48 protein-coding genes, 1 tRNA gene and 3 pseudogenes (1 of these 52 running past the window's edge) are annotated in these 57,671 nt (G+C 55.6%); 26 read left to right on the forward strand and 26 right to left on the reverse strand.

What is annotated here, in order from left to right:
- The first annotated feature begins 99 nt into the window (after window positions 1–99).
- From ACIPZC_RS06830 to ACIPZC_RS06840, 3 genes are all read left to right on the forward strand, one after another.
- A complete protein-coding gene (locus ACIPZC_RS06830) occupies window positions 100–378 on the forward strand; it encodes a hypothetical protein (protein WP_400625802.1) in 279 nt (92 codons plus the stop codon).
- Window positions 379–603: 225 nt separating this feature from the next.
- Window positions 604–679, forward strand: a tRNA-Thr gene (locus ACIPZC_RS06835).
- 85 nt (window positions 680–764) lie between these two features.
- On the forward strand, window positions 765–1,193 hold the full coding sequence (locus ACIPZC_RS06840; protein WP_400626357.1) for a DUF6538 domain-containing protein: 429 nt from the start codon (window positions 765–767) through the stop codon (window positions 1,191–1,193).
- Between the two features lie 176 nt (window positions 1,194–1,369).
- Here ACIPZC_RS06840 and ACIPZC_RS06845 read toward each other — a convergent pair whose 3' ends face one another.
- Entirely contained in the window at window positions 1,370–1,969 is a 600-nt protein-coding gene (locus ACIPZC_RS06845) for a DUF6338 family protein (protein ID WP_400625804.1), read from the reverse strand.
- Between the two features lie 309 nt (window positions 1,970–2,278).
- Between ACIPZC_RS06845 and ACIPZC_RS06850 the strand changes: the two genes are divergently transcribed.
- The 3 genes from ACIPZC_RS06850 to ACIPZC_RS06860 all read left to right on the forward strand — a co-directional run bounded on the left by ACIPZC_RS06850 (window position 2,279) and on the right by ACIPZC_RS06860 (window position 4,837).
- Window positions 2,279–2,584 (forward strand): hypothetical protein, encoded by a 306-nt coding sequence (locus tag ACIPZC_RS06850; protein WP_400625806.1) that lies wholly within the window; start codon window positions 2,279–2,281, stop codon window positions 2,582–2,584.
- Between the two features lie 352 nt (window positions 2,585–2,936).
- Entirely contained in the window at window positions 2,937–3,452 is a 516-nt protein-coding gene (locus ACIPZC_RS06855) for an RIP homotypic interaction motif-containing protein (protein ID WP_400625808.1), read from the forward strand.
- Window positions 3,453–4,192: 740 nt separating this feature from the next.
- Window positions 4,193–4,837: a recombinase family protein gene (locus ACIPZC_RS06860; RefSeq protein ID WP_400625810.1), complete on the forward strand. Its 645-nt coding sequence runs from the start codon at window positions 4,193–4,195 to the stop codon at window positions 4,835–4,837.
- A gap of 79 nt (window positions 4,838–4,916) precedes the next feature.
- Here the strand turns inward: ACIPZC_RS06860 and ACIPZC_RS06865 are convergent, their stop codons facing one another.
- Genes ACIPZC_RS06865 through ACIPZC_RS06880 form a run of 4 tightly spaced genes read right to left on the reverse strand, consistent with a single transcriptional unit; the run spans window position 4,917 to window position 10,402 of the window.
- Complete coding sequence (locus ACIPZC_RS06865) at window positions 4,917–5,279, reverse strand: hypothetical protein (protein ID WP_400625812.1); 363 nt, start codon at window positions 5,277–5,279, stop codon at window positions 4,917–4,919.
- 10 nt (window positions 5,280–5,289) lie between these two features.
- Window positions 5,290–7,182 carry a hypothetical protein gene (locus tag ACIPZC_RS06870; RefSeq protein WP_400625814.1) on the reverse strand — a complete coding sequence of 631 codons (1,893 nt, stop codon included), beginning with the start codon at window positions 7,180–7,182 and terminating at the stop codon, window positions 5,290–5,292.
- Window positions 7,179–8,990: a hypothetical protein gene (locus ACIPZC_RS06875; RefSeq protein WP_400625816.1), complete on the reverse strand. Its 1,812-nt coding sequence runs from the start codon at window positions 8,988–8,990 to the stop codon at window positions 7,179–7,181. Before ACIPZC_RS06875 ends, ACIPZC_RS06870 begins: the two co-directional genes overlap by 4 nt.
- A gap of 44 nt (window positions 8,991–9,034) precedes the next feature.
- Complete coding sequence (locus ACIPZC_RS06880) at window positions 9,035–10,402, reverse strand: hypothetical protein (protein ID WP_400625818.1); 1,368 nt, start codon at window positions 10,400–10,402, stop codon at window positions 9,035–9,037.
- Window positions 10,403–10,829: 427 nt separating this feature from the next.
- Between ACIPZC_RS06880 and ACIPZC_RS06885 the strand changes: the two genes are divergently transcribed.
- Both ACIPZC_RS06885 and ACIPZC_RS06890 read left to right on the forward strand, forming a co-directional pair.
- On the forward strand, window positions 10,830–11,258 hold the full coding sequence (locus tag ACIPZC_RS06885) for a hypothetical protein (protein ID WP_400625820.1): 429 nt from the start codon (window positions 10,830–10,832) through the stop codon (window positions 11,256–11,258).
- A gap of 132 nt (window positions 11,259–11,390) precedes the next feature.
- Window positions 11,391–11,999 carry a hypothetical protein gene (locus tag ACIPZC_RS06890; RefSeq protein WP_400625822.1) on the forward strand — a complete coding sequence of 203 codons (609 nt, stop codon included), beginning with the start codon at window positions 11,391–11,393 and terminating at the stop codon, window positions 11,997–11,999.
- A gap of 457 nt (window positions 12,000–12,456) precedes the next feature.
- Here the strand turns inward: ACIPZC_RS06890 and ACIPZC_RS06895 are convergent, their stop codons facing one another.
- The 6 genes from ACIPZC_RS06895 to ACIPZC_RS06920 form a co-directional block, all read right to left on the reverse strand.
- Entirely contained in the window at window positions 12,457–13,320 is an 864-nt protein-coding gene (locus ACIPZC_RS06895) for a hypothetical protein (protein WP_400625824.1), read from the reverse strand.
- Window positions 13,321–13,387: 67 nt separating this feature from the next.
- Complete coding sequence (locus ACIPZC_RS06900) at window positions 13,388–14,335, reverse strand: hypothetical protein (RefSeq protein ID WP_400625826.1); 948 nt, start codon at window positions 14,333–14,335, stop codon at window positions 13,388–13,390.
- Window positions 14,336–14,525: 190 nt separating this feature from the next.
- Complete coding sequence (locus tag ACIPZC_RS06905; RefSeq protein WP_400625828.1) at window positions 14,526–16,025, reverse strand: hypothetical protein; 1,500 nt, start codon at window positions 16,023–16,025, stop codon at window positions 14,526–14,528.
- A 158-nt stretch (window positions 16,026–16,183) separates the two neighbouring features.
- Entirely contained in the window at window positions 16,184–16,771 is a 588-nt protein-coding gene (locus tag ACIPZC_RS06910) for a hypothetical protein (protein WP_400625830.1), read from the reverse strand.
- 162 nt (window positions 16,772–16,933) lie between these two features.
- A complete protein-coding gene (gene herA, locus ACIPZC_RS06915; protein ID WP_400625832.1) occupies window positions 16,934–18,784 on the reverse strand; it encodes an anti-phage-associated helicase HerA in 1,851 nt (616 codons plus the stop codon).
- On the reverse strand, window positions 18,781–20,085 hold the full coding sequence (locus tag ACIPZC_RS06920; RefSeq protein WP_400625834.1) for an SIR2 family anti-phage-associated protein: 1,305 nt from the start codon (window positions 20,083–20,085) through the stop codon (window positions 18,781–18,783). Before ACIPZC_RS06920 ends, herA begins: the two co-directional genes overlap by 4 nt.
- A 999-nt stretch (window positions 20,086–21,084) precedes the next feature.
- On the opposite strand from ACIPZC_RS06920, the gene ACIPZC_RS06925 reads away from it, so the two are divergent.
- Complete coding sequence (locus ACIPZC_RS06925) at window positions 21,085–21,429, forward strand: MbcA/ParS/Xre antitoxin family protein (protein ID WP_400626359.1); 345 nt, start codon at window positions 21,085–21,087, stop codon at window positions 21,427–21,429.
- A gap of 80 nt (window positions 21,430–21,509) precedes the next feature.
- Here the strand turns inward: ACIPZC_RS06925 and ACIPZC_RS06930 are convergent, their stop codons facing one another.
- The 6 genes from ACIPZC_RS06930 to ACIPZC_RS06955 all read right to left on the reverse strand — a co-directional run bounded on the left by ACIPZC_RS06930 (window position 21,510) and on the right by ACIPZC_RS06955 (window position 27,402).
- Window positions 21,510–22,298: a DUF4238 domain-containing protein gene (locus tag ACIPZC_RS06930; RefSeq protein ID WP_400625836.1), complete on the reverse strand. Its 789-nt coding sequence runs from the start codon at window positions 22,296–22,298 to the stop codon at window positions 21,510–21,512.
- Window positions 22,299–22,457: 159 nt separating this feature from the next.
- Window positions 22,458–23,042, reverse strand: coding sequence for a hypothetical protein (locus tag ACIPZC_RS06935; RefSeq protein ID WP_400625838.1), 585 nt, complete (start codon window positions 23,040–23,042; stop codon window positions 22,458–22,460).
- 101 nt (window positions 23,043–23,143) lie between these two features.
- The gene (locus ACIPZC_RS06940; RefSeq protein ID WP_400625840.1) at window positions 23,144–23,629 is read right to left on the reverse strand and encodes a Mov34/MPN/PAD-1 family protein; all 486 of its coding nucleotides are present in this window, start codon (window positions 23,627–23,629) and stop codon (window positions 23,144–23,146) included.
- Entirely contained in the window at window positions 23,617–25,242 is a 1,626-nt protein-coding gene (locus ACIPZC_RS06945; protein ID WP_400625842.1) for a ThiF family adenylyltransferase, read from the reverse strand. The genes ACIPZC_RS06940 and ACIPZC_RS06945 overlap by 13 nt, the downstream gene beginning before the upstream one ends.
- 3 nt (window positions 25,243–25,245) lie before the next feature.
- Entirely contained in the window at window positions 25,246–26,394 is a 1,149-nt protein-coding gene (locus ACIPZC_RS06950; protein WP_400625844.1) for a CBASS cGAMP synthase, read from the reverse strand.
- Window positions 26,395–27,402, reverse strand: a complete 1,008-nt coding sequence (locus tag ACIPZC_RS06955; protein WP_400625846.1) for a CBASS cGAMP-activated phospholipase — start codon at window positions 27,400–27,402, stop codon at window positions 26,395–26,397.
- A 687-nt stretch (window positions 27,403–28,089) separates the two neighbouring features.
- On the opposite strand from ACIPZC_RS06955, the pseudogene ACIPZC_RS06960 reads away from it, so the two are divergent.
- The 4 genes and pseudogenes from ACIPZC_RS06960 to ACIPZC_RS06975 all read left to right on the forward strand — a co-directional run.
- A pseudogene (locus ACIPZC_RS06960) lies at window positions 28,090–28,401 on the forward strand (integrase arm-type DNA-binding domain-containing protein); the annotation flags it as partial.
- A 447-nt stretch (window positions 28,402–28,848) separates the two neighbouring features.
- Window positions 28,849–29,313, forward strand: coding sequence for a helix-turn-helix domain-containing protein (locus ACIPZC_RS06965; RefSeq protein WP_400625848.1), 465 nt, complete (start codon window positions 28,849–28,851; stop codon window positions 29,311–29,313).
- Window positions 29,313–29,888 (forward strand): annotated as a pseudogene (locus ACIPZC_RS06970) (PIN domain-containing protein). The gene ACIPZC_RS06965 and the pseudogene ACIPZC_RS06970 overlap by 1 nt, the downstream one beginning before the upstream one ends.
- A 116-nt stretch (window positions 29,889–30,004) precedes the next feature.
- Window positions 30,005–30,233: pseudogene (locus ACIPZC_RS06975) on the forward strand (transposase); the annotation flags it as partial.
- 66 nt (window positions 30,234–30,299) lie between these two features.
- On the opposite strand, the gene ACIPZC_RS06980 reads toward ACIPZC_RS06975, so the two are convergent.
- Window positions 30,300–30,749, reverse strand: coding sequence for a GNAT family N-acetyltransferase (locus ACIPZC_RS06980; protein ID WP_400625850.1), 450 nt, complete (start codon window positions 30,747–30,749; stop codon window positions 30,300–30,302).
- 200 nt (window positions 30,750–30,949) lie between these two features.
- Here ACIPZC_RS06980 and ACIPZC_RS06985 point away from each other — a divergent pair, with 200 nt between their 5' ends.
- Both ACIPZC_RS06985 and ACIPZC_RS06990 read left to right on the forward strand, forming a co-directional pair.
- Entirely contained in the window at window positions 30,950–31,528 is a 579-nt protein-coding gene (locus ACIPZC_RS06985) for a plasmid pRiA4b ORF-3 family protein (protein ID WP_400625852.1), read from the forward strand.
- Between the two features lie 955 nt (window positions 31,529–32,483).
- Complete coding sequence (locus ACIPZC_RS06990) at window positions 32,484–32,705, forward strand: hypothetical protein (protein ID WP_400625854.1); 222 nt, start codon at window positions 32,484–32,486, stop codon at window positions 32,703–32,705.
- A 168-nt stretch (window positions 32,706–32,873) separates the two neighbouring features.
- On the opposite strand, the gene ACIPZC_RS06995 is transcribed toward ACIPZC_RS06990, so the two are convergent.
- Window positions 32,874–34,046 carry an MFS transporter gene (locus ACIPZC_RS06995; protein ID WP_400625856.1) on the reverse strand — a complete coding sequence of 391 codons (1,173 nt, stop codon included), beginning with the start codon at window positions 34,044–34,046 and terminating at the stop codon, window positions 32,874–32,876.
- Window positions 34,039–34,851 carry an alpha/beta fold hydrolase gene (locus ACIPZC_RS07000; protein ID WP_400625858.1) on the reverse strand — a complete coding sequence of 271 codons (813 nt, stop codon included), beginning with the start codon at window positions 34,849–34,851 and terminating at the stop codon, window positions 34,039–34,041. The genes ACIPZC_RS06995 and ACIPZC_RS07000 overlap by 8 nt, the downstream gene beginning before the upstream one ends.
- 125 nt (window positions 34,852–34,976) lie before the next feature.
- On the opposite strand from ACIPZC_RS07000, the gene ACIPZC_RS07005 reads away from it, so the two are divergent.
- From ACIPZC_RS07005 to ACIPZC_RS07030, 6 genes are all read left to right on the forward strand, one after another.
- A complete protein-coding gene (locus tag ACIPZC_RS07005) occupies window positions 34,977–35,483 on the forward strand; it encodes a MarR family winged helix-turn-helix transcriptional regulator (RefSeq protein ID WP_241807190.1) in 507 nt (168 codons plus the stop codon).
- 25 nt (window positions 35,484–35,508) lie between these two features.
- Entirely contained in the window at window positions 35,509–36,447 is a 939-nt protein-coding gene (locus ACIPZC_RS07010; RefSeq protein WP_400625860.1) for a LysR family transcriptional regulator, read from the forward strand.
- Between the two features lie 152 nt (window positions 36,448–36,599).
- Window positions 36,600–37,508 (forward strand): TauD/TfdA family dioxygenase, encoded by a 909-nt coding sequence (locus ACIPZC_RS07015; protein WP_400625862.1) that lies wholly within the window; start codon window positions 36,600–36,602, stop codon window positions 37,506–37,508.
- Window positions 37,505–38,986, forward strand: a complete 1,482-nt coding sequence (locus ACIPZC_RS07020) for an AMP-binding protein (RefSeq protein ID WP_241807187.1) — start codon at window positions 37,505–37,507, stop codon at window positions 38,984–38,986. Before ACIPZC_RS07015 ends, ACIPZC_RS07020 begins: the two co-directional genes overlap by 4 nt.
- Window positions 38,987–39,002: 16 nt before the next feature.
- On the forward strand, window positions 39,003–39,602 hold the full coding sequence (locus ACIPZC_RS07025) for a thermostable hemolysin (RefSeq protein WP_241807186.1): 600 nt from the start codon (window positions 39,003–39,005) through the stop codon (window positions 39,600–39,602).
- 49 nt (window positions 39,603–39,651) lie between these two features.
- The gene (locus tag ACIPZC_RS07030) at window positions 39,652–40,842 is read left to right on the forward strand and encodes a multidrug effflux MFS transporter (protein ID WP_400625864.1); all 1,191 of its coding nucleotides are present in this window, start codon (window positions 39,652–39,654) and stop codon (window positions 40,840–40,842) included.
- A gap of 59 nt (window positions 40,843–40,901) precedes the next feature.
- Here the strand turns inward: ACIPZC_RS07030 and ACIPZC_RS07035 are convergent, their stop codons facing one another.
- The 3 genes from ACIPZC_RS07035 to ACIPZC_RS07045 form a co-directional block, all read right to left on the reverse strand.
- Window positions 40,902–41,855, reverse strand: coding sequence for an arsenic resistance protein (locus ACIPZC_RS07035; protein WP_400625868.1), 954 nt, complete (start codon window positions 41,853–41,855; stop codon window positions 40,902–40,904).
- Between the two features lie 114 nt (window positions 41,856–41,969).
- Window positions 41,970–43,223 carry a serine hydroxymethyltransferase gene (gene glyA, locus ACIPZC_RS07040; RefSeq protein ID WP_012316314.1) on the reverse strand — a complete coding sequence of 418 codons (1,254 nt, stop codon included), beginning with the start codon at window positions 43,221–43,223 and terminating at the stop codon, window positions 41,970–41,972.
- A 243-nt stretch (window positions 43,224–43,466) separates the two neighbouring features.
- Window positions 43,467–47,297: an EAL domain-containing protein gene (locus ACIPZC_RS07045; RefSeq protein ID WP_400625879.1), complete on the reverse strand. Its 3,831-nt coding sequence runs from the start codon at window positions 47,295–47,297 to the stop codon at window positions 43,467–43,469.
- 258 nt (window positions 47,298–47,555) lie between these two features.
- Between ACIPZC_RS07045 and ACIPZC_RS07050 the strand changes: the two genes are divergently transcribed.
- The 3 genes from ACIPZC_RS07050 (at window position 47,556) to gdhA (ending at window position 51,522) form a co-directional block, all read left to right on the forward strand.
- The gene (locus ACIPZC_RS07050; RefSeq protein ID WP_400625881.1) at window positions 47,556–47,972 is read left to right on the forward strand and encodes a hypothetical protein; all 417 of its coding nucleotides are present in this window, start codon (window positions 47,556–47,558) and stop codon (window positions 47,970–47,972) included.
- Between the two features lie 299 nt (window positions 47,973–48,271).
- A complete protein-coding gene (gene ettA / locus ACIPZC_RS07055) occupies window positions 48,272–49,939 on the forward strand; it encodes an energy-dependent translational throttle protein EttA (RefSeq protein WP_267818842.1) in 1,668 nt (555 codons plus the stop codon).
- A gap of 242 nt (window positions 49,940–50,181) precedes the next feature.
- Window positions 50,182–51,522, forward strand: a complete 1,341-nt coding sequence (gene gdhA / locus ACIPZC_RS07060) for an NADP-specific glutamate dehydrogenase (RefSeq protein ID WP_400625883.1) — start codon at window positions 50,182–50,184, stop codon at window positions 51,520–51,522.
- A gap of 271 nt (window positions 51,523–51,793) precedes the next feature.
- On the opposite strand, the gene ACIPZC_RS07065 is transcribed toward gdhA, so the two are convergent.
- The 3 genes from ACIPZC_RS07065 to ACIPZC_RS07075 all read right to left on the reverse strand — a co-directional run bounded on the left by ACIPZC_RS07065 (window position 51,794) and on the right by ACIPZC_RS07075 (window position 54,808).
- Window positions 51,794–52,291 (reverse strand): GreA/GreB family elongation factor, encoded by a 498-nt coding sequence (locus ACIPZC_RS07065; RefSeq protein WP_400625885.1) that lies wholly within the window; start codon window positions 52,289–52,291, stop codon window positions 51,794–51,796.
- A gap of 99 nt (window positions 52,292–52,390) precedes the next feature.
- On the reverse strand, window positions 52,391–54,244 hold the full coding sequence (locus ACIPZC_RS07070) for a DUF4105 domain-containing protein (protein ID WP_241806284.1): 1,854 nt from the start codon (window positions 54,242–54,244) through the stop codon (window positions 52,391–52,393).
- 75 nt (window positions 54,245–54,319) lie between these two features.
- Entirely contained in the window at window positions 54,320–54,808 is a 489-nt protein-coding gene (locus ACIPZC_RS07075; RefSeq protein WP_012316307.1) for a DUF3015 domain-containing protein, read from the reverse strand.
- A 251-nt stretch (window positions 54,809–55,059) separates the two neighbouring features.
- Here ACIPZC_RS07075 and ACIPZC_RS07080 point away from each other — a divergent pair, with 251 nt between their 5' ends.
- On the forward strand, window positions 55,060–57,498 hold the full coding sequence (locus ACIPZC_RS07080; protein WP_267818835.1) for a Lon protease family protein: 2,439 nt from the start codon (window positions 55,060–55,062) through the stop codon (window positions 57,496–57,498).
- A gap of 163 nt (window positions 57,499–57,661) precedes the next feature.
- Window positions 57,662–57,671, forward strand: partial view of a hypothetical protein gene (locus ACIPZC_RS07085; protein WP_012316305.1) — the 5' portion only. Its footprint extends 329 nt past the window's final position; only the first 10 of its 339 coding nucleotides appear in the window; its start codon is at window positions 57,662–57,664; its stop codon lies off the right edge, out of view.

Consider the following 57,671-nt stretch of genomic DNA (forward strand, 5'->3'; position numbering starts at 1 on the left):
AAACTCAACGTTAGCCAAGAACCACGATGACCATCCTCTTTCGCCCGCAGGGCGCCTTCGGCTGGTTCAGTTACACCACTTCCCGGGACACGATCCACTATGCTGGCTGATCGTCGTCAAAGGACGTACGCGCTATCATTGAGCGAATGGGAGCAACTGGCCCATCACGTAGAAGTCCTCGATGAATATCAGTTTACTGACTCTTCCATAATGAGGCTTCAAATTTGGCCCTTTGATCCGAGAGCGCTGGATGATTTCCAGATGGCCATCGCCGTGTCACTGAGCTTCCTTCCTAGTGAGCTGATGGCTGATTCGAGGGTCTCTCTCGCTATCGACGAGCTTGTCCAAAACTGGGGATTTTGTGCCGATGGTTGTTAATCCCAGGTTTGGGAGCGAGCTTTAATTTCTATACGCGGGTGGTGGATTCGGCACGTGATCCGCCATTGAGGTGCTAAGCGAAGCCGGGAGGCAGACCGGTCTGAGTGCTGTTGAGGTCCATGCCGAGCTGGTACCAAGGCGCTCAGCCATAGCTTTGGAGATGGTATCTTAGAAGGGGCTCGACGTACCAAAACGTACCTGATACTGTCCGACCCGGAGAGTATGGCCGGTGTAGCTCAGTCGGTAGAGCAACTGATTCGTAATCAGTAGGTCGCAAGTTCGATTCTTGTCTCCGGCACCATTAAATCTCCATGAAACCCTTTGAAATCAAGGGTTTGCGGGCTCTAAAACCCATCTCGCGTGGTAACCTTTGTGGTAACTACTCGATGAAAGCTAGCTTTGACCCCCTTCAAGTGAACCTCCGTTACACCTATTCCCGCAAAGGGACGCTGGACTATCAGCGGCCCATTCCGAAAGAACTCCAGCCTCGATACGGCAAAAAACTCGTGAAGGTTAAGCTCAAGAGCGCGGATGTGCTCCTGGCTAGCCGTGAGGTGGATCGCTTGAACCGTCAGGTTGAAGCTGAGTGGGAGCGCCTGAGGGCGGAGCCGACATCCTCACCGCAAGCTCTCAGGGCCCACGCCGTGTCTCTCCTCCGTGATTGGGTCTCGCCGATCAGCCTGCGAAGAATGACCCCTCTATCATCGAGGTGTTCTTCGACTTCCTGGATGGCAAACGGCCAAATCATGCAGTGGAGGATGAAGATCAACGCGCGCAACCCAACTCCTTTCAAGTCATGCGCGAATGGCTTCTGAAGAATGCCTTGGTCGGGGCCTGAACCAGCCCTGTCATTTTTTCTTAGGCGGGGGTGGCGGGGCTTTGGGCGCCACAGAGGGGCGGATATTCGTGGGAGCGGGTGGATTCACATTCATGCCATCGTTTACGTGAATGCGTCTTCCCCCATTCGAAGGACGTTTCTGATCACTCATTTTCAATTCTCCGGTGGGATCAAGAGTTCCACAAAATAGACATCGACGTTGCAGACCAAGAGAAACTCCACACCCGGTGAGTCAACGTATTCATCATCCACGATCCAGGCGGGGTACTGCATCATAAAGTGCCCGTCTTTCGGATCGGTAGGCCAGACCAAAGGGTAGCCAAAAAGTCTGCGGCCATCTAAAAAATTGAGGACCACGGCGCGTCCTGGAAATTTTCTGAACGCGTAGATCCACTCTCTGTAAGAGGCACGGGACGTTAGGCCCTTGTCCCGCGCTATTCGATACAAGGTGTCATGGTTTGCGGCATAGGAAAGCCCGAACCCAATGATGACTGCAATACTTACGGCCCAGGTGGTCTCGACTGTGGAACTCCAGTCACCGACGATGAACCAGCGGTGACCTACATAGAACAAACCCCACTTAAGGCCAGCGACTACAAGGCTAATGATGGCTGTACCGATGAGCGCCTGAATGCTCCGCTCAAACTGGCTAGGTTTCGGTGACTCCGATAGCCAATAGAAAATCATGGTCATGATGAAGCCAGGTACCAAAGTCTGGACGAGGGGTAGGACTTTGGTGGCTAGGTCTTCCATTTGGCGCCGCATCCATTCGAGTTAGGGTTCAGACTATACAACGCCGCGATTAAGCAAGGGGAGCAATCTACCTGTCTTGTCCAGACGGTGTGCCTGAAGGACCGCCAAGCAGTGATCCGGGGGGGCTTGCCGGGCTCGTTCCGGGCTGAAAGCGTCCTGGGCTAGCTATGTCAGCTCCCAGGGGAGGCTCAGTTCATGCACACCTCCGCCCACGACAAGCGGCACTAGAAATACTTCGGTCGTGTACTTGGCTTAGATGGGGGGCATTTGCCGGCCTCAGAAGCACTCCATCTTGGAAGGAGAATAGATATGTCGACCTTATCCTTAGCAGGAAGCACCCACGCAGTCAGCAGGCATGACTTCGAGCAGAATCAGGAATGGCCCGATACCCCTCAGAATCGCCGCTTACTGTCTGCATACGGGGCCGCTTGTGAGCGTTCATCCACCGCTGCTGTCGCTGCACTGAATGCAGAGCGAGGAGGCTGGACTGATGTTGACCAGTACAAGGCCAAAGCTGCGCACTGGGAAACACTGGCGAACACTCTCGGGGCGGTGTTGAGCATGGAAATCGAGAAGGGGCGGGAGGAAATACTACTCCCTGATCCCTGGCAGTAGCCAAGAATTGGTGGGTCAACGCATGCTGCTACAGCACAAGTCCTCCCGAGGGACCACTTTAGGATCACCCAGTCGTGATCCGGGGGCTTCATCACGTTCTGCGTGGTGCCGGACTTTGGGCATCCTCGCTGTGTCAGATCATGGGCTACCTGCCCAGGGCGACCATGAGGCCACAGACCACCTACACCACCAGTGATGGGGGTAGGGGGGCATACTGGGGCTCCTGCTGGTCGATCATGGGTAGTGCCTCTAAGGGCATCTCTAGTGTTCTCGTCATGAACGGGACAGGCCGCTAGCGGTGGGGATGGGCTGAACTTATGATGGCACTTCGATGTTCAACCGAGGACTGGACGTGAACCCATTCGCTGATATGGAAGAAGACACCGTAATCATAGAACGTGCAGGGCGAGAGATCGGGCGGCACTCGTGCTGCTTCACTCAACCTCGCCTCACGATCATGGGCAACAACATTGATGTTGCGGAGGGAGACAAGGTCTTTCAGCTTCTGCCCAACGGTAATAAGGTGGAGTTCGATGTTGAAGACGTGAACTACCAGAGCGGGCTAGGTGGAATGGTTGGTCACTTCGCACTGGAGCTGTCCAAGGTCCGTGCTACGCCAAGAAAGCCTACCGGCACGACCACGAACCACATCACCATCCACGGTTCTACAGGCATTCAAATCGGCGATCACAACGTCCAACACCTGCAAGCTGCCATGAAGGAAGTGCTGACCGCCATTGAGTCCGCCCACGCCTCCGCCAAAGACAAATCAGAGGCCAAAGGGCTCCTGAGCAAGTTCCTTGAGCACCCACTGGTGAGCGCTGCCGTTGGGGCTGGGCTACCCGCAGCGTTGGGCTTAGTGGGGTAACCACAGTTTCCTCCGGAGGGGGCGCGGCAGGATGACGTAGACGTGCATCCGGTGACTGAGTGCAGAATTCATGCACTCAAATCACCCTCCAGGCCGCGTAGCTTGGGCCCCAAGTTCTTATTTCTAGAAACGGGAAAATGGCTCGATGTCTGGTCTGTTTAATCACGCCAATCAGCGTAACAAGGGCATCGGTGGTACTGCATTCGCCCCGAGCCAAATAATTTTTCCGAAAAAATTTGAGAGCCCACCTTGAAGTGCCCTGGTTGGCCCTACCCCTACGGCCCCCAGCAAGCCCGCTGAGGTGTCATCGAGCCTTCGCCCAGGATTCCCAGGCGCACCTCACCGTTCGCCAGGCTTCATCTGTAAAATGCTGGACCTGGACATCGGCTCAGATTTGAGCCGCTCTCCAAGTGGGTCCAATTGTTATTCCCAGATGACCATGGAAGGAAGCGGCCCACCATCATCACGCATAAGGAACTGACCTTTGGCCGTGGCTCACCTGGTGGAGCGAGAGAAGTATGCCCGCATTCTGACCCTGAAAGGGCTTCAAAGGCTGCGCTGGTTGAACAGGAAACTCATCGGAATCCGATGTGATTAACGAGATTAGGGAACGGTTCTAAATGGGTATGCTTTTAGCGAACCAGATGAGTGCGTCCCTGAGCCGGTTCGATAATTAATGGTTGACCAGTCAAAACGAACCTATGCTATACGAACCACCCAAAGCGAACCGGAGCTGTTCCATGTACATCCGTGCCTACCTCCGCGCCTCTACTCAAGACCAAGATGCTCAGCGAGCCCGAGCAGACCTCGAAGCGTTCGCACAGGAGCGCGGTTTGCGAATAGCATCCTGGTACGCAGAGAACGAATCTGGTGCCAGTCTCAAGCGTCCAGAGTTGTTCCGGCTGCTGGCCGACAGTCACCCCGGAGACGTGCTCCTGATCGAACAAGTGGACCGCCTTTCACGACTTAATGCCGAGGACTGGGACCGCCTCAAGGCTGAGCTGTTGCGACGGAAAGTTCGTATTGTCGCCCTTGACCTGCCTACCTCACACATGATGATGAAGGCGGAGGATGAGATGACCATGAGGATGATGGACGCCCTTAACTCAATGATGCTTGATATGTTGGCTGCCATCGCGCGCAAGGACTATGAGGACAGACGCCGCAGGACCACCCAGGGCATCGCTCAGGCCAAGGAACGCGACAAGCTCAAGCCACAAGCGGAAAGGTCCTATAAAGGCCGTCCAGCGAACCATGAGCGCAACACTGCGATCCTGGCGATGCTGGATAGGGGAAGCAGTTGGTCGGAGGTCTGTGTGGCAACTGGGGCCTCCCGGAGCACCTTGCTCAGGCTCGTAAAAGCTCGTCAAAATGCTGAGGCTTGAACACATCTGTTGCAGTCCTCTACTAAGAGAAAATTATCTCTGAATAATTAACTCGAAGCTCTCAGGGAGATGATTTAATTTATCTGATCGGATGAACATTGCTATTCAAACGAAGCGATGATTCAAGTTCTATAATTCGCTTGATCATAAGTGCTTCACGAGCTAGTGAGTCATTAAGTTCCTTTTCTAGCTTTTTTATCTCTTCTTTCTTTTTGTTAAGTTGGTCTTTCACAGAGTTTGATTTATTGAAAGACTTACCATGATGCCGACGGATATCCTCAATTAGCAGCTTATGTGTGCTGTTGTATTTCTTGATGCTACCACGGGGGAACCCCGCCTCTAGAGCGACGGTGTCATTATTTATCTTGTAAGCGCCCACTATTTTATTTGGCTTGCCCGCTAGCAGTCGCTCAAGTGCTAAAAAGCATTCTTTCAAATTCATTTATAGCATCCTAACTTCCGATATTGAGTTTTTTACTCAGCGTGATGGCTTTGTTAAGCTCAAGCTGTGCCATGATGTGTTCAGGCGAACCAGGCTCAAGCGTTTCCATAAAACGAATATAGGTCTCAGTGGCTGAAGCCAAAAGCGAAGGGATTACAGCTCCATCCTTGCATGTAGTACAAGCCGAGAGCGGTGATATAAGGTGCCGGTGGCATGGAGTAGGACTGACACATCCACCGGTTGCACGGCGCTTGTAAGCAATTAGCCCACTCTCAACTTGTTTCACAGTAATTTGCCTATTGAGTAATATCTCGGTTTTCCCGATAGGTTTGATGTTTTTCTCAACATGCAGCCCATGGCCGCCGTGAAGGCGCTCTTCCGATAGCTGGATATTCTTAACATAATCCAATCCGTTGACGATGCTTTTAGTTTTCGAGTATTCATGCCTGAAGTGGATAGAAGCACCTTCGAAGAATGAATTTGCCGCTGCGCCGCCCTTGGTGTAGTGAACAGTCATTTGCATTCGAATATGCTTAAGTTGGCTATGTAATGCCGAGTAACTTATAAGGCCACTATCTATGCCATAATAAGCAAGCGAGCGTCGGAACTGGTGAGTGGTGAAATGCCACAAATTTCCCGGTATGAATCTTTTTTCTTGCTCCCAATTCCTGGAGTATTCAATAAATCGTATTTCTTCATAATCTTGATTCGTAATAAGAAATTCTGGGCCGCTGAAGATGTGATTAAATCTATGGTGGGTAAGGTTTGCTAACTTGTGATCGTTGTGGTCCGCTATTGTCCTTTTGTGAGAAATCGAAAAGGAAAAATGACTTGTGTTAGAGAATAAAGGAGCATCGTTGGGAAGAGAGCATAGCGAATTAATCCACGAATATATTTTTTCAGCCGCCTGCATGGCTGGCGCAATTTCGTAACTTGTTACCCATGCGGTTTTTTTTCGGTAACCGGCTATCTTCGTGGTGATCCCATGTATCCAGTAGCCCTCGTCATCGTCGATTACCTCTTTTCTGAAACAACCTGGCAGCAGGCTATACCCTTCGTCTCTACGCATGCCAGAATAAATGTGAATCATTGTCTTAGAGCAAAATTGAATCATAGAAAGGTAGGTTGATAGATTTGTTGCGTTCTTTATGTTGTGGTCTTCCGCAAGTTTTTCTAGAGAGTTGCTCTGAATTAAATTTCTGAAGTCCTCTGTAGATCGAGGGCTTGCTAGCAGTAAAACTACTTTCTCTAGACGCTCGGCGTGGGAAACAAATTCGTCCACTGACTTTTTGACCTTGTTGATACAGTGGAAGAGGATTCTAGAAGGTATCACTAGAGTCTGATAAAAGTCATCATCTTCATTAGTTCTGTGGTCCTTGTGGGACGGCTCTACGATTAAGCAACCTGTTATGTTTCTGTTAACAGAGTGCAAGATTCTGAGTAAAGTTATTGCATTCGCGGTTTGAGTTTTATGACACTTGAAGCGTAGGAAATCATTGAAAATAGCTTTTGAAGAAAGAATAGTTTCCAAGGTAATAGCTTTTTCAACACAATAGGATGACATTGATAGCAACACGGAGTGCCAGCGAATGTAGCTTGAAACAGAATATTCACCGCTATTGCTCTGATGAGTATTTATGGCAATCCAAAGCAAGTGTTTGACGTCTAAAAGCAATCCTAGGTTTGTTCGGTATATTTCCCTATTAAAGTTAATTTTCCCTGTTGCTTTCGTAGAGTTTACATATACTCTGAAATCCCAAATCCAATCGCAAAATCGGGAAACGATTCTAGCTTTTGAGTCTCTGCAAACGACAATATCTTCTGCGGGAAGATATGACGGTTTTAAAGATGGCTTCAACCAGATGTTGTAATCGGATGAGGGGAGTGGAGTTGAGATCTTCATCTGATTTTTCCTGTAATGATCCAAAGATTTACCTGTGCTTGCCAGAATGGATCTAGATTTCCATTCTTTATGTCAGAAGCAATTCGTTCGTTGGTGTCATTGAGGTCAGGCGAACTTGCTAAAATGGAAGATATGTTTCCCCTAGTTCTTGTCAGCGTTTGATTTAGTGCATCGCTAAAGTCAGCAGAGTTCTCTTGGACGAGTTCTAGAGCGGCTACCATGCTATGAAGTTTACGAAGATCTTCTTCGTCAGCATGTAAGCCGTAATACTTACAAAATGCACACCCATAAAAATCATCACAGTTCTTATCGACGCCTAGACCTGAACCATCGTCTTCTGGATAGCCGAGGTTCAAGCATGCACCGCTTGATGTACTCGAAATTAATCCAGCTGAGTCCGCGCTGAGTCTAGTCATGTAAGAATAAAATTTTGTGAACTCGGCCTGATGCTTTTTCTTATTTGATCCTGAATAATGAAGTTCTACTACCTTGGGAGTGTTTTGCATGACCTCGCTGGCCGTAATTACTCCTTTTCGGTCAATAATCCAGTTGCTTTTGTACTTTCTGAACTCCGTTGCCGTGATTGGCTGCATGGCCGGCGAAAGCATTTTTTTTATTTGTCTGTAGTACGTAACTAGGAATTGAGGATCTATTGTGCGAAATTGTTCTTTTCCTTCTCTAAAGAACAGCGTTGAGCAGTGACGACCTTCCAATAAAAATGATCTCAACTTTAAATATCTGTTCAGCAAAGGGACGAATGAACTTTGTAGTTCGAAGTAGACCTCCTTGCGTGCTCTCGCTTTGTATGCACGGAATCCTTGGCGTTCGCCTGGAACTGAAATTATGTCCGAATTCCAAGGGAACTTTATGAATTCGCTTATGTTGGCGCCAGTTGCTGATAGCATCAGAACTTGAAAACCAGTTCGTGCGAGGGATGCTAACCGCAATCGGTGAACTGATCTTGGGTTGATATTCGCCGAGTCGAGTTGATTTTTAGCTGCAAGTATTTCCCTGGATGCGGTATAGGAGTCATATCCATACTTCTCTTGAACTAGTTCGACTTTATTGATTTCACCTGACTCGTAATCCCACACCCAGTTCCCTTGTTCGGAAATCCCCCTTTTGGCTAAGCGATGTTTAGGCATCACCCAGATATTACACGGGATGATGTTCACTGCTTCGTCTGGCAATTTCAGACTAAATGGATAGGGTAAGGAATCTAATACGAAACCGCTCAGTTGAGTGAACAGTTGGTAAGCCATTGCCAGGTTTTCCGTTACTATTTTCTCCTCGGGAGGCAAAGTAGGATTTTGACCTCCTTTTAATCGAGGTACGCCTTGCCCTATTGACAAGCGGGGCTCAGAGGACGCGAGCCGAAAAAAATAACGGGACGCTTCCTGTAAGCGCGCCCGCGAGCGAGCTGATAAATTGGGTTTGGAGTTAATTAGGAAATACGTATATTCCTCATACCTGGCCTTAATGTCTTCTGATGAACTTAGGCTGTTAGAGCTAGCTAAATTGTCCAGCCAATAGAAAATAGGTTTCATGACTCGAAGGACTGTGGTCCAAATAGTGATTATCTTTTTCTTGCCAGTCCTCAAGTCTGAAGAAATATCATCAAATAAGTTTTGCAGCATTGCTTTACGGTTGGGGTCTAAGCTGGAGGTTAATACTCTATTTTTCCCGTCAATTTTAATTCTGTTTTTATAGGCATAGGCTCCAAAGTCTATATATGTTGTTTTGTTCTCAGTTTCAATTCCGACCGACTCTATATCATCAAGATAGAGTTCAAGAGCACCATTTTCCATCATTTCCTCCAGTGAGATGATGGTAGTGCACGGAGAAACGTATTTCATTCTAGCAAGCCCAGTCGGCTCAAAATGTCTTTAAGTATCTTCTGTTCCCATTCGCTGCTTACTTCCTGGGCCGTGGGATGATTACCTCGATAGTTTAGATATCGATAAGTTACCCTGATATCACTATGACCCATTGAGTCTTGTAAGTTACGCATAACAGCGTCCAGAGTGAGTTTTCCCGCCTCGACTAGCGTTAGGCCGTGGTCAAGTTTGTTGCAACCGTAGGATGCCCGTAGATCGTGAAAGCGGAATTTCATATTGTGACCTTGACTTTTTAGTTTAGGGATCAACTTAGTGCACAAGAAAACTCTTACAGCTCCCCCGGTATGAGATGTTGATAGTTTGTCCAAGCGCCCTGTGTAGTATGGGTTTCCGAATGCTGTGTAAAATAAGTATTTTTTATCTTCCGGTAATTTGCATTTAATTGTTGAGCGGTCAAAGTGTCGGCGAGATTTTGAGTAAATGTGAAGCTTGTCATATAGCCAGTCCGGAATTTCAATGTGGTGTTTTCTATTTCGTTTATTGTCTACATCACTTCCTTTTCCTATGGTAATTCTTACTACTCTTTCGTCGACGTGACGTACCCGCTTAAAGGCTTTTGACCGTAAAGTAAAAACTGTCTGTATTCGCGCAGAAGTTTCAAGGGCTATCAGGAACCCAAGAAACATCTCCGTATTCCCTAGGCCATACAGCGCCTGTATCATCAGTTCTTGTTGCTCTGGAGTTAGCGGTTTGAGTTTAGCTTCGTCCCATATGAAATTTGGGTCTGCTTCAATTGGCATTTTTCTCAATGTTTCGACAAGGTCGTTTGTTGTATATGCTACTTGTATTTCGACACCCATTCGGTCAACTGTTGTTCGCGACCTGGCCGACTCTACCCAGCGAGGAAAAACTGAGAGGCACTGAGTCGTATAGTCCCTCCATTTATAAAATTCAACAATAACCCCTACGATTCTAATTGCACTCTCCTGTGAGAAGCCTTTATTCACCCGATTAGAAATTTCTTCAAGAAATGCATAGGTGGGGCGGCGAATTTTAAAGCGCTCATCAGCCCGGTAATCTATCCCGAGTTCCTCAAGTACTCTCATGAAGAAAACTAAATCATCTGCTTTTCTTGAGGCGGAGCCAAACTGTAAGGTAGTTCGGTTGAAATCTTTATCTAGTAGTCTGCTAATTAAAAATGCAGTTCCTTCCTCCCATACTGACCCGTCGTTTAATAGTATTATTGGGAGTTTTTGTATGCTATCTATTGGTCCGGCATATACCCATTCAACTCCAGGGGGGGTGGAGTGGTCTATATTTCCACCAATGTCAGGTATGAATGGTCGAGCGCAAGGAACATGCGTTAGGATTTTTTTTTGCATACTTTTATCTTGAAAATACAATCGACTTTAGCAACGGCTTGTTTTTAAATCATATGGCCATCTCAACTTTTTTCAACCCTCGCTCAAGACGCCTCACTTCGAGTGCAAGGCGAAATTGTTTGTGATATTGACAAAAAGCGATGAATTTTGATGAATAATGGTTTTTTGTTTATGACATTGACAAATTTCATATTTTGATCAGGTTTTTAGATGCGTTTCACCGTGTGGTTATCAGTATTTTAGTTAAAAGTTTTTATCTCTCTCAGCTCTACCTTGACCCTCGCGAGTCTGCTTCACCATCATGCTCGGGATTCCCGAGGTAGAAATTGGAAGCTTGGGCGTGGTAGGGAGGTCAAGTCTCTTTTATTTCATAAGGAAAAATATTATTGTTGATCATCTATCTGGAAAACATATTTACAGGTGAGCCATGTTTGAAACGGATGAGAAATATTTGTTGGACGAAGAATTTAGGCTCGATGATGCCCTGCATTGTTGGGCAGCCTTCAACCATACCGGGGAGAATGAGTGGTTTTATTTGATGCGGGAGATACGGGAGCTAGAAGAGCGCAGATATGAAAAAAATGTGGTATCACGAACTGCTTTTTTGCACAGCCACATCATTGCAGATAGGGCTAACTCGTACGTTTTGAGTATTCAGCTTGTATCTCCGCCTTCAATGAATTTAGGGGAAGCTTGGCGGATGGGCTTACTTAAGAGCATTAGTCTTTCTACCAAAGGCTATATCTATGAGTTAGAAGACGGCACTATTTATCCTTTGAGTCACACGTGGCTGTTGAAAGGTGCGCGTGTCATATGGGAAAGGAAAGGTCTGTCCCATTACATTCCAATTGGATAAGCAGACTAGCACTCTCAGGTCTCGATTGAATCCTCATCCGTAAAGCTGATTTCGCCCAGCTGCTGATCAGACAGGCAGATTTGAGCGATGGTAGGAAATTATCATGGACTGGAGCGCAATTAGGAGTTGGAAGTGAGGAAATGGCAATCAGTTTTTCGCGAGATGGGTTTCTTCACCGTGTGGTGGTTGTGGCTTCTTATAATGGGAATACCTACGCTTTGGTTGCTAGTCGGAACGTTTGAGCATTTTGGAGTGCTCGATACTGATAGTCCTGGCTGGGTACAAGCGATTGGGTCTATTGCAGCAGTTTTCGCTGCGGTTCTGATTGCGAATAGGCAGGGGCAGCAACAGATTCGCGAGCGCCAGAGTAGAGACAAGGTAGTTTCACTGATTGTGGTTGATGTGGCGATGCGCGCAGCTGCGGTGAGCAGCTTGTTGTTCCAAAGTTTCAATGAGCTACAGCAGCAGGTTATGGAGACGAATGAGGAGATACTTACAACTGTCGAATCGCAGGTGCTTGCTTTGCGGGGGATTGATTTGGTGGATTTGCCACGGCCTGAAATGGTTGAACCATTCTTGAGAATCAGAGCTGCAATGGAGCAGAGTCATGTAATGGCTAACCTTCTGGCTAAGGGGCGTGACGGTTACGTTGACCGACTTCGTTGTGCAACTACCTTCGCACACAACTCCCAGATAGTTCATAGAGCTGCTGAAGAGTTACGTCAATCTCTACCAGATTAGGTACGCAGAATTCACTATTTTCTGAATAAAAGAGCTAATAGGTGCGTCACAGTTGATCAGCCTGGTCACTCCTTATGAGGGATCAACTCCATTCTTGGTCGCTCGGCCTTTGGCCGGGGTGATCAGGCGCGCTCTTGACGAATAGATTGACCGGTCTACACATAAAAGCGATGAGATCCTGAGATCTTACCGCCTAGGCGCGGACGCCCCCAAAGCCGCATGCGGCGATTTGATACTCGCGAGGCATTCTCGTACGCTGCGGCGTCGAGATGCTCACAGAACGAGGTTTCGTTTCTCCACATCATTGCGTTTCACCGTGATCGGCAGCTATCGACCCAAAAGCGACACTGGCGAGTGGCCGGAAATAAGTATTAGCCTTTAGCCCTTTATGAAGCTGTCGATGAAAAAATGCCAGGCTTATGAGAATCTCATGGCGTAATATCCTAGGTTCTACACGTTAGATTTTGGCCATGCGATACTCTACTTCAACAATGAATTTTGTAGCAGCAGCAATAACAACCGCATCTTGCATAGTGATGCTTGGCGCCTGAGTGCTGCCATGGCCAGACAAGGGCATTGTATTTCTAAGGGAATATATTTTACCCACCACACTCTTTATGTTTTCTGGCAGCGATGACTCATTTGTATATTTATCGATGAAGCTTCCCAAAGTTTGATTGTTTACACTGTCGCTTTTGATTATATCTTTTGCTGTCGTTTCGAGTATATTAGCTGCGGCATGCAAAACTCCTGCTGGATCATTTTTCTCAAGGCATTGCTCCATCCTTCCTATGAGGACTACAATGTTAGAGTGGGCAAGTCTGTCAAATCTACCTATCCCCTTTGAATTAAAATCTTTGACCTGATTGTAGACGGCGCAATCCAAATAATGGCACTCCGTTAGAAAGCCCCACTCATATCTCCAATTGCCTGGTATATTTTCCCTTTCAGCAGTCCTTTGCCCACAGTCCTTATCAATTTCATCCACGTACCTGCCTAGATAGCTTGCGTAATAGTTGAAATAAGTAAATGTTACTTCAGGGCAGAAGTTTGAAAATGAGGTCGTCTTTCCATCGCTTCCACTTATGCCGGTATCTTCCTCCTCAATAACTGGCAACAACCCGGACTCCTTCCAGAAGGAATCCAAGGCCTCAATCTTATTGTCACTGATAGAGGTAGTTACTCTGGCTTCGCCAAGCATATATATGCTTGCATAGTAACGTGGGCATTTGTGCACGTTCGCATAGGGGCATGACGATGGGACACCCTTGTCGGAACTCTTACTTTGATACCAAGATGAATCCGGTATAGTGATAGGCATTTCGGCTACTCCTTAAATTTTCCAAAGGGCTTTTATAGGTTCGTCATCTCGGATTGCAGAAAAGCTTTCAGTTCTCTGATGCGTATACATGCACAGAATCTCCTTGAACCGTAATCGCATCTCCCTCAAAGCCGAAACCATTTGCATCTCTCTTGCCAGCAAATGTGCCCGAGGGGGTATTGAAGGTGATATTCTCATTTAAGAAATATTGATAAATATCAAAGCCCGCGTCGTACAAGCCGTCTTCACCTTTTGGATATTGCCCATAAATGACCTTGTTATACTGGGGGCGCAGCATGCTGATGAATGCCTTTTCGGCGTCTGCCACTGAGCGATTGAGGTCAAAGGTAGTTATCATTTTATCCATGTCGGGATCGTCGTGCTCCGCACCCCACGATTGAATTATGAGTGGCTCTATATTGAATGTGAAGAGTATTATCTCATCTGATACCCTGTTGCCAGGTTCCGGATATCGGATGTTTTCTTGAGTTAGAATGTCCAATCTACCATGGTGTGCTTTATTTATTAGTCGATCAAAGCTCCCACTAGAGTTCGCAATCCCTACATAAAGAAGGTCGTAATTGCATACTGCGGCATAATTATTAAATCCAGAAACATATTTGACGCCTCTTGAGCGATGCCAGTAAACGGAGTCAGGCGTGAAGAACCGCTTTGCTTCGAAAGTATCACCCTCTAAGTGCTGTCCAATCATTAATATGTCTCTGTCATACGAGACGCCTAAAGTTTCTCCTTCAATTTCAGTTCCGAGATTGATGGTTCCAGTGTCGACAACTTTCCCACCAATAGCTATGTCGACCTGCATTTCTTCTGTATATGCATTCGGCCTCATATTGACAAAGTCGGCACGGGGGCGAGCACCGATCATGTAGAGTTTGCTTCTAGAAATTATTTTTTCAAAATGGGGATTGCGTTTGTCGGTCATCATGCCTATTAAGCTGTTTCTGAACGGCGATATGACTGTTTCCAAAAACATTGATTTGCTTTTATGGCTCACGGAAATGCATCTCTACTGTTATCTGTTGTGCGCCCTTGATGCCTTTTCAGCTTGGCATTCTAGTTTGCTGTAGATTTAACTAGTTTGTTTCTGCGCTGTCTAACCTATGGAACTGGTCAAGATGTTAGTAGGCTTAGTGAGTTTCATCGTATGAGAGTATCCACTCGACTCTTGCTGATCTTGTCGTCCATCAAGTACCGGATCTATTCGCTTCCAGTTTTGCCTTAAGCAGACGATACGCCAGCTTCCCATCAAGCTCAGATAGGTTGGGTTCATTTTGCAGGAGATCTGCTAACACAGGCGTTACAGCATCGAACAGTGCGGACATCAATGCTTCTCCAATCGCGCGCGGCTCCGCTAGATCCTCCAGCAGCCCTGGAATTTCGCCATGGGCTAGCTTGTTGCGGCCTTCCCGATAAAGCTTGTGGACTGCGTCACCAACCGTAATCGTGCCATCGGCCACCGTCTCAATCTTAGGTTTGAGCGCGGCCTCGGCGAAGATCGTCATATCATTAGCTTTTCCTCCAGCACCGGAGAGCCCGTCGGCGGCACAGCCATAGTTCACAACAGCCATGAAGTCGGAAGCCTCTCGACGAGCCTCGCCGACCCAGTACAGAGCATTGGCCCAGCGTTCGACAAGATGCAGCGCGTGTCCACTCTTTCGTCCATTGATGTAGTGTTGCAAGATGCAACCGGCGGCATCCAGGAAGGGCTGTTCGGCCACCATCTTCGCAGTTAGCGCGCCTGGGGAGCCACCGATGCCAGGCATCTGCACGCTAGTTCCGCGTAAAAATCGCCCATCCAACGTGGTCGCCAATCTATCCTCCGCAAAAAGATGCTGCTTACCGGCCTTGGTGAACCGCCGAGCATCTTCGACTTGAAACCTCAGCCCAATTGCGTCGATTGCCAACCCCACCACCACGGAAGCTTTGAGATGTGAACGAGCAGGCTCATGCCCTTCCATCCGGATCGTCGCTACCCAACTGTATTGGCGCAACGCGCGCAAGACGTCTAACGCATGACGGGCAACGGTGGAGGTGGTGGATTGTTCAGTCAGCCTCTCCATCTCCAGCTGACGGGTTTCAACCTGGCGGATTAGGTTGCGGACCTCCGAGTCTTTGACAAAGGAATCGAGCCATTCTGCTCTGGGCAGGAACTGCACCGGTCCTACGGAGAATGCTGGTACTGCTTGATCCAGATGAAACAGATGACAAGGAATGTGCCTATCTACATCGAGACTTGCCCTGGTGGCAAGTTGCTGTAGGCGCAAGTTATAGTCTTCTGCAACCGCAACGTAAAAGCTGTCACCCAGTACCCACTCTTGCCCTTTCTGGTCGTGTGTCACTTCCGGCAGATGTATTTGGCAGTCGCGAAGCGTGTCGCCAATTGCCCGAAATGAAAGCCTTGAGAACGCTTCCCGATCAATCGTCTGGCGCAGGGGCTCGTACAACTGCCAGCTTTGCTGCGTCAGTGCATGAGCTGCGTCCACGCCGACCTGTGTCACGGGATATTGCCCATCCTGAGACAACGGAATAGCGAGCGGCACCAGGGGATTCGGGCTTAGAGCGAGCCATTGCGCGTAGGGCATTTCCTTCGCTTTGATGACGTCCTCGATGATTACCTCAATGAGCTTGCTGCTAGGTATCTCTGTCCTGTTGCTCGGTCCCGTGAACTTTCTTTCTCGTGTCATTTTGTCTCTCCGAATTAGCTCAGCGTAGCGTTGGTAGTCCACACAACCAGCTTCAATATCCCGTGAGTATCCAATTAGCAAGCAATCGGCATGATGGCCAGAAACGGTCTAACCTTAAGCTTCACCTAGCTATCACACCTTGTTTATTAGTTGGTACACTACAGGTCGTCGGAAATTATGCGCGCCCTTGAGAATAAAGAGGCTCGATCATCTCCGATATGGATTTGGTTTTTTATACAGTGGCTGGACCAAATTAGCTCAAGCGTGGTAGTGACTTTTTCAAACTTCTCAGCGTTCTCAATTGATCTGATCTCCATAAAGTCAGAATCAGAAGCTTTTGGTCGGATAAATCTTGGGTTTAGCTTCTCAAGCTCACTCAAATCGCGCTCTTCTTCGATGGTGATGATCTTCGAGTGGACTAAGGAGTTTCGAAAGGTAACCATCAATGCAATGGTTTCACATAACTCCTGAAAAGCGTCAGAGTCTTCCACTCCTATACGGTTGCATAACCATTTAAATTTCCCGGCGATTGTGGAATTTATATATTTTTTTAGTTCTTGGCCGGAAAATACTGCATCGCCATAACCGTTTAATTTCGATTCGAAGGCGAAGCAGAAAAACGCCATTGCAGGGACCAGTTTTTTGAATATGTAGCCCGGTTCCGCAGATTTAGCCTCATCAAGCAGGGTAAGCCCAATTGATTCTAGGTATCGAGGGTTTGAGATTCTTGACTCAATTTTTGCCATGTTTCACCGCGAAATCAATGATTTTTGCACTGATAGTAATTGGTTATATTTGTGCTGTTTTGCCGCTTAGGTGTTTTCAATTGCCTAATTTAATATGAGTCATTAAGTCTTATCCTAAGAAAGTGTGTAAATCGCTACGATGTCATTCGCAATATACCCCTGTTAAAACGGCACATCATCGTCGTATGCAGTTTCTGGGACTCGTTCGTTCCATGGAAGTGGCGGGGGTTCAGCTGGAGGAGGTGCCGGTGGCGGAGGGGGCGGCGCGTCGGGCCTTTCGATTGCCCAGTTGCCAAAATCAGCATCACCTGAGTGTGGCGTAGGTGATGCGTTAGCAGCACGGATTAGTGTCGGCATAGCTATGCTTCCACCGAAAACAATTGCCGTCTGCCTCGGCAGGCCTGCAATACGTCGGGTTTCTCGTCGGTCAGCCCACTCACTGGCGGACTGGATCGCTGCAAGGTCTTTTTCAGATGTCAGTCTGAAAGAGATCCAGTTGTTGCACTGGGAAAGAACTGTAGGGGATATCTCTGAAGGCCTCTGCGTACTCAGCCAAAGCGCCAGTCCGAATTTTCTACCCTCTTTTGCGAGCCGTTCATATGCGAGCGAGTTCTCGCCTGCATCTTCACCAGAGCCGATAGGGCGAAGGTAGTGGTGGGCCTCCTCCAAAACGAGCAGGGTCGGAATTTTGTTTTCCTGTCCTCTGCGGAAAAGCTCGTAGGCGTAAAGCTCCAACAGTGATCCAAGGACAAGTGGGGTCAGATCATGTGATAGATATCTTAGGTTTATGATATGCACTCGCCATGGTACATCCTGCCCACCAAAAATCTGCTCCACGAGGTTAGTGGACTCTTGCAACCAATTGAGCGGAAAACCAGTTCCTGCACCACCCTCCACATCCACTACGGATCGGAACATGGGATCTTCAGCGCACCTATTGATTCTAGTAATCAGCGGCGAAACGTTTGAATAACTGAAGGCATTTCGTTCCGGCCCATTTCTCTGAGTGGGTTGTATTCCGTGACTCTCGGCTACAAGTGCTGATAGAGCTGCCATATGCGGCCACACCGTAGCTGTGCCAGCCTGGCCATTGCGGATTTGCTGAAGTCGGCTCTCAGCATCAGCAGCCCCTCCTTGACGACAATCGTCGAATAGAAAAGGCGCGGTATCGCTTACCAATCCAGCCCCCCTAGGTTGGGCGAACCAGCGGACTTTGTGGAGGTGTTCCAGTGCGAAGGTTAGCGCTGGCCGCTGTGTTTTTTCGCTGGGGATCAGTAGCCTGTTGAGGCCGTGCCGTCCCAGCGCGTAATACGGAATTTTAAATGGGTTTTGTCCAGGCCCTCCGATGGTTGTGCTTTTCACTGCACCATCTGGCAGCCCCGGAACGTTGAGCGCGGCTTCGTACTCACCGTTGATGTCGAAGACAACAATCCGTGCACTAGGTAGTTTCACTATTTGCTGGAGCACAGCCGCAGTGAAGCAGCTTTTACCCTGGCCGGAACTCCCCAGTACCGCGACATGTCTGGAGATCAAGTTTTTGAGGCCCACGGTCAGGCTGCCGCCGCCTCGCAGATCATCGCCCAGCTTCAGCGGAATGTCGCCATCATCGTCACAGCATAGGATTGCAGCTAATTCTTCGGTGCTGAGGGGGAAGGCTTCAGATCCGAGAGGAGGGGTAGCAAGTGAGTCGCTAGTAAAGCGCGCCTTGCCTTCGGTTCTCGACAGTCGCCCGACAACAGTGCCTGAAATATTACGCAGCGGCTCTGTTTGATGACTACTAGAACCTATCCCTAGGCGATGGGCCTCACGAGGCTCATCGAAGCTCAGAGAAACGACCTTCATTACCAATGCTCGACTTCCTGCATCCAGCACCAACAGGCTACCCACCTCCGTCACTGATGACACGCCTTGAGCATGTGAGGCCAATTGGCCTCGGTGCATATCAAGAACGTTGAGCGTGATATCCGAGCCTTCTATTCTCACCACGTAGCCGACTGGAAGGCGCCCTCTCATTGTGGGATCTCCGGTGCTTCTGCTTGGTCTTGACGACGTGCTTGGTCCCTCAAAGCCTTCTCAAATTTACGCATATCCTCATCGTAGATGAGGGGATCAGGCAGATGACGAGCCAGCGAATCTATGTAGGCATGGTCAGCGCCACCGCCAACCACAGTGATGCGTGGATTCTTTAGTGAAAGTAATTTTCGTAATGCTGGAGGCAGGTTGTGATCATCAGGGTCACCATTAAACCCTGAGGAGTAGATCACAAGTTGGAGGGTGGGATTGAGAAGCGCCGACCTAATCAAACGGTTGATGTGCTCATCCCCGAAGCTATAGCCACACAGGATCAGGCAGCTCTGAGGCTTAGACATGAATTCTGCAAATCTGCGAAAAAGCTCACCCAGAACGTAGCCGACGGTGTCCATATACTTCGCTGCTCTCGGCATCACCATCAGGCCAAGGTCCGAGCCGTCTCGCTCAGTCATAAAAGCCTCAATGCGTTGATGTGCGAGCGGGGCAGACACCTCGAATACCTGGTCATTCTCCTGCTTCCAAGTCAATGAGCCGTGTAGTTTTGCAAGATAGATGTTGTAGACGCCAAATCTAGCTTCGCCCCTCGCTTGAGTGTTTCGGAAGCCGAGATCAAAGCTCTGGGGTGAAAAGCGCCGAGTGTGGGTGCCCAGGAAACCATTTGAGACTTGTAGGTCAATGGATTCGGCTGCCCATTCGATGGCCAGGTCATAATTTGTGGTGAACACCCACGGGGAGGACTGACCCGGTTGTCGAGCCGAAACGAGTTTCTGAAGAATCGTACGTTGGCTTGCGAGATCGTCGTCGTCAGATTCCACTCCGCTCGGAGACAACCACCACTCTCGTCGCAGCAACGCGGCGCTGACGACATTTCTGAAAAGAGCTGCCTTCACCGTTTTCAGGCCAAGGAGTTTTTCTTCCAGTTCTCGCTCGCCAGGAGCGTACTCAATCGGGTTATCTTCGAACATCCCCATCTGCCTGGTCCAATCGGACAGGGCGATTTCTAGGCTATCGATTAGACGCTCGAAATTGGGTGTGATGGGCCTTGGAAGCGTAGTGGCCTCCTCGCAGATGAACCCATTGTCAACCATCCATGCAGCGTCTGCCGGACAGTCCGTTACAAACCTAGTCCAAAGCGCAATCATGGTGTGGCCGCCAGCAGCGACTGATGCCCCGGCGCCAAGAAGGAGGCCAACGTTTTCTAGTCTAAGAAGCGAGGCTAGATGTGCCTCAAGCTCCGTTTGATCCTCTAGAGCAGTGCCACCACGAATTGCTGCAAAAGGCATCCTAACCTCCGAAAAAACGCTGATCTGATCCGTGGGCGCCTAGGCATCATAAGGCGTGACGGCCTCATGGAGGCTACTGAAATGACATCACACTGTCCATGTCGCGGCTAACAGTCAGCGCGGCGGTAGCCCTATAAAATCGCTCTCGACCATCACTAGCATGATGGTCGAGCGGTGTCATCTGGACAGTAAGATGGCAATTCAGTAGCCTCCTTAACGCCGTCTGCGCCTAAAGCTGCACGGGGCGCCTACGGATAAAGGCCGCGCTTTTCAGATCTGTCGTCAGCGCAGCCTTACTCCGTCGGGAGTGGTGGCTTTCTCCAAGTGGAGTCGAGACAAACGACGAAGGTCTCGCGAGCCAAGGCACAATTCTTCAGAAGCTGGTTTCAGCCCGGCAGCCCGGCCAGTCATCGCCTTGGGTATTCACCACAAATTACGACCTGGCCATCGAGTGGGCAGCTGAGTCCATTGATCTTCAAGTCTCAAATGGCTTCCTAGATGTCAGCAGCAATTTATGGTTCCGGTTGCGCCATATCTTTTGGGGTTAACCTCTAGGGAAACATCTGAGGAATACATTAAGGAAATTCAACTTGTGTCGCCGCCTTGGCTTAATGGTGGTGACTCTTGGCTTATGGAGAAGCTTAAAAGTATTCGAATGGTTGGGCAGGACTTTTGTTATGACATGATCTGCGGGAATTTTTATCCTGAGGGTTTGGCTGATTGCCCGGCCAAAATGTTTTGGAGAGCAAATCATGGTGAGAACTAACTTTTGGGAGAGGGTTGCTAATTTGTATTCTGAGTCATTTGTTCAAGGGGTTAATTTTGATCAAATTCATTTGGGGTTAGTAGCTTGGGTGGTTGGGGCTTTATTCTACAGGGGAGTTTAAGTTTGATTGATCGATATGCGGATGTCAGCGGGTTAAATATTTATATCGTGCAGGTCAAAGAGTAGTTTATTTGTTGAGAGTTTATCATCGAGGTGGAGATGGCTTTGTGAATATGGTCTTAGACATCGCTGAGTTGGTGTCAGGTGGCGTTTGTGAGGTGTGTGGTAATAAAGGAAATGTAAAAATTGAGGGGGGGTGGGCTCGATGCAGGTGCTTTGAGCATGAAAGTTTTTCTCGAAGGAATTTTGAGGTGGTTCCGGTTTTTGGTCGTGTTGAAGGGTATGTTAGGTCAGTTGCGAGTGTTATTTTTTTCTATAAAGAAAATTCTTTGTGTTGGGTAAATAATAATTGCCATGAGCTTGCTGGTCGCCGCCCGTTAGAGCTTTTGTCTACAGTTGACGGGTGTAATGAAGTCGTGGGTCTAATCAGGCGGTTTGAGCACGGGGTGGGTGCATAAGCTATGTTTTTTGATATTGGCGTGCCGAGTTTAAATTGCATTAAAATATGTTCTTTGGGTTTCCTGGTTTGATCATGATATTACTTCACGTAATGATTTTTTATTCCTGATTTTAAAATTGAATTTATAATTTCCTCAGTGAGTAGTCCAGACTTCTCCAGTTCGTGCTTTAAATTGGAGCAGATGGCGACTATTTGTGGGGATATAGGTAGGATTAACCGGTTCGTCTGTAGAAGATTTTGAAAAAAATCAGGCATAATAAATCTACCGCTCTTCAGGCGGAAAATCTCCCATTTAGTCGCTTCAAAATGTCGCATGCAGTTTACGAAATCCATTTGCATATGCGAAGCTACCAGTTGCCGAGAGATGGATTGAGAGTCGTCATCACCCCCCATGATAACGTGAACATGGCTCTTGGCATTGCTCACTTCCAATTCTTCTAACTCAGCCTTGCTGGAAATATGAATTAATTTGACCATGTGTGATGCGTAATGTGGACGCTCTTTGTGAGTAACTACCATGCGCGCATGTAGCATGCAGAAATACGCGGTAATATGGGTGTGCTCCGTGATTGGTTTTCCTTTTTTTATTAGTTTTGATTGTGTGAGGTAATTTGTCTCATTTTTACCCAGCATTCTGCTTTCTGCCCATTGGCTCCAAAGCCGATCAACAAAAAAAGCATCTTCTGGTTTGATCGGCTTGTCCAGTCCTGAAATTGATAGCTTGCCATCAGAGTTAACCCATTCTCTTAGATGCGCCTGCGGGATGACGTGTTGGACCCTGGTGAATTGGTGAGGGTTAGATACTTTCTTTCCATTCTGTTCCACCGTACTTGGTTTTTCAGATGGGCTATGATTTTTCTTATACACGCTGTACTCCTTTAATTTGCGTACTTTAGTTGTGAGCGGAAGCCTGTCAAGACTTTTAGGCGATGCCGCGCATGACTTAAAAATGAAATTCTACTCATATTTTCTCTGTGGGGCTCATGACCTATACCGTAAATTTAAATATTGCATAGATATATCAAATCAAGCCATACCTGTCAGCTTTACCAAAACAGCTACGAGATAGCTTGCCAGTATTCCTAGCGCCCATTTAACCAAGGGGCGATTGAACCAACCTCCTTCCTTTGGGGCTGGTGGGAGCGCTTGATTGTAGACGTTCACCTGGCCAATTTGAGTGGCGTTGATAGTGGTCGAATTTCCTTGTTGTGGTGCCGCCCTCCACCCAGCCTGTTCAGCATGACGTAGCTCGGACCGTACCCTTTGGCGAAGCGATCTAGCAGCCTTTATAATTTGGATACCCAGCATGGCAACGCCAACCAAGCCAAGCAAAGCTAAGTTTCCGTAGCTTAACGGATTGGTTTGACTAATCGTAAGAGCGTGGTCCCAGAAGACACTGGTATATGGGTAGGTGGTCGAAAAAATCGAATATGCTAGTTGTCCTATAACATGGAGTAAATGTCCAAAGATTGGAGAGTTTTCAAGTTCAACGCTTTGCCAGTATATGAACGAAATGGCGGATACCGAGTACATCAATAAAGTTCCCGTCCACATGCTATAGCCAAGTACGTAGTAAGTCCTATACCTAAAAATAGCTTCGCTAATTTTCATTGTTCAATTTCTTTGCTAGTGAATTTATTTGGTGGTCTTGTGGCGTGCTTTGCCTGTTTCAACTTTTATAATGTATATCGAGCGGCAAGGTGGTCGAATTTTTAGTCGTAAACTCCCGCAGGGATGAATTCTGTACCATTTCCGTTTACAGGCATGCTTTCCAGGTACAAGGCTTTGCGACCAACTATCAGTCCAAGAACGGGACGTTTGTCTTTTCTTTTCGACGACAGTTTTCGCCATTCTGTCAGATCAGTTCCAGATGGTGTTGGATAGTCCTCTGGGTGGGTATGCCACTCACCGATGTATCTGACCAGGCCATCGCTATCAGCCCACCGTTTCTGGGCGATATGTTCGTGCAGTTCTCTCATGCGTTCGAAAAATGTTCTGAATCGACGATCAAACTTGGTGGGTACGGTAGCTTCGACGATTTCAAGATGCGATCCTCGAACGTACCCTAGCAAAAGACCGCCTCCTTCCAAATCTGATGGGTCTGCTTGGATGTGACGCTGAAATACGCTCAACACTTCAGGGTGGATGTAGATCAAGTTGCGGCCTTGATTGGCGGACCACTCTGCTACGAATTGCATGCTGGGCAGCCCTCGACCTTGAGGGGATCACAATCGGGCGTGGCTAATACGTACGAGTGGTCAGTGATCCTGGTTCGCATTGATGGGGAGGCTTTTCCATTAGCCCATGCCAGCGCCATTTCAGTCCCTAGCGCGGCGGCCTGAACTGAAACGGTCGCTGGGAAAGGGACGTATAACCCTTCACAACCATGCCCAGCCAAGACATAGGGCACTCCACCCTCAACGGTCAGCAATTTGCCCATCTTGGTGTATGTCGAGAGGCATCGGTAACAAGCACTATCCCCCGGGGTCTTCAAAATTGCGCGCACGGCCGTTCCCGGACCTTCTACCCACACGGATAGTATGGGACTCATTGCCGAGTAGTTCGCTGCAATCCAGTGTCCCAGCGCTTCCTCGCCAGTGGCATCGATCAACAGATCTAAATCGCCTAGATGCGCTTTACGTACATCAACTTCAAGAGCCTGCACCGAAATCCCTGGGGCGTCGATTTTAAGCATGATGCTCACGCCAAGAGCTTTGTTCATGTTGAAGTACCGTAACCCCAGTCGATGCCGTCCAACGTTCTCAGGCATCAGTTGATCGAAATCTACTAAGGTAAGCTTGCCACCACCCGTCCCTGCACCAATCTTCACCAGCATGTCAGCAAGATATCCGCCGATGGTTCCGCACCCCACGATGGCAATCCTCAATCCTGCCAGGGTTTTCATGGAAGGGATGCTGCGCTGCGCGATGTACTGCTCGTCAATCCGGATTGCAGCGAGCCTGGTAATCCTGAAACTAAAAAGCCTTTCTGTCCCCCTCGACCTCTCAAACTTTTCATCGTCCAAAACGGACTGATCGAAATGCACTTGAAACCCGTAATTGAGATGTGGCGATTGAATGAAAATAACCGCTTCGGACTGCTTCTTCCGGTAAGCCTCCGAGATACGCTGTTGGATTTTGCGCGCACAGCCTTTGTCCAGCTCTCGCTGCCAGCTCAGTACCTCAGCTACGGTATTAGGTGGCCACGCGACTTGGCTTGGGCGAGGTTGAGCGCCGGATCCGACGACGTACGCCAGCATCATTTGTCTTTTGGGCTGGAAATTCAGATCGTCTATTTTCTGAACTGTCCGCTGTATGTCGTCAGTGAGCACAGGGGTTCGCAGCCCCCTTGGAGAGATGACACAGAATGCGGAAATCTCACCTCGCATCAACTTTTGAACGTCAAAAACGCAAAGCTCGCTGACCCAGTGAACAAGGAACTCCTCCGCTAGATCTTGGACCATTTCTCCCCTGAGGATGCATCCAAGGACGCGTTCCGCCTCAGCCAAGCACTTCAACGTTTGGCCAATTGGGTCGAAGATATCGAGCACTATGGAGCTTGCCGTCAAGTAGCAAAGCCAGCCGCTGGCACCAAGATGAGGAGTGACGGGGCCTAGCTTTGGAGGAAGCTCCTTTAGCTTTACGATGGGCAATGAAAAAAAGGTCGGGTCGACAGTAAAGTCGCATTGAAAGGCTCCCTCCGATGTTTGGAGGGGGCCCTCAAATTTTACCCACCGATCAGAAGTCCTTCCGAGGTATCTAAACCCTCGAAGCTGCATCTCCGAAATCAGCTCTGGAATTGCCTCAACCATCTGTTACCCAGCCTTGGTACGGCCCACCAGCTCACTAGCAGCGGCCTGCGCGGGCACCGCCGCGATAGTCGCGGCTACCGTGACCTGTTTGATACGACTCGGACGATTCGGGAAGCGAGGCCCGAACATGCTAATCATCCAGTTGCATGCGGTTGATTCTTCAGACGCGTTCACCGCTCCATTGAGATAGTTTTCCAGCATTTCGAATTTCCTGGCAGCCTCTTCCAGCTCATCAGCTGGAAGACGATCACTCAAGCTCTCGTCGGGAGCTACCGGGTTGTTCACGCCATTTCGAAGCGCGTTGGGGAGTCCCTTCAATACTTCGAGAAGGGCCAGGTCGTCCCGTCGATCCATCTTTGTAAACAATGGCGCGGCTGCGGCCATCAGCAATATGGAAGACGGGCCACCTTTCTTCCATTGCCAATCACGGAAAGCTTTCAGGTAACGCACCACTCGACGAAGTTGCTCACCTTTGGCTTCAACTTCATCAATGAACCAGTCCTTCACCGGCCTAGGATCGGATGTCACCCAGTCCTCTTCCCTGTGGGCCAAGAGCACCTCGCCAGTGGGAAGGGTTGTCCAGGAGTCGGCTTGTCGAGCCTTCACAGCGTCCAAAAGGCTCTCAAACCCGTACCTGTTTGCCGCTCTCTCCAGGGTCACGTACTCGTCATCAGGTATCGAATATAAGGGGATATCGATGTGAGCTGCGTGTGATATCTCGATTCGAATGCACGTCGGTTTGTCAGTCACCAGCTTCCAATTTTCGCTCCGCTTGGTCTCAACCAACCGGCGCAACGCCTCTTCAGCGGCAGCAAAAAAAATGGCGCTCGCGGTACTTGGCCTTTTGCTGCCTTTTAAGAAGCTGATCGGCAGGTATGCACCGTCATCCACATCGGACTGTTGAGGAGGCAGATGGGCGGGGCTATTGAGTGTTTTGTACGCCCATGAGCCTTGAGTGAAAAAGCGCGGTTGGGGTATCTCGCCCTGATAGCCTTGCTCGACAAGCACCTTGGGAATCCCGTGCCTTAGGCACTGCCGGACTTCATTTTTTGCCGAGGTGATTTGGAGTCGCTGTGAGGCCGTCAACTCCAGTGCTTGGAGTAAACACGGTTCGTCTTCGGAAGTATTAAAAAGAGGCGACAGGTTCAGCATTTACAGTTCCCCCGAGTTTTTGTTCGGACCGTGGTAGAAGGTGGGTGCTGCTGGCTTGTGACTGCGGAATGGAGTGAATTTGCTGTCACCTAACGCACGTTGAGCGGCGGCTGTGCCGCGATCCCGTAGGGTGTTTGTGGATGCTTCGGACACGTCATCCAACGCTTTCACGTCGCCACTTTGTTGCGGCGTGACTTGGTCATCAATTTTGAAATAACAGCCACCGAGAGACTGGGTAAGCATGTAGTCGACGGAAGACTCTTGGGCTGAGATAACCAGGTCAAACAGGCTTCCCCCCCATCCCAAGATGCCTTGATCTAGGTCCCTCCCTCCGCTGACAGTCGCGCCGACTGTCATGGTTCCTATAGCGAGAACACGTATGCGGACATTTTGATTGGGGGCGAGGAACGTTCGAATCTCATGGAGCCCGAATAGTCCTGGCGCATTTCCTACCAATCCACCGTCTACAAAGACACCGCGCTCGTTTCGTACGGAGGGAAAATACACAGGTGCGGCAGAGGTGGCTAAGGCGACGTCTACCAGTCGCATTCTGTAGTCAAGCTCGAAGGATGGGTGATGAGGCGTTTTAAAAAACTGACCACGGCCAGTGGTGTAGTTCACAGCAGGTATTAGCACCCGATGCTTCAGATCCCCTAGTGTGGAATTGCCAAATCGCTGCTCCAGCACGGAGCGCAAACCTTCATTTGAATGCTTTGCGCGGCTCAAAAAGCCTAGCCGCCGGCGCATGAAATCGCGTGAGCCGAAAATCTGCTTGCCCTGGTCTTCAAATAAAGATTTCAGGTCGCTGGCAGGAATTTCACTCGCAAGCCCTAGCGCCAGTAATCCACCGGCTGAGGTGCCACAAATGAGGTCGAAATGAGAGGCAATGGGGCGTCCGAGCACCTGCTCGAACTCTTTAAGAATGGTTGCGGTGTACAGCGCACGGTACCCGCCACCCGATAAGGCAAGCACGTGGTATGTGGGAAGGTTATCGTTTCCGTCGATCACTTTTCACCTCTTGGCACCACCTAATGATACGCGACACCCATACTACATATAGTGTGTGTTCAAAAACGCTATCACGATATGTGGGTTATACCTGATTTCTAAACTGGATCCAAGTCAACCTTGAGTGCTTTCGCAGGGGAGAGAGTATCGATCTGGGTCGACGCTTCATCAGGTTTAACGTTCGTTGTTCGACGCTACTCAAAACCCGCTTTCTGCTTCGACCGATTGTCCGCGCTGTAGGTAGCGTCGGGGCTCGGTTGGGTATGCTTTCAGCGGCTGCGAGCCAAGGTTCGGGATTTTGATCGCCCAGGCGGTTGCTTGAGCCACAACTGAGGGTGGATATCTATCCAAATGGTTTGGCATTTTTTTGAGCTAACAAGTAGCGATTTTGGGGGCCAAGCTAACGCGTAGAAGGTCGCAGGTTCGATTCCTGTCTCCGGCACCAGTCTATAGGTTCATGCAGTGCCAAGCAGTCGCATGACACCCCTTTGAAGCCCGCCTAGTGCGGGCTTCTTGTTTCATGCGGTGCCATCCGGTTTCATCCCAGCGCTTGTCTTGTGAGTGCCGAGTACCTATCCGAGCACCTTAGGTTAGTTCAATAATCTATGGGTACTCATCATGCCTTTGACGGCTTTGCAGGTTAAGAATGCTGCACCACGTGAGAGGGACTAAGGCCTTGCGGATGGCGGTGGCCTTTTTCTATGGCTTCGCGCGGCAGGCGGCAAGTCCTGGCGCTTTCGCTTCCGTCTGGATGCCAAGCAATCTCACATTTCCCTTGGCACAGTCGACAAGGTAACCCTTGCACAGGCGCGGCAGCTTGCTTCCGAGTCTCGCCCACTTGTGGCGCAGGGGCGGCATCCTGGAATTGAACGGAAGGTTGCGCGAGCGCAGGCGGCAATCTCTCGTGCCAACACGTTCTCTAGCCTTGCGCTGGAGTGGCATCAACACAAGTCGCAGCGCTGGTCGGTAGGGTATGCCTGCTACTTGGTGCAAGGGTAGGTTGTCCAGCTCCCCTCCCTCTCGGAAGCGCAGATGGTGAAAACCGTCACGCTCCTGACTAGCGCTGATCTGCAGTAGAGCAGCTTCTTCTCGGGTCGGCGGAGACCGTCATACCGCAGTGCGGTAAGCATGGTCCCATCGTGTAACCCTTGAGCAAGTCCGATGATGGTCATCAAGTAGCGCCTTGGCCTAGTGGGGCGCCCAGGATCTGTGTATCCCTTTATTTCTTGGAGACCGCTTCGGAGCGGGCACTTGCTTTTCAGTCTCAGCGGGAGTACCGGCCGAGGGGCTGTGGGCGACCAATCACTAGATCACGGCTATGCTTAGGCCAGCACATCGCTGCGTTTCGTTTATTTCGTTTGTTGCAATTTTCGTTTATTGCGATTATAAAATCTCTACCTGCCGTATGAGACGCCAGGAATTTCAAATCGCTTGTGGAGATACATCATGACCACCGCCGATCTCGCTCGAAGCATCCTTCCAGATGAGAAAGCGATCGCCGCGGCTACTGAATCAAGCCGCCAGATTGCTGCTTTCGTTTCGACGAAGCTGGATACTCAGCGTATTGAACTGGTTGATGAAGCCCAGCAACGCCAAGCCGTTGAGCTACCAACGTTCGCTCTTAGACTGCTCGGGGACATACTTAACGAACTGGCCTTAGGCAACACCGTGAAGGTGGTGCCGATCCACGCAGAACTGACTACTCAAGAAGGCGCCGACATGCTCAACGTCTCGCGTCCGCATCTTGTCAAGCTGCTGGACGAGGGTCAGATTCCACACACAAAAACCGGCAGCCACCGTCGCATCAAGTTCACCGATATCATGGCCTACAAAGCCGACCGTGACAGAGCGAGCCAAGCCGCCATGGAAGAACTGGCTGCACAAGCCCAAGCGCTTAATATGGGCTATTAATGAGGCATTCACCGTTCACTGTTATCTATGACGCCTGTGTGCTGTATCCAGCACCTCTGCGTGATTTGCTGATGCACCTGGCCTTGACCGGCGCGTAGCGTGCGCGCTGCTCCGGGCAGATCCATGATGAGTGGACGCGAAATGTGCTGAAAAATCGTGCTGACCTGACAAAAGCTCAGCTTGATCGTACTGTTGAAGCCATGAACCGGGCAGTACCTGATTGTCTTGTGAACGACTACGAGCCGTTGATACAAGGGCTTGACCTTCCTGACGAAGATGATAGGCACGTCTTGGCCGCTGCAATCAAATGCGGTGCATCGGTCATCGTCACATACAATCTCAAGGATTTCCCCGCTGAGATCTTGATGCGCTTTGAGATCGAGGCTTTGCATCCCGATGTCTTTCTTTCTGACATCTGGGACCTAGACCAAGCAGCCGTGCTCGAGGCAGTCCAAAAGCAGCGCGCCTCTTTGAAAAATCCTAGGTACACGCCTCGCGAGCTACTGGATACCCTGCTTAAGCAACGTCTCCCAGAAATCGTCAAGCACCTTTCCCGCTACGAGCTGTTGATTTGATCCTGCTTGGGCCGAGATTCACTCGGTCTCATGCGAACCCCGCATCTTATACTCTCAGGAGTGGCAATCAGAGGGCCGCAGGCTGCGCGACACGATGAAACCCGTCTGTCGAAGGCCTGCGCCAGGGCAGCTATTCTTCTGGTTTCCTTGAGCCCCGACGCACTGCTGAGAAAACGATGCCGGTGGGCCTTCAGGGAGGCCTACATCCAAGGCTTTTCAACACGCTCGGTAGGCGGGCTAGTCAAGGTCATGAGCATGACCGGCATCCCTCAAAGCCAGGTATCTCAGCTGGCTGGGGAGATCAATGAGCGCGTTCACGATTTGCTTGAGCGCCCGTTTGAAGGTGGCTTTGCCGCCGCCATGGTCTCACTGGCTTGCGCGCGCTGCTTGCCACCTCTCTGCGTACAGAGCCTAGAGCCGTTTTTCCATAACGATGGTGCGCTCCGCCCCATGAAACTCGTCGCGGATTTTCTGATACCCCAACGCGGCATAGAACCCTTCAGCTGTAATCGACGATGGCACACGTACAGCCACAATGCCGGCGTGGGCAGCGGTTGCATGAATGACATCCATCAAATGCCGACCAATCCCGCCTTTTTGGTGAGCTGGATCAACGAAAACACTTCTGACGACATCACCATCGAGCCCAGCAGTGCCGATGATTTTTTCGCCCAGCAGGGCTACGAAAACCCTGCGCGTAGCAAGTTGCGCGGTGACGACCTCAGGAGCAAAATTGCGCTCAACCTGAGCGATCACATCGGGCGCGTAGTCTTGGGAATTTGACTCACGCAGGGCGGCTAGAACTACACGGCTAATCGCTGCTGCATCTCTGCTGGTGGCCGGACGAACGTGGCATTGCATACTGAGACCTCAATCCTAGAGGATCACAGCTTAGCCCATCACACTGAGCCTCCCGAGTCGCTCACCCATCCCTGACAAGCCGCGAAACCTTTTTAACCATACCTTGAAGCACATCGCCGCACACCCGATCAGTCGGTTCGATAAACTGCCCCCTTGGAGCGTTTCTTTCACCCTATCCACACTGCGAGGTGGCCGCCCTCATGGTCAAAGCTGTTCGCTCACTCAAACCTGCAGCAAATCTGTTGTTGCTGCACATTGAATTGAAATATGTCGAGCCAGCTATCTGGCGCCGCGTGGCGGTGCCGGAAAACATCACCTTGGGCAGATTGCATTCAGTGATCCAGGCCGCGATGGGATGGGAGGGAGGGCATCTGCATGAGTTTGAAATTGCCGGTGAGAGTTACGGCATACCCGACCCCGATGGTTGGGGCCCGCCGGTAAAGCCGCAAGCCCGCAAAACTTTGGTCAGAGCGCTGTGCGGGAAGAAGAGTTTCCGCTATGTGTATGACTTCGGGGACGGCTGGGATCACCGGATCAAAGTCGAGAAAACGCTGCCCGCCATCGCCTGTCCGCAGGTGCCGTATTGCGTCGATGGTGCCAATGCCTGTCCGCCGGAAGATGTGGGCGGTGCGCCAGGTTATGCCGAGTTTCTTCAAGCCATGGCAGACCCCAATCATCCAGATCATGAGGCCATGATGGAATGGCATGGGGATATCTTCGACCCGGCGGCTTTTGACTGTGAAATTACTAATAGTTGGTTGAAGGTAATCAGGGTCTGAAAGTCCCGGGCGGTGCGGATTCTCGCGCAATCGCCGGCGCGGCGCATATCTACGGGGCGCCTCAAAGGGCCTCGGCACGCACTCCCAAATTCGCCACTTCCACGGCAATCAGTGAAGACCCACTGCATTTGCTTTTTGGGGGCGCCGTTTCATGTCATGGCGGCTGTGTGTGGGAGACCCTCGGGTCTGCCGGGTTCCTTTTCCTCGGTTCGCCAACCTGCGTACAGCTGCCACCCTAACCGTTTGGCGACGGTCAGCGTGGTGTTCTAACCGAAAAGGACCTCATGCATGCTTACCCTAAGCCTATCCAGGATCCTCGCATCACTACAGCTGGTGGTGGGCACCAGTCGGCCAACCGACGTGTTCTAGCGTCTCGTGTAACCGCCGCCGTGCGTGGGAGATCCTCGGGTCTACCGGGTGCCTTCTCATTGGTTCGCCAACTTGGTACAGCTTCCACACAAACCGTATTTAACTGCAACTGCCAGTTTTTGATCGCTTCCTACGAGAATCGATGACTTTTCCCACAGTATCCAACCTTGCCCTTCTATGGTTATGGAGATAAATTTCTCCTGTCGCGGAAAATTTCGTGACAGGGCGTAGGAACCCGTTGGTAAACTTGGCGCACGCACTAGGCGCCCCCTGCACCGCAGCTGGCGCTTTTTTTGTGCCAGCCGTGCTGTGTCATGGCGGCTGTGTGTGGGCAGGCTTCGGCCTGGCCGGGTTTCCAAGTTTCCCGGTATTCCTACCCCATACACAGCTGCCACCCAATCCCGTAGGAAGGATCGTGACAGCTCCAACTGAAAACTTGGAGTCTCATGCATGCTTACCCTAAGCCTATCCAGGATCCTCGCATCCGTTCTCCGCCGCCGTCGCCCTTCGCCGGCTCCCGAACCCCACCGGTTCTACCCCATCTACGACCCGTCACGTCCGCACAGCACACCCAAGCAGGTGCCCCATGACTGACCAGGAACGCTTATCCACAATCCAGAGCTACGCCTGGACCCTCGAGCTGCTCGGCGAAGCCCTGGTGCAGCATGACGAGATGCTCGAGTGCGAACACAACCCGCACCTGAGCTTCCGGAACACCGCAGGTATCCACCAGGCGATCCGGATCATCAGCCAGCTGGCCAGTGAGCAGTGTTCGAAAGTGAGCCTTATGCAAGGCGATGCCAGCTAGCAGGGGCAGATCAAGGGCTGTCTGTGCCTCCCGTAACAGGGCAAGTCCAGGCACCCCCGATCAGTCGTTGTAGCCTGTAAGCCCTGCCTTGCAACGCGAACGCGGTCTCCGGTTTGTACCGGAGGCCCGCTCGCCCAGGCTGCCCCTCCGATTGAAACCTCACCCCGCTCACGCTTCGTGCGCCGCCCCCGGCAACTGCACGGCCTTCGGCCTCAGCAGCGTGCTCAACCCCAGCAATAACACGGCACCGATGGCCATAATCCCCCAGGCCCAGTGCAACGAACTGAGCTGGTCACGGACAATGCCGGCTACCAGTGGCATGCTCGCTGCGATCAGGTAGCCGCCGCCCTGCACGAACGCCAGCAGGGCGCCCGCTTGGGTTGGCGAGTGGGTGTGGTCAAGGGTGACGATGAGCGACAGCGGGAACAAGGCACCGATGCCAAGCCCCAGGCACAGGGTGGCCACCACGGCCAGTTGCACAGGGGCGAGCATCAGGCAGGCCAGGCCGGCAAGCAATAGCAGTATCACCACGGTCAGTGGTTGCCTGCGGTCTGGGTAGCGGTGAATGAGGGCTGAAACCAGCAGGCCGGCGATGACTTCGGTGACGGTGAGGGCGCCAAGCAGGTAGCCCGCCTGGGTGGCCGTCCAGCCCAGTTCCACATAGAACGGCGGCAGCCAGGCCAGCACCAGGGTGTAGGCGCCCGTGCCAATGCCGAAGAACAACAACAGCAACCAGGCCCGCCCGCTGCGGTACGGCAAGGTGGCATCGCTGTGGCTGCCGGGGTCGCTGCCGGCGGCGAGCAACCAGGCGATCAAGCCGACCAGCGCCGGCAAAGCCGCCACCCCCAGCGTCAGTTGCCAGCCGAAGGTGCTGGCACCCGGTGCCGCAAAGGCAGCGGCCAGCGCGGCGCCGCCCATGATGCCGGTGGTGAACAGCCCCATCAGCATGCCTGCGCTTTGCGGGTGGCTGCGCTTGATGAACGCGGGCATCAATGCCTGGATGACTGCAATGCCGACCCCGCCCAGCGCGGCTGTTGCGATCAGCGCCGTGGCGGAGGTGATATAGGCCCGTGCGGCGCAGTTGATGACGATCAGCGTGATACCCATCGCCACACCCCGCACTTCACCCACCAGGCGCAGCAGCCAGGGGCCGGACAGCGCGAACAACCCCATCATCATCACGGGCAGGGTGGTCAGCAGGCCACCTTGGGCGTTGCTCAGGCCCAGGTCGTGTTGCAGGGTGCCGAGCAAGGGGCCGATGGCCGCCATGATGGGGCGTAGGTTCAAGCCGATCAGCATGGCCAGTAGGCCTATGCACGCTTTGCTTGGCATATCACGCATGTTGAAGTGACTCCTGCAGGAAGGTGCATAGCGCCTGGTTGAAGGCCTGGGCGTACGGGATGTTGAACACGTGGCCGTCCCCCGGCAGGGTGACCTGGCGGGCATGGGCGATGCGTTGGGTGATGTCTTCGGCTTCCGAGCGTGGGCTGATCAGGTCGCCTTCGGCGGCAAGTACCAGGGTCGCTGCTTGAATGGCTGGTAATTGATCGCGCAGGTCGTAACGCTTCATGCCATTGCACCAGCGGATCTGGCTTTGCGCTGACAGTTGAGCGGCCTGGGCGTGCCAAGCCTGGTAGAGGCATTGGCCTTCGGCCGAGGCGGCATAATCAGCGCCCACCAACGCCGGCCAAGTGGCCTTGAAACGCTTCAGGCAGCCGTCCGCCTGCGCAAGGTTTGCGGCCCACTCGTTCAGCAGCCCTTGGCGATACGGGCTGTTCATGCTGGCGAATGTGCCGGCGACCACCAGTTGCTGTACGGCCTCAGGTGCATGGCAGGCCATTTCCAGTGCCACCATGCCGCCCAGAGAAAGGCCGACCAGGTGGGTACTTTCCAGCCCCAGGTGGTCGAGCAGGGCCAGCATTTCCAGTGCCTGGGCATGGGCCGTGATACCTTCGGGCGCTTCGCTGGACGCGCCGTGGCCCAGCAGGTCGGATACGATAACGCGGTGGCCCAGGCTGAGCAGTGCACTGGCTTGGGGCCCCCAGGCGCGCCCGCTGTTGCCCAGGCCGTGCAGCAGCAGTACTGGGCTGCCGGCGCCTGAGTCGTAGTAATAGTGCCGATGCGGTCCGTGTACGAAAAATGCCATGTGCTCTCCTGATCCTTCAGTCGTATCGTCAGCAAGATAGCTTAACGTTAAGATAGTTTAAAGGCGTCGGCGTTCAGGAGTTTGCACGGGTTAACAGTTGATCAATTGCCCGGTGAAGGACAGCTATGAACGATCATGTGGATTTCGTCGTCGCGCAGTGGGCGCAGGCGATGCCCTCGGTGGACGTCACATCCATGGAGATTTTCGGGCGCATGGCGCGCATCCAGAAGCACCTGGAGCGCATGCGTGCCGAAGCGTTGGCACAGTTCGGCTTCAAGGAAGGCGAGTTCGATGTGCTGGCGACGCTACGCAGGGCAGGGGCGCCGTACCGCCTGACGCCAACCGAGCTTTACCGCTCTTTGTTGATCACATCCGGGGCGATGACCAACCGGCTGGCCCGGCTGGAAAGCGCCGGCATGGTCGAGCGCGTTGCCGACGACCACGACAAGCGCAGCTACCAGGTGGCGCTGACGGCGGCAGGTAAGGTGTTGATCGAGAAGGCTCTGCTTACACATACTGAGATTCAGGAGCTGGTGCTGGCCCCTTTGAGTGCCAAGCAACGCGCAGGTTTTGCGCAGCTGTTGAAGCAGGTGCTCGCGTGTCTGCCTGGCGAAGGGGCGCCCAGCCAATGAACCGGAAAATTCAGGAGGAATTTTCATGCTGCACAGCAACTACCTCAAGCAGTTGGATCTGCAAGACATCGTGGTGTTTCTCAACCTGCTCGAGCTACGCAGCGCCAAGCGCACCGCCGAGCTGATGAGCGTCAGCCAGCCTACCGTCAGTTATTGCCTCAAGCGCCTGCGTGGCTGCTTCGATGACACGCTGTTTTCTTCTTCCCAGGGCGTGTTGCTGCCCACCACCAAGGCCGAGAAAATCGCGCCCTACCTGCGCGTGGTGGTGGAGTCGGTCAACCGCTGCGCGGAAGACGACAGCACGGTTTCGCCGCAGGCGGTGCGCAAGATCTGGAGGCTCTGCGCCCCGGAATATTTCGAGTTGTCATTCCTGCCCCAGGCCTTGGCGGTGTTGTCCCGCAACCACGGCAATACCTCGCTGCACCTGGACCGCCTGAGCCGCGACTTGCCAGTGGACCGGCTGATATCCGGCGAAATCGACATCGCCATCGGTTTTGGCCCGGGCTATCACCAGATGCACCCCGAGTTGCAATGGCAGCCGGTGCTCAATGACGACTTCGTGTGCCTGACCAGCCAGAACACGCTGGCCAACGAGGGGGCCATGAACCTCGATGAGTTCTGTGCATCGCCCCATGTGTTCCCTACGCCATGGATCTCGGAAAAGAACATGGTCGACAGCTGGTTGGATAAAGTCGGCCGTTCACGCAACGTGCTGGTGCGCGCCAACGGCTATCAGGCCTGCGTGAACATCGTTGCCGCGGTGCCTTGCACGTTGGCATTGCCGGCGCGCTTGTTGCCGCACCTGCGCATCGCCCCGCAAGTAAAAGTTTGCCAACCGCCGCTGGGCTTTCCCAGTTTTACGCTGGACATGATCTGGGCGCGCGATCGCAGTGACAGCAAGGATATTTCCAGCCTGCGCGCGTTGGTCGAACACGTGGCCGAAGCCTTGTTGACGGAACGGTGACACGGCCTATTTAAATTTTCGCAACGCCTTTAGATTTCTTAAAACCAGCAGCGTGCTCATTTCACTTACTGTGTGGTCATCGGGTAGCGGATGTCTACCTGACCCCACAGTTCACGGAGGAATGAGTCATGTTGGCGCAAGTTCAACCCTGGGTGTTCCCTTATTACCGGCAGCCGACCCCCTGTTACGGTTTTGAATGTGTAGTTGCTGTTGACCGTGATATGCGGGTCAGCGACGGTATCAAGGGTGCAACGCTTTACGAAGACCTGGCCCACAGCGGTGCGGTCATCTACCGCGATTTTGCAGATACCCTTGCAGACTTCAATGAGTTTGTCAGCGCACACTCGTCGCGCGTCACCTTTGACCCGGCACGCAAGGCAGCCACCTCCAACACCGCGGAAATCGAAGCGGGTGTGCACGAGATGGGCCTGCACCGCGAGAATGGCAACCTGCCGTTCAACCCTGATCTGCAGTGGTTCTATTGCCTGGAAGCGGCTTCGGTCGGGTCGCAAACTACCCTGTGCGATGGCCAACGGGTGTTGTTCGACTTGTCGGCTAAAACCAGAAAGTTATTTGAACAGCGCGATATTCGTTATGCCCGGCGTATTCCATGGCAGAACGTCAAACGCTTCCTCAGCATCGAACTTCAGTTACCGCTGGAGGCTATTACGGATGACCACCTGCAGCAGGTCAACGACCAAGTAGCGGGGCAAACTTACCGGCGCATCGATCAAAACCTTATTGCGTCAGAGTTGATTATTTCTGCTGTCGAAACCAGTTGCTTCAGCGGGCGCAAGGCCTTCTGCAATTCGATGCTGGGCCCTAGCGTCAATTACGAACCGCCGCGTATTACCTGGGCTGATGGCGAAGATATCGCCCTGGACATCTGGGATGAAATCAAGGAAGTGACCGAACGCAATACCTACAGCCACTTCTGGCAGAAAGGCGACATCGTGGTGATCGACAACACTCGCGTCATGCACGGCCGCCGCCGACTGGAAGACACTTCGCGGCGCATTTTCGGCGCCCAGAGCTACCGCATCGCAGGGACCAGCCAATGATCAGCAAAAAAATGCAGGACTACCTGGCGGCAACGCCCGACCGCATCGTCATCCGTGAAATGAATGGCCGCACCCATACGCTGCACGAACTGCGACGCGATGTGATGCGCCTGGCCAGTGCCCTTGAAGGGCGCGTGGGGCGCTGTGAACGCAAGGTCTTCGGTATCGCCATGCGCTCATGCTACGAGTGGGTCTATACGCTGCTGGCGATTCAGAAAGTCGGTGCAGTGTTGTTGCCGGTGCCTATCGAGTTCTCCGACGACCAGATCGGCAGCCTGCTGGGCAAGGCCGCCGCGGTGTTCGTCAGCGACGAGCAAACCGCCAGCCGGCTGCACGGCATCCTGCCGGGCAAGGCCTGCTTCATTCCTGGCCAGCTGATGAACCAGGCCATCGGCGAGGAGTGGCGCAACGAGGATGAGTTGATCCCGGAGGGCATCGTTTCGATCATCCATACCTCCGGCACCACCTCCAAACCCAAGGGGGTGATGATTCGCGACGAGGCCGTGGGGCTGCTGGTGGACAACGTCATGAAGCGCCTGCCACAGCAACCGCTGCACTACTTCTCGATCGTGCCGATGAGCTTGTTGATCGAACAAGTGCTCGGCGTGTTCATCCCGATTCTGTCGGGCGGTTCACTGACGTTGATGCCCGAGGGCGTGACCGAATATGGCGCGGCGAGCGGCAATGCCCGGCAGTACCTGGAGCTGATCGCACCCAACCAGCCCAACTTCCTGTACCTGCCGCCCAAGTTGCTTGAGGAAGCCAATGGGCTGCTTGAGCATTGCACGGTCGAGCAGCTGTTCGGCCCGCAACGGCCGCACATCATCACCGGCGGCGCGAAGATTCCGGCCACAGTGCTGGAGGCGCTGGACGCGCGCGGCGTGCAGGTGTTCGAGGCGTATGGCCTGAGCGAGAACTCATCGATCATCTCGCTGAACTCGCCCGCCGAGCGGCGCATTGGCTCGGCCGGCAAGTTGCTCGACGGTATCGAACCCAAGCTGGTCGATGGCGAACTACTGGTGCGCACGCCCACCCTGTGCGCGGGGTACTACAACGCTGACGATACCGCCTGCGACCTGTCCGACGGCTACTTGCATACCGGTGATATCGCCGAATTTCGCGACGGTTACCTCTACATCACCGGGCGCAAGAAACACGTGATCATCCTTTCCACGGCGCGCAACATCTCGCCGGAATGGGTGGAGAACGTCTACAAGGAGAGCCCGCTGGTGGACGACATGATCGTCATGGGGGAGGGCAGGGACGAGCCCTGCGCCATCGTGCTCAGTGCTGCGGGTGCGGAGCGCGTACGCAGCGAAATGGCCCGCCTGGAACATCGCCTTGCCGATTTCGCCCGGGTTCGCCAGGTGCGCGTCATCGAGGATATCGCCCTGTTCCGCGAGCAGTTCTACACCGTGACCGGGCGCCCGCGGCGCGCGGAAATCGAAGCCCGCTTCATCGACCAGCTGTACGCCTGAGTACGAGGGAGCCAGCATGTACATCGTGCGTAATTTCTATAAAGGCCGGCCCGGTTACCGATGCCTGCAAGAGGCGGTGCGGGCGCACTACCTCAAGCACTACCAGGCAACGCCAGAACCTGAGCCCGATCTGTTCGTATGCCTGACCGACCCCAATGGTGGCGCACCAGGCTATGCCTGTGCCGGCATCAGTTACGGTGATTCCGGCAAGCTCTTCAGTGAGTACTACCTGGATCAGGGGCTGGATGAGCGCTATGGGCTGGACCGCGCCCGTATCGCCGAAGTGGGCGCCTTCGCTTCATTTCGCAGTGGCAGCGGTGCAGGCAAATACCTGCTCAACAATGTCATCAAGACCTTGGCGCTGCGCAACTTCGGCCTGGTGGTGCTGACCGCTACCGAACAGGTGCGCCAGTTGCTGGCGCCGATCGTCGACAACCTCGACGACCTGGGCGGTGCGGACAGGGGGCGGGTAAGAGACCCAGGCGTCAATTGGGGCTCCTATTACGACCACAGGCCGCGGGTGGTGGTGTCGCGTTTGTCATCGCCCAGCATCTGGATGAGTGCACCTGCACCCGGCCTCGCCCATCCCCATTTCGCCAATCAGGCATCTGCCTGACCTGATCACCATGCCGGGCATCACTGTGCCCGGTGTGCTGGAGGTAAACATGAACGCGACCAAGCGTTACGAGAATTTCATTGTGTTCCTGGCGCCGCTGATCAACAGCGTTGGCGGCATCGCCATCGACCTCTATGCGCCCAGCATTCCTTCCATCGGCCGGGAACTGTCGGCCAGCCCTGCATTGATGCAGAACACCATCACCATCACGCTCCTGTTCTATGCGATCGGCCAGCTGTTCTTCGGGGTCATGGCCGATGCCCGCGGGCGCAAGCCGGCGGTTCAGTTGGGCCTTTTGGTGTTCCTCGGCGGCAGCGTGCTGGCAACGGTTGCCAGCTCGATAGAAATGCTGCTGCTGGCCCGAGCGCTGCAAGGGTTCGCTATCGGCGCTTGCCAGGTGGTCGCGCGGGCTTTGCTGGTGGACGTCGTCAAGGGGCCTCGCTTCTATGTGGCGATCATCTACCTGAGCCTGGCCTTTGGCCTGGGCCCGGTCATCGCGCCCTACGTGGGTGGGCTGATCGAAGTGCATCTGGGATGGCGCTACAACTTCGTGCTCTATGCGGTATACGCGGTGATCGTGCTGGCCTTCGTGCTGGCGGGGCTCAAGGAGTCGCTGGGGGTGACGGGCAGGCGCAGTGCACTGCAGACCATCGCAGGCTACCGCTGCATCCTGGCCGACAGTCGCTTTCGTTCATCGGTCGTCGTGCTCGGTTCCAGTTTCTCTGCCTTCTTGCTGTGGAACGTGTTCGGGCCGCACATCGTCCAGGAGCGCCTCGGGCACAGCGCTCAGTACTTTGGCACCACGGCGCTTGCCGTAGGCAGTTGCTACCTGGTGGGGACCTTGGTCAACCGCGCGCTGGTCCGTCATGTCAACGCGCATGCCTTGATGTGGGCCGGGATGGCGCTGTTCCTGCTCGGTGTGGCGGTGATCGCGGCGATGCCGGGCGGCTTGAACCTGGTGAGTATCCTGGGTGGCATCATGCTGGTCGCATTCGGCCAAGGTTTCATCTTCTCCAATGCCATGGCCCGTTCCATGTCCCTGTTCCCGGACCGGGCAGGGGTGGCGGCAAGCTTGCAGGGCTGCTTGATGCTGGTGTTCGGCTCCCTTGCCTCGGGCATCGTCAGTGCCTTGCCGCTGGCATCCAACCTGGCCATCGCCGGCGTGTTCCTGGTGCTGTGGCTGGTATCGCTGTCGGGCATGCTGAGCGTGCGGATGCAACAGCAGGCGTCGGTGGCCTGAAGCCACGCAGTGCCGGGTGGGTTGGCTGGCGGGGCGGTGCAACGCCCCGCCATGCGCTGTCAGCGGATCAGGGCGGGGACCGCCCTTACGTAAATCAACTCACTGATCAGCTCGATCACTGTTTGCGTGATCACCGCCGCGGCCGCCAGCGTGCGCATGTCTTCGGGCAATGCGAGCGCCAGCGGCAACACCACCAGCGAATTGCGCGTGGCGCTGCTGAACGTTACCGAGCGGGCCTCGGCCACCGGCAAACGCAGCAGCCGCGCCGAGGCAAACCCCAGTACCGGGGCCAGCACCATGAAGCCGATGTACACCGGGATCACCGGGAGCAGGCGGTCGAAATCGTGCACCACCACGGCGATCTGCGAGCCGATCACAGCCACCAGCACCAGTGCCATCGCCGGCACCGGCATCCACGCCCAGGCGTCATTCCACACCGAAACGCTACGTGACTGGCGTGCTGCGGCCGAGGTGAGCACCGCCAGGATCAGCGGCAGCACGATCAGCAGCGCGAACGCCTCCACGAATGGCGTGATGGAAATCGCCACGTCGCCGCCGTCGCCCAGCATCACCGCCAGGTACACCGGCAACAACAGCAGTTGCACCAGTAACAACAAGGGGGTGGCGGCGAGGGTGAGGCGCGAGTCGCCTTTGCCGATGTGGGTGAACACCACCACGTAGTCGATGCAGGGCGTGAGCAGCACCAGCAGGGCGCCGATGAGGATGGCCGGGTGCTCGCCCAGGCCTCGGGTGGCGGCCCACACCAATAGCGGCACGAGGATGAAGTTGGCCAGCAGCAGCGCGGCCATGAAGCGGCGGTTGCCCAGGCCTTGGCGCAGGTCCAGGAAGGGGATTTGCAGGAACATCGCGTACATCAGCACGGCAATGGCCGGGGTGACCAGTGCTTGCAGGTGGCGCGCGGTGTCGGTGGCCAGCAGGCCGAAGGCTGCGGCGGCGAGTACGGCAGCGAAATACAGCGCAATTTGATGGGTTTCGAGTTGCTCTCTGGTCAAGGCGGCGTCCTGGCGTTCGCGGTGGTGTGAGGTTGGCTTGCAAGGGCAAAGCTTGCCCAGGCATGAAAAAGCCCGGCACGAGGGCCGGGCTTTCTCACATCAGGCTGCTGCCAATCAGTTGCCGTACACCGGCAGCTTCTTGCAGATGGCCTTGACCTTTTCACGTACGGCGTCGATGACGGCGTCGTTGTTCAGGTCTGCGAGGATGTCGCAGATCCAGCCGGCCAGTTCTTTACACTCGGCTTCTTTGAAGCCGCGGGTGGTGACGGCTGGGGTGCCGAAACGCAGGCCCGAGGTCACGAACGGGGAACGTGGGTCGTTAGGGACCGAGTTCTTGTTGACGGTGATGAAGGCTTTGCCCAGGGCAGCGTCAGCATCCTTACCGGAGATTTCCTGCTTGATCAGCGACAGCAGGAACAGGTGGTTCTGGGTGCCGCCGGAAACGACGTCGAAACCACGCTCGATGAACACACTGGCCATGGCCTGGGCGTTCTTCACCACTTGCTGCTGGTAAGCCTTGAACTCAGGCTGCAGGGCTTCCTTGAAGCAGATGGCCTTGGCCGCGATGACGTGCTCCAGCGGGCCGCCCTGGGCGCCCGGGAAGACGGCGGAGTTCAGCTTCTTCTCGATGTCGGCGTTGGCACGGGCCAGGATCAGGCCGCCACGCGGGCCGCGCAGGGTCTTGTGGGTGGTGGTGGTGACCACGTCGGCGAACGGTACCGGGTTCGGGTACACGCCAGCGGCAACCAAGCCGGCAACGTGGGCCATGTCGACGAACAGGTAGGCACCTACTTTGTCGGCGATGGCGCGGAAGCGCGGGAAGTCCAGGACCTGCGAGTAGGCCGAGAAACCGGCAACGATCATTTTCGGCTTGTGCTCGACGGCCAGGCGCTCGACTTCGTCGTAGTCGATCAGGCCGTTGGCGTCGATGCCGTACTGGATGGCGTTGTACAGCTTGCCCGAGGAGCTTACCGAGGCACCGTGGGTCAGGTGGCCACCGTGGGCCAGGCTCATGCCCAGGATGGTGTCACCGGCCGACAGCAGGGCCAGGTAGACAGCGGCGTTGGCCTGGGAGCCGGCGTGCGGCTGAACGTTGGCGTAGTCGGCGCCGAACAGCTCCTTGGCGCGGTCGATGGCCAGTTGCTCGACCACGTCGACGTACTCGCAACCACCGTAGTAACGCTTGCCCGGGTAGCCTTCGGCGTACTTGTTGGTCAGGACCGAACCCTGGGCTTCCATGACGGCTGGGCTGGTGTAGTTTTCCGAAGCGATCAGCTCGATATGCTCTTCCTGGCGCAGAGCTTCTTGCTGCATGGCTTCGAAGAGCTCGGCGTCGTACTTGGCAATGGTCAAATCACGGCTGAACATAACGGTCCTCAAGGATCGGGCTGAATTGGGGGGGCATTCTAACCGATTGATTCGCGCCTGGCATATGAAGTGGCATCAAGTCGCGGACCAATGGCTTTCATGTTGCATCCCGCGCCCTGCCTGGGCTGGATGCGGGCGGGAGTTGACCTTGGGGTCCGCTTTTCGGGGCCGCATTGTGGCGGTTCCGCTGCCCGTTCCCTGCAGGGGCCTGCTTGCCGGCGATGAGGCCGGTGCCGGCAACCCTCACTGGAACATGAACAGCGTCTCGTTGCTGAACTGCGCCTCGAACTGGCTGGCCGGCATCGGCCGCCCGAACAGGTAGCCCTGCACCTCGTCACAGCCATGCTCACGCAGGAACTCCAGTTGCTCGTGGGTCTCGACGCCCTCGGCGATCACTGCCAGGTTCAGGCTGTGCGCCATGGCGATGATCGCCCGGGCGATCTGCGCGTCCTGCTCGCCCTCGGGCAGGCCGTCGACGAAGGTGCGGTCGATCTTCAGCACGTCGATGGGGAACTGCTTGAGGTAGTTGAGCGACGAGTAGCCGGTGCCGAAGTCGTCCACCGCAATGCTCAGGCCCAGTACCTTCAGGCTGTCGAGTATCTGCATCGCTTCGTTCACATCGCGCATCAGGATGCTTTCGGTCAGCTCCAGCTCCAGGCACGCAGGCGGCAGGCCGGTTTCATCGAGGATGGTGGCGATGCGCTTGCCCAGTTGGCCGTCGGAGAACTGCCGGGCCGAGATGTTCACCGAGACCTTCGGCACGCGCACCTTGGCCTTGTGCCAGGCCTTGAGCTGGCGGCTGGCCTCGCGCAGCACCCAGTCGCCGACATCCACCACCAGCCCCAGCTCCTCGATCACCGGGATGAAGTCGCCCGGCGGCACCAGGCCGCGCGTCGGGTGGCGCCAGCGCAGCAGTGCCTCGGCACCGGTCAGGCGCTTGCCGTCGCCGCTGAACTGCGGCTGGTAGTAGAGGATGAACTCGTTCTGCTCCAGGGCATGGCGCAGGTCGCTTTCCAGCTCCAGGCGCTCCAGGGCGCTGGCGTTCATCTCGGCCTGGTAGAACTGGAAGTTGTTCTTGCCGCGCTCTTTGGCGTGGTACATGGCGGTGTCGGCGTTCTTCATCAGTTGGCTCAGTTCGCCGCCGTCCTGCGGGCTGAGGGCGATGCCGATACTGGCGGTGACAAAGAACTCGCGCCCCTCGAGCACGAACGGCCGCACCAGGCTGGCGAGGATGTTCTCGGCCACATGGATGGCGCGGTTGAGCGCCGTTTCGCGGGTGGCGCGCGATTGCAGCAGCAGGGTGAATTCATCACCGCCCATGCGCGCCACGGTGTCGTCATCGTCGACGCAGGCCAGCAGGCGCAGAGCCATGTCCTTGAGCATGCGATCGCCCGCAGCGTGGCCCAGGGAGTCGTTGATCGGCTTGAAACGGTCCAGGTCGAGGAACATCAGTACCACCCACGATTTCTGCCGCTCAGCTTGTTGCAGGGCGGTGTGCAGGCGGTCCTGGAACAGCGTACGGTTGGGCAGGTGGGTCAGGGCGTCGTAGTAGGCCAGGCGATGAATGCGCTGTTCGCTGGCCTTGCGCTCGCTGATGTCAGTGAAGAAGCACACGTAGCTGGCCAGGTCGCCTTCGTCATCGAGCACCGCGGTTATACCGACCCAGGCCGGGTAGTGCTCGCCACTGCGGCGCTTGAGCCACACTTCGCCTTCCCAGCTGCCGCGTTGGTGCAGCTGTTTGAGGACGTAGCGCAGGTGGCCTTCCTGCTGGTCGTCGACCGTCAGCATGCTGGGCAACTGGTCGAGCACATCGCTGACCGAATACCCGCTGACCCGGCTGAACGCTTCGTTGGCCTGCACGATGTAGCCGGCCGGGTCGGTGATGAGGATGGCCGAAGTTGAGTGTTCGAACACCGTGGCGGCCATGCGCAGGTCTTTTTCCGCCCGGCGTTGCTGGCTGATGTCGCGGCCCACGCCCAGCACACCCTCGAAGCGCTCGCAGTCGTCCCACACCAGCACCAGGCGCAGCTCGATGGGGATCTTGCGGCCATCGGCGCGCAGGCAGTCGAACAAGAACAGCTGGTTGGGCAGGTGCTGGCGCAGATGTGCCAACTGTTCCCGGTCGCCCATGGCCTTGCTGACCCGTTCCATCAGGCTGTAGATGCCGGTGAGCTGGGACGGGTTGGCGACGATGGACTGCCAGCCGTTTTCAAAGATCCAGTCGGTGTTGTAGCCCAGCACTGCCTGCACCGATGGGCTGACGTAGTTGAGCTGCAGCTTGCTGTCGGTGGAGAAGATCACGTCGCTGATGCTCTCGGCGAGCATGCGGTAGCGCTGTTCGCTGTCGCGTAGCGACTGGCTGGCCTCGATCTGCACGGTGACGTCCTTGCCCACACCGATGATGCGGGTAACCTGGCCATCGCTGTCGCGGGTCAGCACTTGTTCACGGATGTCGTAGCAGCGCCAACCGCCGTCGCGGTGGCGGAAGCGCAATTGGCAATGCAGCGACTGGCCGTGGCCGTTGTCGCGTTGCTGCTGGCGCAGCGCCTGGTAGTGCGCCGCATCTTCAGGATGCAGCAGCAGCTCCCAGAACCGTTCGCCCATCTGCGCCAGCTCGGTGCGGTCGTAGCCCAAGGTCTCGCCGAGGTGGCGGTTGCTGAAGATCATCCGTTGGCTGAGTATGTCCTGCACGTACAACTGGTCGGGCACGGTACGCACCACGTCCGACCAGAAGCTTTCGCGCTCCAGCAGCGACAGCTCCACCTGCTTGCGGCTGGTGATGTCGCTGATGCTCAGGATCACCGCCTGGTAGTCGCGGCGCTGTTCCGGCAGCCGCGCCATCAGCCACAGGTGCAGCTCACCCCCCAGCGGGGCGGGCAGGCGTACTTCGAGTTCGAGCAGCGGGCGCTGTGCGATCAGCGCATCGATCAGCTGCATGCCGACGCTGGCACGGCCGTCGCCGCTGCCCTCGATCAACCGTTGCCAGGCCCCTTCGTGGGAGTCGACGTTGAGCAGGTGGCGCGCCACCTGATTGATTTCGGTGATCTTCAGCTCCTGCAGCAGCGAGCGGCGCAGGCTGGCGTCCAGCGCCAGGCTCTGCTTGAGCGCGGCGAGGTTGCGCAGGTGGTAACGGTCAAGCTGGCCGGGCAAGCTGGAGAGGTCGAGCACGCACAGGGCTACGCCGGTGCCCTCGAAAATTTCCTGGTAGCGCCGGCGGTCATCCTGCAGGGCGCGCTGGCGGCGGCGCATATTGATCAGTGCCAGCACCGGCAGCAGGGCACAGAACAGCGCCAGCAGGCACTTGCCCAGCAGTGCCGGCAACAGTTTCTGCTGGGCAAGGCCTGCATCGAACAGGCCACGCAGCTGCCAGACACTGTTGTCGATGAACACCAGCATCACGCTTTGCAGGGGCTGGTCGCTGGTCTGCGTTGGCGCGTGGCGTTCCAGCACCTCGCCGCTGCGGCTGTTCTCCAGCAGCCACAGAGGGTGCCCGGGGCCGTCCAGGTGCTGGGTCAGGGTGCGGTAAAAATCGTTGGACAGCCGCAGCAGCCAGTAGCCGCGACCCTGCTCGGCGGCCTGGCGCAACAGCAGGTAGACGGTGCGGTTGTCCGCCGAGTTGGCGAAGAAATAAGGCCGGCCCTGGTTCAGCGCGAACAGCTCGTCAATCTGCGCATGGTCGGGGCTGCCGGCCAGGCTGTCGCTCAGTAGCCGCCCGCTGTGGTCAAGCCAGGCCAGGTCGCGCAGGTTTGGCAGGCGCTCGCGCAGCGTGTCGAGCAGGCTGGGCAGGGCGGCAGGCGTCGGCGCTTTGGCATACGGCTGCACCACATTCAGCGCCTGCTGGGCCTTGAGCGCCATGTTCAGGCCCAGGTGGTCTGCCAGTTCGACGCTTGCGTCCAGGTGCTGCTGGCGCTGTTCGGCCTGGGTGTGGCGGAACTGCGAGAACATTTGCCAAAGCAGCAACGCCAGCAGCAGCAGGGCCAGCAGGGCCAATGCACCTTTGACCGAGCCACGCACCGAAGTGGCTGGGGCCGGTGTAACGGTGCGCGGCGAGGACGGATGATTGAGATTGGTCAAGCGTTGGTCCTGCTATTGGGCTGGCGACGGCAGGGATTGATATGCACGGTGGATACCGGTGCCTGGGCGACCGGACCGTGGTGGCGCACTATAAGGCCGTATACCCGAAACGGGCTAGCATGCCTGTCATTATGGCAAAGTGCCAGTCCTGCTGTCGGGTGCCGACGGTCGTGGTGGCACCTGCCCGTTCGGCAATGCCCGGCTTGCTGTGCGAGAATGCCGGCCGCTTCAATGACAACGCATCGGAGATGTTCGGTTTTGGTTACTCACTTTTCCACCAATGGCCTCGATTCCGCCTGTGGGCGCAGCAGTCAGACCCTTGTCAGCACTGCCGTGACCGAGGATGTATCCTGCAAGTCGTGCCAGCGTTCGCTGGTCAAACCTGAGGCTTCGGCTTCGAAAACCAAGGCGCCGTCGCTGGCCGAGCTGCGCAAGACCGCCAAGGCGGCTGCAGCACCGGCTGAGATTGAGGCGGCGGCCAAGCCTGCCACCAAGGTCGTCAGCAAAACACCGGCTAGCCAGCCTGCCGTGCAGCCGGCCAAGGTTGCCGAGCAGCCTGCCCGCAGCGGTGGCTTCAGCGTCAAATCCGCCTGGGCCGCGCGCCTGGCCGGGCAGGGCGACCGTTGCCGGCTGCCGCGGGGCACGCGTGGCAAGGCCAAACAGCGTCACGTCTGATTTTTGTGTGGTCAGTGCCGGCCTTATCGCCGGCAAGCCGGCTCCCACTGGGGTAAGTGTGCCCTCGGGGCTTTGGGGCGCCTGGGGAGCAGCTGTCTAACGCCATTTCCAGAAGCTAACGCTATCCCTGTGTGCCGGCGTGCCGGCGATGGGCCGCACCATCCGACCACCCTGTGCAACGCCGCGTGTTGGCGTAGAATGGTCGACTTTGTTAAATGACACCCTGTAAACACATCCGCCTGGCCACCTGGCCGGGGCAATCGTCGATGTCTTTACCTATCTGATTAGAGGGCTTGGTTTTGGCTCAATACGTCTACACCATGCATCGGCTGAGCAAGGTCGTGCCGCCGAAGCGGGAAATTCTCAAGAACATTTCCCTGTCGTTCTTCCCGGGCGCCAAGATCGGCGTACTCGGCCTGAACGGCGCGGGTAAATCGACCCTGCTGCGGATCATGGCGGGCGTCGACAAGGAATTCGACGGCGAAGCCCGTCCGATGCCCGACATCAACGTCGGCTACCTGCCCCAGGAGCCGCAGCTGGACCCGAGCAAAACCGTACGCGAAGTGGTCGAAGAAGCGGTCAGCGTGATCAAGGACGCCCAGGCCCGCCTGGACGAGGTCTACGCCGCCTACGCCGAACCTGACGCCGACTTCGACAAGCTCGCCGCCGAGCAGGCCAAGCTCGAATCCATCCTGCAGGCTGCCGACGGCCACAACCTCGAACGCCAGCTCGACGTCGCCGCCGATGCCCTGCGCCTGCCGGCCTGGGATGCGCGCATCGAACACCTGTCCGGTGGTGAGAAGCGTCGTGTGGCCCTGTGCCGTCTGCTGCTGTCGGCCCCCGACATGCTGCTGCTCGACGAACCCACCAACCACCTGGACGCCGACTCGGTGGCCTGGCTGGAGCGCTTCCTGCACGACTTCCCAGGCACCGTGGTAGCGATTACCCACGACCGTTACTTCCTGGATAACGTCGCCGGCTGGATCCTCGAACTGGACCGCGGCGCCGGCATCCCGTACGAAGGCAACTACTCGGGCTGGCTGGAAGCCAAGTCGGACCGTCTGGCGCAGGAATCCAAGCAGCAGAGCGCCCACGAGAAGGCCATGAAAGAGGAACTGGAGTGGGTGCGCAAAGGCGCCAAGGCCCGCCAGTCCAAATCCAAGGCACGTCTGCAGCGCTTTGAAGAAATGCAGTCGCAGGAATTCCAGAAGCGCAGCGAAACCAACGAGATCTACATCCCGGCCGGCCCGCGCCTGGGCGACAAGGTCATCGAATTCAAGAACGTGTCCAAAGGCTATGGCGACCGCGTGCTGATCGACAACCTGTCGTTCGCCATGCCTAAAGGTGCCATCGTCGGCGTGATCGGTGGTAACGGTGCCGGTAAGTCGACCCTGTTCCGCATGCTGATGGGCAAGGAACAGCCAGACTCGGGCAGCATCGAGATCGGCGAAACCGTGCAGCTGGCCTGTGTGGACCAGAGCCGCGAAGACCTCGACGGTGCCAAGACTGTGTTCCAGCAGGTCTCCGATGGTTCCGACATGATCCGCATCGGCAACTACGAGATCCCGTCGCGTACCTACGTTGGCCGTTTCAACTTCAAGGGCGGCGACCAGCAGAAGTTCGTCAAGGACCTCTCCGGTGGTGAGCGCGGCCGCTTGCACCTGGCCCTTACCTTGAAAGAGGGCGGCAACGTGCTGCTGCTCGACGAACCGTCCAACGACCTGGACGTCGAGACCCTGCGTTCGCTGGAGGAAGCCCTGCTGGACTTCCCGGGCGCCGCGATCGTGATTTCCCACGACCGTTGGTTCCTGGACCGTGTGGCTACCCACATCCTGGCGTACGAGGACGACTCGAACGTGGTGTTCTTCGAGGGTAACTACACCGAGTACGAAGCTGACCGCAAGAAGCGCCTGGGCGATGCCGCTGCCCAGCCGCACCGGGTACGGCACAAGAAACTGGCCCAGTAAGCCGGTTTCCGATGCACAAGAATGGGGCCCTCAGCGGCCCCATTTTTGTGCCTGGCATACAGTGGTATTGCCGCGAAAAGGGCTATTTTGCCACCGTAGAGCGACATGCTTTGTATACAGTTATATAAAACGCACCAAATAATTTCATAAAAACGACATTTTGCCCTGTTCCAGTGCAATTGCTTCTTGGTACATTCCAGAAAAACCAATAAGTCCAATCCCTCTTGGTGAGATGTCTGCCCATGATCGAATCTGTCGACCATTTCCTCGAGCGCCTGAAGCAGCGCGACCCGGCCCAGCCCGAATTCCACCAGGCGGTGGAAGAAGTGCTGCGCAGCCTCTGGCCGTTCCTGGAAGCCAACCCACACTACCTGCAGGCCGGCATCCTCGAGCGCATGGTCGAACCTGAGCGTGCGGTGTTGTTCCGCGTATCGTGGGTCGATGACCAGGGCAAGGTTCAGGTCAACCGCGGCTACCGCATCCAGATGAGCAGCGCCATCGGCCCCTACAAGGGCGGCCTGCGTTTCCACCCTTCGGTCAACCTGGGTGTGCTCAAGTTCCTGGCCTTCGAGCAGGTATTCAAGAACTCCCTCACCTCGTTGCCCATGGGCGGCGGCAAGGGCGGCTCGGACTTCGACCCCAAGGGCAAGAGCGACGCCGAAGTGATGCGCTTCTGCCAGGCCTTCATGAGCGAGCTGTACCGGCATATCGGCGCCGACCTGGACGTGCCCGCCGGTGACATCGGTGTGGGCGCCCGCGAAATCGGCTTCATGTTCGGCCAATACAAGCGTCTGGCCAACCAGTTCACGTCGGTGCTGACCGGCAAGGGCATGACCTACGGTGGCAGCCTGATTCGCCCTGAAGCCACCGGCTACGGCTGCGTTTACTTCGCCGAAGAAATGCTCAAGCGTCAGGGCCTGCGTATCGATGGTCGTCGTGTGGCGATTTCCGGTTCCGGTAACGTTGCCCAGTACGCCGCGCGCAAGGTCATGGACCTGGGTGGCAAGGTGATCTCGCTGTCCGATTCCGAAGGCACTTTGTACGCCGAAGCCGGGCTGACCGACGCCCAGTGGGAGGCTGTGATGGCGCTGAAAAACGTCAAGCGTGGCCGCATCAGCGAACTGGCCGATCAGTTCGGCCTGGAGTTCCGCAAAGGGCAGACGCCATGGAGCCTGCCATGCGACATCGCCCTGCCGTGTGCCACGCAGAACGAACTGGGCAGCGAAGACGCCCGCACCCTGCTGCGCAACGGCTGCATCTGCGTGGCGGAGGGCGCCAACATGCCGACCACGCTGGAGGCTGTGGATATCTTCCTGGAGGCTGGCATCCTGTACGCACCGGGCAAGGCATCCAACGCCGGCGGTGTGGCTGTGTCGGGCCTGGAGATGTCGCAGAACGCCATGCGCCTGCTGTGGACTGCCGGGGAAGTGGACAGCAAGCTGCACCACATCATGCAGTCGATTCACCATGCTTGCGTGCACTACGGTGAAGAGGCCGATGGCACGGTCAACTACGTGAAGGGCGCCAACATTGCCGGCTTCGTCAAAGTCGCTGACGCCATGCTGGCCCAGGGCGTGGTCTGATTTGAAAGACTGGGGCTGCGTTGCAGCCCATCGCCGGCAAGCCGGCTCCCACCTCGACCGCGCAGTTCTTCAGGCCTGCGCTTTACCCGTGGTAGCACTCGTCTTGCTCAACTTCTAAAAGCCGGCGCAATCCATGGAGCAACTGTCTTGCCCAACTTCTAAAAGCTGGCGCAATCCATGGAGCAACTGTCTTGCTCAACATCTAAAAGCCGGCGCGATACCTGTGGGAGCCGGCTTGCCGGCGAATGGGCCGGGCACCGGCCCCTTGGTTTCAGGCCTCAGTCACAATATCCATCACCTCGATCACCTGATCCCCCGCCGGCCGCCGCCACATCACTTCATCCCCTGGCCCTGCGCCCAGCAACGCCCGCCCCAGCGGTGACCCCCAATTGATCAAGCCCCGGCTGGCATCGGCTTCATCCTCTCCCACCAGTTGCACGGTCTGTTCCTGCCCTTGTTCATCGGCAAAGCGCACCCGGCTGCCAATCTGCACCTTGTTGGTCGAGGTAGCAGCGGGTACCACCTGGGCGCTCTGCACCCTGGCGCTGAAATAACGCAAGTCACGCTCAGCGTCTGCCAGGCGTTGCTTGTCACCCTGTTCGCCCAAGGCCTGCAGTTCGGCACGCAAGGCATTGAGTTCGGCCAGGCGCTGCTGCAGCTGGCGCATGCCACTGGCAGTGACGTAGTTGGGCTGGTCGCTGACGTGCCGTTCCACCGGCTGGTCGGCCTGGGCGGCGGCTTGGTCTTCGTTGACGAATGCGCGGCTCATAGGGGCCTCCTTTTGCTCGAAACAGCGTCAGAGAGTTGGTAGGTTCACGTTGGCCTCAAGGGCCCCATCGCCGGCTTGCCGGCGATGGGGCCAGTGCAGTCAGTAGTGGTACCACTTCAGCTCCAGCATCACCTCATTCTGGGCTGTAGCCAAGTGGCTGAACGCCCGCGAAGCACTCAGCCTCAACCCCAGGTTCTGGCTGATCTCCCACTGCTGGTTCAGGCTCACACTGCGCCGCACCTCGCCATTGGTGAAGTAATCGCCTTTGGCTTCCAGTGTCATATTGCCCAGCCCGTTGCGCCACAGCAGCCCGCCATTGAACCCCGCCGCTGGGGCGATGAACTGGGCGAAGTCGTTATGGTGCTCGACCCGCACAGTGCCCAAGGCGAAGCCCAGCAGCCCGTCGGCCAATTGCCAGGTGCCGCCGGCACCGCCGTTGACATGGCTCACCAGCACTTCATCGTCATGTTTGCCCGGCACCCGCTCCAGGCCACCGGCGACCTGCCACGACCAGGGTTTGAGCAGTTCGTTGCGAGGGGTCAGCGAGCGAATCGTGGCCAGATCCAGGCGTTGCACCTGCCAGTCGTTGCCTTCGTACTGGCGCACCTTGAGTTGCAGGATTTCGATCTGCGCGCCAAGCGGGAAGCCGTAGGCATTGTCGTTCAGGTCGTGATACGCCATGCGCAGCCCGTATTCGGCGTAGGCGCGGTCTTCCCGGGTGCCGACGCCAAGCTGCCAGGTGCGGGAGTCGTGGCCGTCCTCGGGCAGGCCGGGGCGTTCGATCTGCAGGGGCGGTGGTGGGTTGCGGTTGATCGCCCGCAACAGCTCGAAGCTACGCCGTGCCTGGCCGGGGTCGCGCTCCTGGCCGTTGGCCCGGTAACGCTCCAGGCGGTAAGCGGCGTCCTGCACCAGGGCCTGGCGCTCGCGGGGCAGGGCGGTGAAGGCCGGGCTCTGCAGCTGCGCCGTGTCGGCACTGACGGCCAGCACCTGGCGTTTCTCATCCAGGCCCAGCGGTTCGGCCCGGGCCAGCAGTTCCCGCTCACGCGAGGGCCGGTAAGTCTCGCTGGCGACCATGCCCGACTGTTTCACCGCCTTGACCGTGTCGGTGGGGATTGCGGTCAGCGGGAACTGCGAGGTCAGGTCCAGGCCCGGCCGCGCCACCTGCAGCAGTTCCAGCAGGCGGTAGGAGCAGTTTTCGTCGAAGAAGAAATAATCGAACTGGACCTGCTTGAGTTCCCACACATGCTCGACCATGCGCCCGGTTTCTTCTGGCGTCAGGTCCAGCTGGTACTCCCACAGGTCACGGTTTTCCAGGCTGCGGTATTCGGACAGTTTTTCCTGGTAGGGCATCAGGGCGAACAGCCCGGGATAGCCGCCCATCAGGCCCTTCCAGGCATACAGGATGCTGTTGTCGCTGCCTTCGATGTAGGCGCCGAAGTTGATGGCATAACTCAGCAGCGTGGTGTCGTCGCTGCGGGTATTGGACTGGTCGATGCGCAGCAGGGTATGGCCGAACATCGACGACGGGCTGTTCAGGTAGGCCGCCGGGAAGATCAGCGCCGCGCTGTGCGGGTCGACCGATTCGTACCAGGTCTTGAACTCCTGGCAATCCGGCTGCGGCAAACCTTGCAGGCCCAGTTGCTCCTTCAGCCAGCGGGTGCGGGCGGGGAACACACATTGGGCATGCTTGTCGCCCAGGCTGGCCGGGGCATACAGCGCCTGTACCGTGGCCCGCAGTTCCTGGTCCGGGTGGTGCGCGCCGTCCTCGGCGAGGAAGAATTTGCGGTCGTCGACATAGCTGCGCCAGCCGCCGAGTTTGGCGGTTTCGTAGTGGCCCAGGGCAATCCAGTAAGGGGTATTGGCCAATTGCTGGAGACGGCCTTCATCCAGCGCAGGCGCGGCATGAACAGGGGCGCAGGCACACAGCGCCAGGTAAGCGAGGCGTTTGAGCATGTCGGGCAACTACTTCTTAACGATGCCGATAAAAAGGCGAAAACCCGCCCCGGGAGGGGGCGGGAGCAGCTGCGCTTAGGCCTCGGTAGCGTACTTGGCCAGGCGTGGGTCGTTCTTCAGAACGGCCAGGGTGTTGCTGTGGACAGTTTCAGCATTTACGTCGGCGCTGCTGAAGATCTGGTTGAAGTGCTGGTGGGTGACCGAGTTGAAGTAACCGCGGTCTTCCGGCGCTACACCCAGTACCACCGCGTAGGTGGTGAGTGCTTCGCCTTGGCCCATGGCCATGTCTTCGGACAGTTCGTTCATCATGCCATTCATGGCGAACCAGGACTTGCCGCCATAGGTCAGCGAGGCCTTGGTGGAGCAGCCGTTGGTGCCGGAGGTCATGCCGAAGGTAGCGTTACCGGATGTACCGTTGGTGGTGGAGGCCAGGAAGTGAGCCGGCGTGCCGCGCTGGCCTTCGAACAGCATGTTGCCCCAGCCGCAGTTCGGGCCGCCCGGCGCTTCGGCCATGGCATTGAGCGAGACTACGGTGAACAGAGTACCCAGAAGAATCCGTTTCATAGCATTTGTTCTCTATTTGTCTTAACCAAGGGTCAGGGTTGCTGGCAACTCGGTTGCCAGGTCGGGAAAGCTTTTCACCCACCCGCGCAGCTTGGAGTTTAGGCACGATCTAAAGGTTGCGTCGTTGATTGCGAAAAATTTGCTTGGGTCGCTTATCGATACTGCGACATAAAGTCCCGCTGAGCCTTGCAAGGCGCGCGCGGGCGGCGCCAGAATGCTGCGTATCTGCCCCGCCGAAGTAAGGAAACCCAATGCCCGATCCTGTCGCTGCGCGCCTGCGTCTCGCGCCTGAAGCTTTGACCAGGCGTTTTTCTCCTGAGCAGTTTGCCTTTGCCAATACCGACGATCTGGAACCGTTTCGCGGAGTCCTGGGCCAGGAACGTGCTGTCGAGGCCCTGCAGTTTGGGGTGGCCATGCCACGCCCCGGTTACAACGTATACGTGATGGGCGAGCCCGGTACCGGGCGCTTCTCGTTCGTCAAGCGCTACCTCAAGGCCGAGGGCAAGCGCCAACAGACCCCTGCCGATTGGGTCTACGTCAACCACTTCGATGACACCCGCGAGCCGCGGGCACTGGAGCTGCCGTCGGGCAGCGCCGCCGCGTTCATCAGCGACATGGGCGGCCTGATCGACAACCTGCTGGCGACGTTCCCGGCGGTATTCGAACACCCGTCGTATCAGCAGAAGAAGGGCGCCATCGACCGTGCCTTCAACCAGCGCTACGACCGTGCGCTGGATGTCATCGAGCGCGCCTCGCTGGAAAAGGACGTGGCCCTGTACCGTGACGCCAGCAATGTCGCCTTCACCCCGATGGCCGACGGCAAGGCACTGGACGAAGCCGAGTTCGCCCAGCTGCCGGAAGAAGTCCGCGAGCAGTTCCACGAGGACATCGCCTACCTCGAGGAGCGCCTCAACGAAGAGCTGGCCAGCCTGCCACAGTGGAAGCGCGAGTCGAACAACCACCTGCGCCAGCTCAACGAAGAAACCATCACCTTGGCTTTGCAGCCTTTGCTGGCGCCGCTGTCGGAAAAGTACGCCGAGAACGCCGCAGTGTGTGCCTACCTGCAATCGGTGCAGCTGAACCTGCTGCGTACCGTGGTCGAGCAACTGGTCGATGACAGCAAGACCGACGCTGTCGCGCGCAAGCTGCTCGAAGAGCAGTACGCCCCGAGCCTTGTGGTCGGCCATCACGCCGTCGGTGGCGCGCCTGTGGTGTTCGAGCCGCACCCGACCTATGACAACCTGTTCGGGCGGATCGAATACAGCACCGACCAGGGGGCGCTGTACACCTCCTACCGCCAGCTGCGCCCGGGCGCGCTGCACCGTGCCAACGGTGGGTTCCTGATTCTCGAAGCGGAGAAGATGCTCGGCGAGCCGTTCGTCTGGGATGCGCTCAAGCGTGCCCTGCAGTCACGCAAGTTGAAGATGGAGTCGCCGATCGGTGAACTCGGCCGCGTCGCCAGCGTCAGCCTGCAGCCGCAGATGATCCCGCTCAACGTCAAGCTGGTGATCATCGGTTCGCGTCAGCTGTACTACGCCTTGCAGGACCATGACCCGGACTTCCAGGAGATGTTCCGGGTGCTGGTGGACTTCGACGAAGACATGCCGATGGTCGATGAAAACCTCGAGCAGTTCGCCCAGCTGTTGCGCACCCGTACCAACGAGGAGGGCATGGCGCCGCTGACCAGCGATGCGGTCGCTCGCCTGGCCACCTACAGCGCGCGTCTGGCGGAAAACCAGTCGCGCCTGTCGGCGCGTATCGGTGACCTGTTCCAGCTGGTCAGCGAGGCCGACTTCATCCGCCAGCTGGCCAGTGACGACATGACCGATGCCGGGCACATCGAGCGTGCGCTCAAGGCCAAGGCCACCCGCACCGGGCGCGTTTCGCAGCGGGTGCTCGACGACATGCTGGCAGGCATCATCCTGATCGACACCGAAGGCGCCGCTATCGGCAAGTGCAACGGCCTGACCGTGCTGGAGGTGGGTGATTCGGCCTTCGGCATGCCGGCGCGCATTTCCGCCACCGTCTACCCGGGCGGCAGCGGCATCGTCGACATCGAGCGTGAGGTCAACCTGGGCCAGCCGATCCACTCCAAGGGGGTCATGATCCTCACCGGTTACCTGGGCAGCCGCTACGCCCAGGAATTCCCCTTGGCGATTTCCGCGAGCATTGCCCTGGAGCAGTCCTACGGTTATGTGGACGGTGACAGCGCCTCGTTGGGCGAGGCGTGCACGCTGATCTCGGCATTGTCGCGCACCCCGCTCAAGCAGTGCTTCGCGATCACCGGCTCGATCAACCAGTTCGGTGAAGTGCAGGCAGTGGGTGGGGTCAACGAGAAGATCGAAGGCTTCTTCCGCCTGTGTGAGGCCCGTGGCCTGACGGGCGAGCAGGGGGTGATCATCCCGCGTGCCAACGTTGCCACGCTGATGCTCGATGAGCGTGTGCTGCAGGCGGTCGAGAATGGCGTGTTCCACGTCTATGCGGTCAGCCAGGCTGACGAGGCGCTGAGCCTGCTGGTGGGTGAGGACGCCGGGGAGCTGGACGAGCAGGGGCAGTTCACCGAAGGCAGCGTCAACGCCCGGGTGGTCGAGCGCTTGCGCGAGATCGCCGAAATGGTCAGCGAGGAGGATATCGAGAAGGCGGAAAAGGAACGCCTGGAAGAGGTGATTGCCCAGGCCAAGCCAGCCTGAGTCAATAAATCGGCGCTGGCGGCCATGTGCTACCGTTCAGCGCCGGTTTTCCATCTTTTTGCGTTGCTCTTCTATGCTGGAACTTAGGACGGCGTCAGGGTTCAGGATGGAAACAGCCCGAACGTTTCGAGCTGAACACGGCTTATTGGAGGGGGACGCGGCCATGCGCAACC

Origin of the sequence: Pseudomonas sp. NPDC089743 (assembly GCF_044748785.1) — a bacterium.
Lineage (GTDB): Bacteria > Pseudomonadota > Gammaproteobacteria > Pseudomonadales > Pseudomonadaceae > Aquipseudomonas > Aquipseudomonas putida_X.

Excerpts from the sequence above, each read along its gene's own strand:
- ACIPZC_RS06830 (WP_400625802.1), top strand. The coding sequence starts at position 100 with ATGCTGGCTGATCGTCGTCAAAGGACGTACGCGCTATCATTGAGCGAA.
- ACIPZC_RS06840 (WP_400626357.1), top strand. The coding sequence starts at position 765 with ATGAAAGCTAGCTTTGACCCCCTTCAAGTGAACCTCCGTTACACCTAT.
- ACIPZC_RS06845 (WP_400625804.1), bottom strand. The coding sequence starts at position 1,969 with ATGGAAGACCTAGCCACCAAAGTCCTACCCCTCGTCCAGACTTTGGTA.
- ACIPZC_RS06850 (WP_400625806.1), top strand. The coding sequence starts at position 2,279 with ATGTCGACCTTATCCTTAGCAGGAAGCACCCACGCAGTCAGCAGGCAT.
- ACIPZC_RS06860 (WP_400625810.1), top strand. The coding sequence starts at position 4,193 with ATGTACATCCGTGCCTACCTCCGCGCCTCTACTCAAGACCAAGATGCT.
- ACIPZC_RS06865 (WP_400625812.1), bottom strand. The coding sequence starts at position 5,279 with ATGAATTTGAAAGAATGCTTTTTAGCACTTGAGCGACTGCTAGCGGGC.
- ACIPZC_RS06870 (WP_400625814.1), bottom strand. The coding sequence starts at position 7,182 with ATGAAGATCTCAACTCCACTCCCCTCATCCGATTACAACATCTGGTTG.
- ACIPZC_RS06875 (WP_400625816.1), bottom strand. The coding sequence starts at position 8,990 with ATGGAAAATGGTGCTCTTGAACTCTATCTTGATGATATAGAGTCGGTC.
- ACIPZC_RS06880 (WP_400625818.1), bottom strand. The coding sequence starts at position 10,402 with ATGCAAAAAAAAATCCTAACGCATGTTCCTTGCGCTCGACCATTCATA.
- ACIPZC_RS06885 (WP_400625820.1), top strand. The coding sequence starts at position 10,830 with ATGTTTGAAACGGATGAGAAATATTTGTTGGACGAAGAATTTAGGCTC.
- ACIPZC_RS06895 (WP_400625824.1), bottom strand. The coding sequence starts at position 13,320 with ATGCCTATCACTATACCGGATTCATCTTGGTATCAAAGTAAGAGTTCC.
- ACIPZC_RS06905 (WP_400625828.1), bottom strand. The coding sequence starts at position 16,025 with ATGACACGAGAAAGAAAGTTCACGGGACCGAGCAACAGGACAGAGATA.
- ACIPZC_RS06910 (WP_400625830.1), bottom strand. The coding sequence starts at position 16,771 with ATGGCAAAAATTGAGTCAAGAATCTCAAACCCTCGATACCTAGAATCA.
- herA (WP_400625832.1), bottom strand. The coding sequence starts at position 18,784 with ATGAGAGGGCGCCTTCCAGTCGGCTACGTGGTGAGAATAGAAGGCTCG.
- ACIPZC_RS06920 (WP_400625834.1), bottom strand. The coding sequence starts at position 20,085 with ATGCCTTTTGCAGCAATTCGTGGTGGCACTGCTCTAGAGGATCAAACG.
- ACIPZC_RS06925 (WP_400626359.1), top strand. The coding sequence starts at position 21,085 with ATGGTCTTAGACATCGCTGAGTTGGTGTCAGGTGGCGTTTGTGAGGTG.
- ACIPZC_RS06935 (WP_400625838.1), bottom strand. The coding sequence starts at position 23,042 with ATGAAAATTAGCGAAGCTATTTTTAGGTATAGGACTTACTACGTACTT.
- ACIPZC_RS06940 (WP_400625840.1), bottom strand. The coding sequence starts at position 23,629 with ATGCAATTCGTAGCAGAGTGGTCCGCCAATCAAGGCCGCAACTTGATC.
- ACIPZC_RS06945 (WP_400625842.1), bottom strand. The coding sequence starts at position 25,242 with ATGGTTGAGGCAATTCCAGAGCTGATTTCGGAGATGCAGCTTCGAGGG.
- ACIPZC_RS06950 (WP_400625844.1), bottom strand. The coding sequence starts at position 26,394 with ATGCTGAACCTGTCGCCTCTTTTTAATACTTCCGAAGACGAACCGTGT.
- ACIPZC_RS06965 (WP_400625848.1), top strand. The coding sequence starts at position 28,849 with ATGACCACCGCCGATCTCGCTCGAAGCATCCTTCCAGATGAGAAAGCG.
- ACIPZC_RS06980 (WP_400625850.1), bottom strand. The coding sequence starts at position 30,749 with ATGCAATGCCACGTTCGTCCGGCCACCAGCAGAGATGCAGCAGCGATT.
- ACIPZC_RS06985 (WP_400625852.1), top strand. The coding sequence starts at position 30,950 with ATGGTCAAAGCTGTTCGCTCACTCAAACCTGCAGCAAATCTGTTGTTG.
- ACIPZC_RS06990 (WP_400625854.1), top strand. The coding sequence starts at position 32,484 with ATGACTGACCAGGAACGCTTATCCACAATCCAGAGCTACGCCTGGACC.
- ACIPZC_RS06995 (WP_400625856.1), bottom strand. The coding sequence starts at position 34,046 with ATGCGTGATATGCCAAGCAAAGCGTGCATAGGCCTACTGGCCATGCTG.
- ACIPZC_RS07000 (WP_400625858.1), bottom strand. The coding sequence starts at position 34,851 with ATGGCATTTTTCGTACACGGACCGCATCGGCACTATTACTACGACTCA.
- ACIPZC_RS07005 (WP_241807190.1), top strand. The coding sequence starts at position 34,977 with ATGAACGATCATGTGGATTTCGTCGTCGCGCAGTGGGCGCAGGCGATG.
- ACIPZC_RS07010 (WP_400625860.1), top strand. The coding sequence starts at position 35,509 with ATGCTGCACAGCAACTACCTCAAGCAGTTGGATCTGCAAGACATCGTG.
- ACIPZC_RS07020 (WP_241807187.1), top strand. The coding sequence starts at position 37,505 with ATGATCAGCAAAAAAATGCAGGACTACCTGGCGGCAACGCCCGACCGC.
- ACIPZC_RS07025 (WP_241807186.1), top strand. The coding sequence starts at position 39,003 with ATGTACATCGTGCGTAATTTCTATAAAGGCCGGCCCGGTTACCGATGC.
- ACIPZC_RS07030 (WP_400625864.1), top strand. The coding sequence starts at position 39,652 with ATGAACGCGACCAAGCGTTACGAGAATTTCATTGTGTTCCTGGCGCCG.
- glyA (WP_012316314.1), bottom strand. The coding sequence starts at position 43,223 with ATGTTCAGCCGTGATTTGACCATTGCCAAGTACGACGCCGAGCTCTTC.
- gdhA (WP_400625883.1), top strand. The coding sequence starts at position 50,182 with ATGATCGAATCTGTCGACCATTTCCTCGAGCGCCTGAAGCAGCGCGAC.
- ACIPZC_RS07065 (WP_400625885.1), bottom strand. The coding sequence starts at position 52,291 with ATGAGCCGCGCATTCGTCAACGAAGACCAAGCCGCCGCCCAGGCCGAC.
- ACIPZC_RS07070 (WP_241806284.1), bottom strand. The coding sequence starts at position 54,244 with ATGCTCAAACGCCTCGCTTACCTGGCGCTGTGTGCCTGCGCCCCTGTT.
- ACIPZC_RS07075 (WP_012316307.1), bottom strand. The coding sequence starts at position 54,808 with ATGAAACGGATTCTTCTGGGTACTCTGTTCACCGTAGTCTCGCTCAAT.
- ACIPZC_RS07080 (WP_267818835.1), top strand. The coding sequence starts at position 55,060 with ATGCCCGATCCTGTCGCTGCGCGCCTGCGTCTCGCGCCTGAAGCTTTG.